Source organism: Pedobacter caeni, assembly GCF_900129215.1.
Lineage (GTDB): Bacteria > Bacteroidota > Bacteroidia > Sphingobacteriales > Sphingobacteriaceae > Pedobacter > Pedobacter caeni.
In genome coordinates this window covers 1,058,730-1,116,400 of sequence record NZ_FQUQ01000003.1, presented here as the reverse complement: position 1 = coordinate 1,116,400, position 57,671 = coordinate 1,058,730, and the positions used below count along the sequence as shown (strand labels likewise).

General features: G+C 41.6%; 45 protein-coding genes (2 of these 45 cut by a window edge). 13 read left to right on the top strand and 32 right to left on the bottom strand.

The genetic code is table 11. From position 1 onward, the window contains the following. The 4 genes from BUC20_RS19355 to BUC20_RS19340 form a co-directional block, all read right to left on the bottom strand. Positions 1 to 2,620: part of a CshA/CshB family fibrillar adhesin-related protein coding region (locus tag BUC20_RS19355; RefSeq protein WP_143166847.1), annotated on the bottom strand (this coding region is incomplete at its 3' end). Its footprint begins 2,597 nt before the window's first position; the window shows 2,620 of its 5,217 annotated nt. A 511-nt stretch (positions 2,621 to 3,131) separates the two neighbouring features. Beyond that, entirely contained in the window at positions 3,132 to 3,380 is a 249-nt protein-coding gene (locus tag BUC20_RS19350) for a DUF1456 family protein (protein WP_073232667.1), read from the bottom strand. Between the two features lie 50 nt (positions 3,381 to 3,430). Beyond that, entirely contained in the window at positions 3,431 to 4,738 is a 1,308-nt protein-coding gene (locus BUC20_RS19345) for a DEAD/DEAH box helicase (RefSeq protein ID WP_073232666.1), read from the bottom strand. 16 nt (positions 4,739 to 4,754) lie between these two features. Further along, positions 4,755 to 4,973: a hypothetical protein gene (locus BUC20_RS19340; RefSeq protein ID WP_073232665.1), complete on the bottom strand. Its 219-nt coding sequence runs from the start codon at positions 4,971 to 4,973 to the stop codon at positions 4,755 to 4,757. Positions 4,974 to 5,236: 263 nt separating this feature from the next. Between BUC20_RS19340 and BUC20_RS19335 the strand changes: the two genes are divergently transcribed. Further along, positions 5,237 to 5,710 carry a ribonuclease H-like YkuK family protein gene (locus BUC20_RS19335; protein WP_073232664.1) on the top strand — a complete coding sequence of 158 codons (474 nt, stop codon included), beginning with the start codon at positions 5,237 to 5,239 and terminating at the stop codon, positions 5,708 to 5,710. On the opposite strand, the gene BUC20_RS19330 is transcribed toward BUC20_RS19335, so the two are convergent. The 3 genes from BUC20_RS19330 to BUC20_RS19320 all read right to left on the bottom strand — a co-directional run bounded on the left by BUC20_RS19330 (position 5,711) and on the right by BUC20_RS19320 (position 8,854). After that, complete coding sequence (locus tag BUC20_RS19330; protein WP_073232663.1) at positions 5,711 to 6,292, bottom strand: DUF4468 domain-containing protein; 582 nt, start codon at positions 6,290 to 6,292, stop codon at positions 5,711 to 5,713. A gap of 82 nt (positions 6,293 to 6,374) precedes the next feature. After that, entirely contained in the window at positions 6,375 to 7,400 is a 1,026-nt protein-coding gene (locus BUC20_RS19325) for an outer membrane beta-barrel protein (protein ID WP_073232662.1), read from the bottom strand. Between the two features lie 71 nt (positions 7,401 to 7,471). Continuing rightward, a complete protein-coding gene (locus BUC20_RS19320) occupies positions 7,472 to 8,854 on the bottom strand; it encodes an ammonium transporter (protein ID WP_073232661.1) in 1,383 nt (460 codons plus the stop codon). Between the two features lie 330 nt (positions 8,855 to 9,184). Here BUC20_RS19320 and BUC20_RS19315 point away from each other — a divergent pair, with 330 nt between their 5' ends. Next, complete coding sequence (locus BUC20_RS19315; protein WP_073232660.1) at positions 9,185 to 9,667, top strand: SRPBCC family protein; 483 nt, start codon at positions 9,185 to 9,187, stop codon at positions 9,665 to 9,667. On the opposite strand, the gene BUC20_RS19310 is transcribed toward BUC20_RS19315, so the two are convergent. The 12 genes from BUC20_RS19310 to BUC20_RS19260 all read right to left on the bottom strand — a co-directional run bounded on the left by BUC20_RS19310 (position 9,646) and on the right by BUC20_RS19260 (position 21,808). Then, entirely contained in the window at positions 9,646 to 10,602 is a 957-nt protein-coding gene (locus BUC20_RS19310) for a tRNA modification radical SAM protein MnmL/YtqA (protein WP_073232752.1), read from the bottom strand. The genes BUC20_RS19315 and BUC20_RS19310 overlap by 22 nt on opposite strands. 40 nt (positions 10,603 to 10,642) lie before the next feature. Beyond that, positions 10,643 to 10,987 carry a hypothetical protein gene (locus tag BUC20_RS19305; RefSeq protein WP_073232659.1) on the bottom strand — a complete coding sequence of 115 codons (345 nt, stop codon included), beginning with the start codon at positions 10,985 to 10,987 and terminating at the stop codon, positions 10,643 to 10,645. Positions 10,988 to 11,042: 55 nt separating this feature from the next. Then, positions 11,043 to 11,615, bottom strand: coding sequence for a hypothetical protein (locus BUC20_RS19300; protein WP_073232658.1), 573 nt, complete (start codon positions 11,613 to 11,615; stop codon positions 11,043 to 11,045). A 63-nt stretch (positions 11,616 to 11,678) separates the two neighbouring features. Then, complete coding sequence (locus BUC20_RS19295) at positions 11,679 to 12,470, bottom strand: hypothetical protein (RefSeq protein ID WP_073232657.1); 792 nt, start codon at positions 12,468 to 12,470, stop codon at positions 11,679 to 11,681. 2 nt (positions 12,471 to 12,472) lie between these two features. Next, entirely contained in the window at positions 12,473 to 13,156 is a 684-nt protein-coding gene (locus BUC20_RS19290) for a hypothetical protein (RefSeq protein WP_143166846.1), read from the bottom strand. 7 nt (positions 13,157 to 13,163) lie between these two features. Next, on the bottom strand, positions 13,164 to 15,872 hold the full coding sequence (locus BUC20_RS19285) for a hypothetical protein (protein ID WP_073232655.1): 2,709 nt from the start codon (positions 15,870 to 15,872) through the stop codon (positions 13,164 to 13,166). A gap of 2 nt (positions 15,873 to 15,874) precedes the next feature. Beyond that, on the bottom strand, positions 15,875 to 16,360 hold the full coding sequence (locus BUC20_RS19280) for a DUF4280 domain-containing protein (protein ID WP_073232654.1): 486 nt from the start codon (positions 16,358 to 16,360) through the stop codon (positions 15,875 to 15,877). A gap of 33 nt (positions 16,361 to 16,393) precedes the next feature. Beyond that, the gene (locus BUC20_RS19275) at positions 16,394 to 17,332 is read right to left on the bottom strand and encodes a hypothetical protein (RefSeq protein WP_073232653.1); all 939 of its coding nucleotides are present in this window, start codon (positions 17,330 to 17,332) and stop codon (positions 16,394 to 16,396) included. Between the two features lie 11 nt (positions 17,333 to 17,343). Then, on the bottom strand, positions 17,344 to 18,753 hold the full coding sequence (locus BUC20_RS19270; RefSeq protein WP_073232652.1) for a phospholipase effector Tle1 domain-containing protein: 1,410 nt from the start codon (positions 18,751 to 18,753) through the stop codon (positions 17,344 to 17,346). A 1-nt stretch (position 18,754) separates the two neighbouring features. Continuing rightward, complete coding sequence (locus tag BUC20_RS19265; protein ID WP_073232651.1) at positions 18,755 to 19,798, bottom strand: DUF2931 family protein; 1,044 nt, start codon at positions 19,796 to 19,798, stop codon at positions 18,755 to 18,757. After that, the gene (locus BUC20_RS33940) at positions 19,798 to 19,968 is read right to left on the bottom strand and encodes a hypothetical protein (protein ID WP_159441132.1); all 171 of its coding nucleotides are present in this window, start codon (positions 19,966 to 19,968) and stop codon (positions 19,798 to 19,800) included. Before BUC20_RS33940 ends, BUC20_RS19265 begins: the two co-directional genes overlap by 1 nt. A 1-nt stretch (position 19,969) precedes the next feature. Next, positions 19,970 to 21,808: a type VI secretion system Vgr family protein gene (locus BUC20_RS19260; RefSeq protein ID WP_073232650.1), complete on the bottom strand. Its 1,839-nt coding sequence runs from the start codon at positions 21,806 to 21,808 to the stop codon at positions 19,970 to 19,972. Positions 21,809 to 22,852: 1,044 nt separating this feature from the next. Between BUC20_RS19260 and BUC20_RS19250 the strand changes: the two genes are divergently transcribed. The 3 genes from BUC20_RS19250 to BUC20_RS19240 all read left to right on the top strand — a co-directional run bounded on the left by BUC20_RS19250 (position 22,853) and on the right by BUC20_RS19240 (position 24,552). Next, complete coding sequence (locus BUC20_RS19250; protein WP_073232648.1) at positions 22,853 to 23,671, top strand: class I SAM-dependent methyltransferase; 819 nt, start codon at positions 22,853 to 22,855, stop codon at positions 23,669 to 23,671. A gap of 73 nt (positions 23,672 to 23,744) precedes the next feature. Further along, positions 23,745 to 24,080, top strand: coding sequence for an ArsR/SmtB family transcription factor (locus BUC20_RS19245; RefSeq protein ID WP_073232647.1), 336 nt, complete (start codon positions 23,745 to 23,747; stop codon positions 24,078 to 24,080). Beyond that, complete coding sequence (locus BUC20_RS19240; RefSeq protein ID WP_073232646.1) at positions 24,067 to 24,552, top strand: SRPBCC family protein; 486 nt, start codon at positions 24,067 to 24,069, stop codon at positions 24,550 to 24,552. The genes BUC20_RS19245 and BUC20_RS19240 overlap by 14 nt, the downstream gene beginning before the upstream one ends. A 163-nt stretch (positions 24,553 to 24,715) precedes the next feature. Here BUC20_RS19240 and BUC20_RS19235 read toward each other — a convergent pair whose 3' ends face one another. The 10 genes from BUC20_RS19235 to BUC20_RS19190 form a co-directional block, all read right to left on the bottom strand. Further along, positions 24,716 to 26,929, bottom strand: a complete 2,214-nt coding sequence (locus tag BUC20_RS19235; RefSeq protein ID WP_084529050.1) for an IPT/TIG domain-containing protein — start codon at positions 26,927 to 26,929, stop codon at positions 24,716 to 24,718. A 3-nt stretch (positions 26,930 to 26,932) separates the two neighbouring features. Next, positions 26,933 to 30,187 (bottom strand): TonB-dependent receptor, encoded by a 3,255-nt coding sequence (locus BUC20_RS19230; protein ID WP_073232644.1) that lies wholly within the window; start codon positions 30,185 to 30,187, stop codon positions 26,933 to 26,935. Positions 30,188 to 30,208: 21 nt separating this feature from the next. Further along, entirely contained in the window at positions 30,209 to 31,201 is a 993-nt protein-coding gene (locus BUC20_RS19225; protein ID WP_073232751.1) for a fasciclin domain-containing protein, read from the bottom strand. 36 nt (positions 31,202 to 31,237) lie between these two features. Beyond that, entirely contained in the window at positions 31,238 to 32,473 is a 1,236-nt protein-coding gene (locus tag BUC20_RS19220; RefSeq protein ID WP_084529048.1) for a fasciclin domain-containing protein, read from the bottom strand. Between the two features lie 20 nt (positions 32,474 to 32,493). Next, positions 32,494 to 33,579 (bottom strand): fasciclin domain-containing protein, encoded by a 1,086-nt coding sequence (locus BUC20_RS19215; RefSeq protein WP_159441131.1) that lies wholly within the window; start codon positions 33,577 to 33,579, stop codon positions 32,494 to 32,496. A gap of 30 nt (positions 33,580 to 33,609) precedes the next feature. Beyond that, entirely contained in the window at positions 33,610 to 34,806 is a 1,197-nt protein-coding gene (locus BUC20_RS19210) for a hypothetical protein (RefSeq protein ID WP_073232641.1), read from the bottom strand. A gap of 7 nt (positions 34,807 to 34,813) precedes the next feature. Next, positions 34,814 to 36,499 carry a DUF4397 domain-containing protein gene (locus BUC20_RS19205; RefSeq protein ID WP_234994556.1) on the bottom strand — a complete coding sequence of 562 codons (1,686 nt, stop codon included), beginning with the start codon at positions 36,497 to 36,499 and terminating at the stop codon, positions 34,814 to 34,816. Next, positions 36,499 to 39,936: a TonB-dependent receptor gene (locus tag BUC20_RS19200; protein ID WP_234994555.1), complete on the bottom strand. Its 3,438-nt coding sequence runs from the start codon at positions 39,934 to 39,936 to the stop codon at positions 36,499 to 36,501. The genes BUC20_RS19205 and BUC20_RS19200 overlap by 1 nt, the downstream gene beginning before the upstream one ends. A 244-nt stretch (positions 39,937 to 40,180) precedes the next feature. Beyond that, positions 40,181 to 41,212 carry a FecR family protein gene (locus BUC20_RS19195; protein WP_073232639.1) on the bottom strand — a complete coding sequence of 344 codons (1,032 nt, stop codon included), beginning with the start codon at positions 41,210 to 41,212 and terminating at the stop codon, positions 40,181 to 40,183. A gap of 211 nt (positions 41,213 to 41,423) precedes the next feature. After that, positions 41,424 to 42,020, bottom strand: coding sequence for an RNA polymerase sigma-70 factor (locus tag BUC20_RS19190; protein ID WP_073232638.1), 597 nt, complete (start codon positions 42,018 to 42,020; stop codon positions 41,424 to 41,426). Positions 42,021 to 42,819: 799 nt separating this feature from the next. Between BUC20_RS19190 and BUC20_RS19180 the strand changes: the two genes are divergently transcribed. Together BUC20_RS19180 and BUC20_RS19175 are read left to right on the top strand one after the other, a co-directional pair. Continuing rightward, on the top strand, positions 42,820 to 43,563 hold the full coding sequence (locus BUC20_RS19180; protein ID WP_073232636.1) for a ParA family protein: 744 nt from the start codon (positions 42,820 to 42,822) through the stop codon (positions 43,561 to 43,563). Positions 43,564 to 43,568: 5 nt separating this feature from the next. After that, positions 43,569 to 43,826, top strand: a complete 258-nt coding sequence (locus BUC20_RS19175; RefSeq protein WP_073232635.1) for a hypothetical protein — start codon at positions 43,569 to 43,571, stop codon at positions 43,824 to 43,826. A gap of 60 nt (positions 43,827 to 43,886) precedes the next feature. Here the strand turns inward: BUC20_RS19175 and BUC20_RS19170 are convergent, their stop codons facing one another. Continuing rightward, positions 43,887 to 44,306 (bottom strand): hypothetical protein, encoded by a 420-nt coding sequence (locus BUC20_RS19170; protein WP_073232634.1) that lies wholly within the window; start codon positions 44,304 to 44,306, stop codon positions 43,887 to 43,889. A 235-nt stretch (positions 44,307 to 44,541) separates the two neighbouring features. On the opposite strand from BUC20_RS19170, the gene BUC20_RS19165 reads away from it, so the two are divergent. Then, entirely contained in the window at positions 44,542 to 45,333 is a 792-nt protein-coding gene (locus tag BUC20_RS19165) for a hypothetical protein (RefSeq protein WP_073232633.1), read from the top strand. Positions 45,334 to 45,446: 113 nt separating this feature from the next. Here BUC20_RS19165 and BUC20_RS19160 read toward each other — a convergent pair whose 3' ends face one another. Beyond that, positions 45,447 to 46,367 (bottom strand): BMA_0021/BMA_0022 family TOMM bacteriocin, encoded by a 921-nt coding sequence (locus tag BUC20_RS19160; protein WP_073232632.1) that lies wholly within the window; start codon positions 46,365 to 46,367, stop codon positions 45,447 to 45,449. Between the two features lie 14 nt (positions 46,368 to 46,381). Beyond that, positions 46,382 to 49,372: a TOMM precursor leader peptide-binding protein gene (locus BUC20_RS19155; RefSeq protein WP_143166845.1), complete on the bottom strand. Its 2,991-nt coding sequence runs from the start codon at positions 49,370 to 49,372 to the stop codon at positions 46,382 to 46,384. 519 nt (positions 49,373 to 49,891) lie between these two features. Between BUC20_RS19155 and BUC20_RS19150 the strand changes: the two genes are divergently transcribed. The 5 genes from BUC20_RS19150 to BUC20_RS19130 form a co-directional block, all read left to right on the top strand. Next, positions 49,892 to 50,386, top strand: a complete 495-nt coding sequence (locus tag BUC20_RS19150; RefSeq protein WP_234994554.1) for a helix-turn-helix domain-containing protein — start codon at positions 49,892 to 49,894, stop codon at positions 50,384 to 50,386. A gap of 98 nt (positions 50,387 to 50,484) precedes the next feature. Further along, the gene (locus BUC20_RS19145) at positions 50,485 to 51,102 is read left to right on the top strand and encodes a helix-turn-helix domain-containing protein (protein ID WP_073232629.1); all 618 of its coding nucleotides are present in this window, start codon (positions 50,485 to 50,487) and stop codon (positions 51,100 to 51,102) included. A gap of 86 nt (positions 51,103 to 51,188) precedes the next feature. Next, complete coding sequence (locus tag BUC20_RS19140) at positions 51,189 to 53,450, top strand: heavy metal translocating P-type ATPase (RefSeq protein WP_073232628.1); 2,262 nt, start codon at positions 51,189 to 51,191, stop codon at positions 53,448 to 53,450. Positions 53,451 to 53,623: 173 nt separating this feature from the next. Continuing rightward, on the top strand, positions 53,624 to 54,694 hold the full coding sequence (locus tag BUC20_RS19135; protein WP_073232627.1) for an efflux RND transporter periplasmic adaptor subunit: 1,071 nt from the start codon (positions 53,624 to 53,626) through the stop codon (positions 54,692 to 54,694). 20 nt (positions 54,695 to 54,714) lie between these two features. After that, positions 54,715 to 57,671 carry the 5' portion of an efflux RND transporter permease subunit gene (locus tag BUC20_RS19130; protein ID WP_073232626.1) on the top strand. The gene runs 160 nt beyond the window's last position, so 2,957 of the gene's 3,117 nt are visible here — the first part of the coding sequence; it begins with the start codon at positions 54,715 to 54,717; its stop codon lies off the right edge, out of view.

Here is a 57,671-nt window from a genome sequence, read left to right as displayed (position 1 = left end):
TATTTGCCGAAACCGGATCTGTAATTCCAGCCGGTGCAGTTACCGTAACCGTATTGGTTAAGGGAGTGGTAACTCCGGCAGCAACTGTACCCGAAATCGTTAGTGTAGTGCTTTGTCCGCTGGCTAAGGTAAGTCCGCTCCAATTTCCATTAGTACTGTTATAAGTTCCATTGGCAGCGGTATATCCTGAGGCGGTAAAGCCTGCAGGTAAATTATCCACTACAGTAACAATATCCGATGCTAACAGGCTACTCGGGCCATTATTTTTAAGTGTAATGGTATAATTGAGGCCATTTCCTGCAGCCACAGGATTTGGGGTCGAAATTTTGGTGACTTCCAAATCGATCACCCGGTTTACATTGGTGACGACTGTCGCAGTATTATTACCGGGTACAAAATCAGTAATTCCCGGAGGATTAGTTACAGTTACCGTATTTGTCAGAGGACTGGTCACATTTCCGGCTACCGTGCCAGCTATTGTTAAAGTTGTACTTTGTCCGCTGGTCAAGGTAAGTCCTGTCCAATTTCCGCTACCACTGGTATAAGTACCTTGTCCGGCCACATAACTGGTAGGTGTGAATCCGGCAGGCAGGTTATCCACCACTTTAATGACATCAGCTGCCAACATCGGACTTGGCCCATTGTTCGTCAGGGTAATGGTATAAGTCAGTGCAGAACCTGCACTAACAGTAGTTGGATTTGAAGTTTTGAGTAGTCCGAGATCATAAGAACGTTCAATCATGACGCTATAATCCTCTACTTCCCCATCGGTCATTGCTCCCCCCGTCGTAGCGGTACTAACCGGATCAGTGGTCAAACGTAAGCGTGCATAGGTAAGCCCTGCAGTCAGATTGGCCAGTCCTGTCCAATTCAAAACCACTGAAGTTGCATTATTTGGCACACTTACCAACAGCCCTTCTGAGGCTTCAAAAGTACCGTTCTTGTTAAAGTCTACCCAGGCAATCATCCTGGCAGCCACACCTGTAGTGTTAATCACTGGCACAGTCATGCTATAACTGGTTGCCGCAGTGGTCAGCACGGGTAAATTCGCAAAGGCATCTTCATCCAATCCATCACCATTTGTTCCGTTCGCATTTGCTCCCGCAGCAACAGGTTGACCATCAGGCTCTCCATCAGTTGTAGCTCCAATCCTAAGCCTGCTATCCAGGGCATGTCTCGGACCATTATCGATGAGTCTGGTGCCATAACTATTCGGTGCATCCCCAAAATCCAGTGGTAAGATTTGTAAGGTATAATCTTCCACCTCTCCGTTACTGATCACTGATTCAGGAGTCCCTGTTGTTAAAACCGAAGCTATGGTATTCGATATCCTGAACCGGGCATAGGTTTGCCCCGCCACCAGACCAGAAAGGCCATTCCAGGTTAATGTGGCAGTTGTTGCCCCATTCGGCACACTTACCTGTACACCTTCAGCAGCTTCAAATGTTCCATTTCGATTAAAATCTATCCAACCCACAAGATTTACAGCTGCACCTGTGGTGTTACCCACGTTAGCAGTCAGGCTATAAGTCGTTGCATTGACCCTAAGTCTCGGAAAACTGGCAATACCATCCTCATCATTTTCACCATTCAGGTTATCTGCGTCTGCATTTGCACCTAAAGATGTAAAAGATGCAGGGTCAAAATCACCTGCTATTGCTCCTAATTTTGGGGTAGGAGGTTTAGTAACTGTCCCTGGAGTAATCTGCTCAGGATTTGCCAGAGACACCGTATTGTTAATACCTGGAGTAGGATTTCCTCCACCAGTGATGGCAGGGGTAAGTGTGTGAATCGGGGAACCATAAGTCAGAGGTGCATCTGATGTTTCCGTATAGGTCATTAATCCCAAAGCCATAGCGGTAAGCCCACCCGCCTGAATCGAACAATTGATCGTTAAAGGACTTGACGAACTTGTTCCAGGTTTATCGGTATATAAAAGTGCAGCATTTTCACTGCAATTTAACCTTACGGTCTTATCTGCAGCACTGAAAATCATTGATCTTGGCGAATTGTTATTGGTGATGATTCTTTCCAGTAGTTTCCAGTTACTCCCATCAGTATTACCTTGAGTGAACTCTACAGAGGAATCATCCTCAGCATTACCGAAAACTAATCCAATATCCGCCGGACTACCGCTTGTGGTCGCATAGGCACGGATACGAAAAGTCACATCGGCACCATCAGGAATAGTTGTAATGGCATTGATCAACGTGTTACTCGTTCCTGTACCACCAATATTATATAACCGGTCCAGACGATCCCCTGACCATGAACCTGATCTATAAGGCCTTAATCTTGCTCCGGCTCCGCCTGAAGAGAAAACCACATTATCAATAGTCGCCGTAACTACAGTTCCATTAACAGTAAATGTAAATGTTTTGGTTTGTCCTGCAGCCAGGTCCAATCCCGTAAAATTGAGCCAGTAAATATTGTTTTTATACAATCCGGTTCCACCGGTAGCTTGTACCTGTGCGGAAACCTTAGTGAAAAACGAGAGCATAAACAGCAAAAGGCAAAGGCTGCCCATCACATTCAACTGCATCTTAGCAAAAGCTCTTATTGCATCAAATAAAGAAATAACTGAATTCAGGAATTGCTTTGGGTAGAAGTTTTTTTTCATAAGTGGCAGTTAAAAGATGGAGAAATGAGAAAGATTAACCAATGGAACAAAAGCCAGAGGATCATCCGGGAAGATTTTCTCAAAAAAAACAGAAAAAGATAGAGGGGCAGCAAAAACTGCTGAGAGAGGAATAGATGTACTCATATTAGGTAGATATGAAGTGTAATAAAAAAAGGTAAACAGCGTTATCAAAAAAGATAACACTTGTTGCCTTTACAATTCACGTTCCGTCTTTATTTGGAACACCCACCCGCCAGCTTAAGGCAACAGTTTCCTCATAATACTGTCAAGATACAAATTTTTGGTAATTTATTTACCTATTAAAATCTACGTAATTAAATAAGAAAAAGTTTTCAATAAAAATTTATCAGAAACACATTAAATTAATTATCAACAAATTACAGCAAATAGCGTCTATTTTCATTATAAACCCGCATTATAAAATCTGGTGCATAAAAAAACGGGTAAGAAAATAAATTATTTTCTTACCCGTTTTTGAGAAACACAATTTCTATACTCCCGGCTCAGCGGCAGGTCTGGGTTCTCTTGGTCCTCTTTTATAAATCACCAGACCATTTAAAAAATTTCTTAAGATCTGATCACCGCAAGGTTTAAAATTGGGATGGTCATCGCTCCTGAAAAAGGAACCAAGCTCACTTTTAGTAATCTTGAAATTAACCAGCTCCATAATTTTAATAATATCATCATTTGTCAACTCCAGGGCGACACGCAGTTTCTTAAAAATATCGTTATTGCTCATTTTTCTGAACTTTTTGTATGTTATTTAGATCTATTCTTAACAAAAGCAATTTACATTGCGATTTCAATTTTAACCTTTTTATTTTTGATTTTCTCATTGGTCAAAGCGCCTAATACACGCCCGACCATATTTCTTTTCACCGCAACATAAGAAGCCTGGTCTTTCACCTCGATCAAACCCACATCTTCTTTTTGCAAACCGCCCTTTTTCAACAACAAGCCAACAATATCAATTTTATTGACTTTATCCTTTTTACCTGCAGCAATATAAAGCGTCTGCCATTGGCTATCTTTAGGCAAAGCAAAACTTCCCTTTAGATTTTCAGTTTCGATATCTCCCTTCAGAAAAGGATACTTCTCATCATCAGCAATCACCAGGTAAGCAGTACCTTTTGCATTCATACGGGCAGTACGTCCGTTACGGTGTAAGAAAGCATCCTCCGTATAAGGCAATTGATAATGAATGATATATTCCACCTCCGGAATATCCAGGCCGCGGGAGGCCAGATCCGTAGTGATCAGAATCCTGATACTTCCATTTCTGAATTTCAGCAGGGCACGTTCGCGCTCATCCTGCTCCATACCTCCGTGAAAGATATCATGTGCCAGGTCTTTATCAATCAAAAGATCGCTGATCCTGTCTACAGTTTCCCGGTGGTTACAGAAAATCAAAGTGGTTTTATTTCCAATCTTGCAGATCAGCTGGAATAAAGTATCCAGTTTATCTTCGGCAGTAGTCAGTACTTTTTTAAGTTTCAGATCCGGAGCAACCTTCACATCCTTTAAAAAATCAATCTCCACTGCTTTTTTAACTCCCGTAAACTCAGGAATCTCCTGCATTGCCGTAGCCGAAGTCAGGATTCTCTGTTTTAAAGAAAGTAATTTCGCAATGATATAAGACATGTCTTCCTGAAAACCAAATTCCAGGGCTTTATCAAATTCATCCAGTACTAAAGTATGGATGGGTGATTCATCAAAATTCTCATGACGCAAATGATAGGCTATTCTTCCGGGTGTACCGATCAGTACTGCTGGCGGTTGCTCAAAGTTGTTTCTTTCTGTTTTTACAGGGTGACCTCCGTAACAGCAGTTCACCTTAAAACCGGTCCCCATCTGCCTGAATACCTGTTCAATCTGCAAAGCCAGCTCACGTGAAGGAACAAGAATCAGGGCCTGAACCCCTTTAACATTCGCATTGAGGTTCTTCAATACAGGAAATAAAAACCCTAATGTTTTTCCGGATCCTGTAGGTGCCAATAAAACGACGTCACTCCCCTTCCCGGTCGCTACAAGCGATGCCTGCTGCATCTCGTTCAAAGAAGTAATTTTTAATTTCTCCAGTATCTTTTCTACCATAATGGCACAAAGATAAGGCTTAAAATTTCAAATACTTCTTTCTCAAGTGCTTCATAGAACTATTTAATTTCACATCCAGGTTCAATAGCATCTTTCCCCGTCTGGAAATCCAGCTGCTCATTTTATGGTTTGCCTTCTTTATAGGCAGGTATACCTGTTCATCTAAGACCTCCCGATAGTCATAAGGAGCCCTGCTTTGTTGAAGTAAATAAAACTCGTTTAACAATTCACTCTTCATAATGCTTATATTTAAGTTAACAAATTGATCCTTATATTATTGAACGGAAAGTGCAAAGGAATTAGTATAACAAATCAACTTCCGGAAAGGTTTAACACAAAAAAGCCTTTTTACAATGCAAATACGCACAAAACTTAGTTCAAGTTGTTGAAAATTAAGCATTTGTTAGCAATTAAACAATAAATAGTTAACGGCTTTTTAATTTAATCCACTTATTTTTAGGAAACCTGAATACGGGTTGTTCACCATAACACCAATAACGTATGACCTGGAAGAAATTTAGCGGCGAGATCATCCACTCGTCAATTTTAGAAGAAGTAGAACAAGCCATCATCAGGGAGACTGAAAAAGGATTCCACCTCAAGGTCTGTATCGGTACAGATTCACAGGTAAAGGGACCTGTAACTGATTTTGCCACCGTAATCGTTTTATTGAGAGAGCACCACGGAGGCTTCATGTACATTCATCAGGAAAAGACCCTTCAGAAGATGAGCATTAAGGAAAGGATGCTGGTAGAAGTACAGAAATCCATTGAGACCGCCTATTCTGTATGCGATCTGCTGGACCTGTATGATGTAGACCTGGAAGTTCATGCCGACATTAACACCAATCCGATGTTTAAATCCAACAAAGCTTTAAACGAGGCAATGGGGTATATCCTCAGCATGGGGTTCATCTTCAAAGCAAAGCCAGAGGCTTTTGCCAGCTCTACCTGTGCGGATAAAATGGTACATTAATTACCATTTTTGATTTTTTGTATCTACAGTAGGAACGGCTTTGGCTGTAGGGGGATTTATTGCGCTCTCAGACATCCCTTTCTTAAAACGTTCCGCGAAAAGCTTTGCCTCTCTGGCCGTTGCTTTGGAATAAGCAGTCCATTCTCCGGCATTTAATTTCCCGGGTTTATTTTCCAAAGGGATGGCGACTGTAGTTTCAGGGACGAAGTTACCATACCGATCTCTATGATAGGAAATGAAACTAAAATCCGTAAGCCAGAAGCGGTATTTCCCCTCTTTAAAGTCAGCATACAAATGATACCAGACCTCCCCGGAAGGGCGACTCAATACAAATGCAGTTTTATTGATCACCATCTTTCCTCTGGCCATCCAAAGGCTGTCCTGAGGGGATGTTTGCAGCTTCAGTTCTTTTGAGCTGTTAAAAAATTTTGCAGCCCGTTCCATCAGCACTTCAGCCTTCACCTCTTTCTGACTAACTACTTCATAATAAATAAATTTGCCTCTTTCATCAAAAGGCAATTCCACATCCTGAGCGAATCCTGCAAAAGGAAAGAGCAACACAACAATCAACAATTTTCTCATAACGTAACTATAATGAAGGCCGCCGCCTGAAGGGGTACATAATACTTTTCAGACGGCGCCTTCTAAGGTGAATTAACAGAGACTAAAAGGCATATACGACAGCCAATGCAAACTGAGAAGCATTTTTTGAAGGATTAAGGTTCTTTTTCTTAAACATCTCCGAAGAAGAACCATTGTCAAATCTTACTTCCGGAATAAAGGTCAGACCACCTGCCTTAACGTTTCCGGAAAGGGTTACTGCGGCAACATGTTTGTCTGATTCTTCCGCTACTCCTTTCCAGTTAAAGTACTCCCCTCTAAGCCCTAAAGAGAAAGCAGAGGTAAATGCATTTTGTAAATAAAGCGCAGCACCGCTATATCCTCCACCATCATTAGTCACGGAATAATCAGCAGCATTCAGTCCTAATTTTACCTTTTCAGTTACCTGATAGGAAGTCGTCAGATCAAGCACCGTTCCGGTACCAACAGCTCCGGCAGATTTTCCGGATAACACATTTAAATAAGCAGTCCAACCTGCCACCGGACTTACGGTCAGCTGAGCACCAATATGAGATACTCCGTTCAAATCTTTATACACATTCCAATCGTTAAACAAACCGACCATCAGACTCACTTTATCAGTAAAGGCATAAGCACCTTTAATCCCTGCATTCTGAAAAGGCCCGTTTGTAAACAGATAAGAAGTAGAATAATTGAAATTTCCTGTCGGCGCGATCACTTCATAACCGATAAAAGTTCCCATATACCCCGCGGTCATGGTAAATTTATCAGTAAAGGCATAGGAAGCATACAGGTTCTGAATATGAAAAGAATTTTCATCCGTCCCATCTCCATTTAAAAGGGAACCGTACTGTCCTCTTGGCCCAAAAGACAGTTCTCCCACAAATGAAGCTTTACCGGTTGTTTTCTTAAGCGCCAGATCAATCATCCCGAGAGAGATGGAATTCTGATCATTTGCAAAACTGGTTCCTATGTTTGGTACTTTCGCAAAGTCATATTTATAATAAGTATCTACAGAACCGGAGATCTGTAAGGGAGCAGCTTCCTGAGCATAAGAAAAGGAGGCAACAGATAACGAAGCAGTGGTAAGTATTGATTTTAATTTCATAGTCTGGTTGGTTTGGTTGGTTTAGGTTGAGGTGGAATCAGATAAATATGGTCATAGGCAGAATTGAAAAATTAAGTAGTTGGCTCTTGCTCCATCTCCATTCCGGTGGAAGCCACGATCAAAGTACCCTGAAAATACTTTTCGTTATGTTGACTGGCATCAAGGCCTTCTTCTTCTTCTTCAGAACTCACGCGAATTGGCTGAATCAAATTGATGAACTTGAAAATAATGAACGAAACCACAAAACTAAATGCGATCACAATCAGCACTCCTTTCAATTGGGTAAAGAAGAATGCAGGATTGCCATACAGCAAACCATCTACACCTGCTGCATTTACGGTTTTGGTCGCAAAGACACCAGTAAGCAACATTCCTACAATACCACCTACCCCATGACAAGGAAAAACATCTAAAGTATCATCCAGACTGGTCTTAGATTTCCAAACTACCGCAAGATTAGAGATCACCGCTGCAGCCACTCCAATGAAGATACTGGAAGGAATACTTACAAAACCTGCACCTGGTGTAATGGCTACAAGACCTACTACTGCACCAATGCAAAATCCGAGTACAGAAGGTTTTTTACCACGTGCCACATCAAAGAACATCCAGGATAAACCCGCAGCACCCGCAGCAATATTAGTAGTCGCAAAAGCAGATACCGCTAAACTATTGGCACCTAACGCAGAACCTGCATTAAATCCGAACCATCCGAACCATAGCAAGCCAGTACCGATCAAAACATATGGAATATTGGCAGGAGGAATTTCCTGATGATCCTGATGACTTCTTCTTCTTTTCAAGACCAATGCACCGGCCAAAGCAGCCATCCCGGCAGAAATATGTACAACAGTACCACCTGCAAAGTCAAGCACCCCCATTTTAAATAGAATGCCCTCCGGATGCCAGGTCCAGTGTGCCAATGGAGAGTACACAAACAAAGCAAATAATACAATAAATAAGATGTAAGAAGTAAAACGGATACGTTCAGCAACGGCTCCAACTACCAAACCTGGCGTAATGATGGCAAACATCAATTGAAACAAGGCAAATAACGTCAAAGGAATAGTTGGCGCAAGGCTCCATGAAGGTCCTGAATTTACCCCATGAAAGAACAAATAGGTCAATGGATTTCCAATCAGCCCATGGATACTTTCACCAAAAGCCAGACTAAAGCTCACGGTTACCCATAATACACTGATTACTCCGGCCGCTACCACACTTTTAATCATGGTAGAAATTACATTTTTGCGGTGAACCATGCCTCCGTAGAAGAAAGCAAGCCCTGGAGTCATCAAAAATACGAGCGCAGTGGCTACAAGAATGAATGCAATGTCAGATGCATTGTATTTTCCCTCATCAAAGTTCGGAAGCAGGGGTGTAAAAAGGGCTAAAATTGCAATTATTGATAAAACTACAAAAGGACCCACCTGTTTTAATAAAATTTTGGCCATAATTATTAGATTTTACTAGTTTATAATAGATTATCGTTGGTTATTTTTATAAAATTAGTAAATAAATCTATTTTACTCAAATAAATTCACAACAAAATCACTAAATCGTTGTATTTACACCAACAAAAACACGAAAACAATGAAAAACACCAAATAAAAAGCCAATATTTTATAACAAAATCATAAATAACAGCCAAAAACACATATTAATAATGAAATATTAAAAATAAACAGGACTTAAAATCAGAAAAGAAACAAAAATCACAGAAAACTCAAACAATCAACTCAAAAAAACCAGAAATCAGCAAATACCGTATCTTTATAAACTATATGAAGCCATATCACTTAAATTTCAGTCAACGGTTACCAATCAGCTTATCAGAAGCATGGAATTTCTTTGCTTCTCCATTGAACCTGGCTAAAATTACCCCTGAGGACATGGCCTTTGAGGTCACTTCAGATCTTAAGCAACTGGAAAAGATGTACCCCGGAATGATCATTACTTATAAGGTATCACCAATTGCCGGAATCAAGCTCAACTGGATGACAGAAATCACCCAGGTAAAGCCACAGGAATATTTTATAGATGAACAGCGCTTTGGTCCATATCAGTTCTGGCACCACCAGCATCATTTCAAAGCCATTGAAGGTGGCGTAGAGATGAACGATATTTTAACCTATGGCCTACCCATGGGAATTTTTGGAAAAATTGCCAATAGTCTGTTTGTAGCAAACAAGCTGCAACATATCTTTAACTACAGAAGGAAGAAAGTAATAGAATTATTTGGTGATTACCCGGCTACAGGAACATAAGCGGATCCCTGAACCACTCCCCTTTTCTCGATTTCCTTATCAATATAGGTTTGAATGGCAGATTTATTCAGTCCCCAGTTAGGCGCAATCAGTAAATCCCAATCAGAAATACCAAACAAGCGTTGAATTACAATATCAGGTCTTAACAAAGGGATCAGTTTGCAAAGTAAATCCGTATACTCTTCAAGAGAGAACAATTTAAAAGGTTCCTTTTTATACTTTACCCCCATGATCGATCCTTCCACGATGTGCAGGTGGTGGAATTTCACAAATTTAATTTTAGGAAACCTGTTTATTTCATGAATATAGCCTAACATCATCTCTTCCGTTTCCCATGGAAAACCAAAGATGGTGTGTACACATAAATCAAGTTTAGAATTGTCCAGTAATTTCACCGCTTCCACAAATTCACCATGACTACAGCCACGATTGATCTGGTTCAAGGTATCATCATAGATGGATTCCATCCCCATCTCCAGATCGACATCGAAACGGTCGGCATAACTTTCCAGCAAGGCCACTTTCTCCGCATCAATACAATCCGGGCGGGTACCTACTGAAAAACCGACCACATCTTCGGTATTGATCGAAAGCGCTTCGTCGTACATCATCTTTAAATAATGTACAGGCGCGTAGGTATTGGTATTGGGTTGGAAATAAACAATAAATTTATCTGCTTTATAAAAGCCTTTCCCTCTTTCCATTCCCTGCTCCAGTTGTTCACGGATGGTCGGAAGCTTTCTGGAAAGCTCTGGTGTAAAAGAATCTACATTACAATAGGTACATCCGCCATAGCCTTTACTGCCATCACGGTTAGGACAGGTGAAACCACCATCAACGATTACCTTGAATACACGCTGCCCCTTATACTTCTCTTTCAAGTGCGTTCCGTAATTATTATATCCTTTTATACCTAAGTCCAGTAGAGTTCCCAATTGCTTTGATTTTTTTACAAAAGTACAGCTTTTATTTTTGTTACACTTTATAGGTGATGAACTTCTCGTAGCTTTTGCCATTTAACAGGAAGATGAAAGTTACCGCATAACCTGCAAATCCATTCTTTTGTAAATAGATAGAAATGGGCTCATTCAGCCTGTCAATAAATTTCTCACAATAATGTTCAAAATTATGATCGATAAATTTATATCGGTATTCGGGACTAAAATAATTTAGATTGACACGTAAGATAGGACCATTCATGACAATAAACCGACTATACTCCGGCATTGCACGCATAATATGACGGTTTGCCCGTACCCAATTCGCCATACTTTTATTAAAATGCGGCTGATCAATTTCTACAAATTCCTGCACATCCATAACAGCGCAATATTACTAGTATTCTTAGTCAGAAGAAAAATAATTTTACATTTCTTTATTTGTCGACCCGCATCGCTTCTATCTCACTCATATACTGAGAGAAAGCCTGCATATAAGTAAGCGAAGAATGTTCTTTTTGCGTGATAAAAATTTTAAAATCCTCCAGATCATTCACGGTAAAGCCCATTCTCACAAACAATTCCTTATCCGTTTCCCAATCTGTCAGGCTCACCTTTTTCCCACCAAGCTTTCTGTACATTGACAATCCGTAAGAAAAGTCCTTATACTCTGCGGTTTTCCTGAAGTTAGAGAAGAAGTTAATGATGGTACGGTAAGTTGCCGGTTTCCCAGCCCTCACTTCCTGCAACATCAATGTTCCAAGCATGGGACCTTTCAGAAAGGCGCTGTCTACAGGATCGAAATTCCCGCAACGTTTTAAGATTTCAATATCCCGTTTTAAAGCCTGATCCTGTGCTCCTGATTTATGCCTTACAAAATAAGGCTCCTGATCAAGGATCTTTTCACAATCGGTCAATCCTTGCGCAACACCGGAAAAGCCTGTAAAAATCAATACTACAAAAACCAACAGATACTTACTCATCAACATTCCAGTGCTCTTTATTTTCATCCTTTTTTACAAAGGTACAAAACACGGTTGCAACTTACCTGCAATAAAAGTTAAAAAACCACCTTACCTCACTAAACTTAGCTTACCACCCTTTTTCTTCCGTCTGAATAGGGCAAGCTCCAGAACGCTATTCTCTTCTTTGTCTGTTGAATAAAAATGGAAACCACAAGGTTTTCCAGGAAGAGCTACTCCGACCACTTTTCCTGAAACATAGAATTCCGGTCGGTAGCTATGGAACGGATCTCTTAAGATTTGCCCTTTAAAGTTAGGAATCAATCGCGCTTCCTGCCTTTGCTGCCCTTCCTTGCCGATATAAAAAGAGGTACACATTTCCTGAAATCTTGGTCCACTCAGTTCTTTATACCTGCTTAGATCTTTTGATTTAAAAACCTGATAAAGCTCATCATAAAAGGACTCAATTTCTTTCATTAAAACGTCTTTATCATCATCGATCAGAGAAACAGACTCTGCCCAACCTTCCAGCATATAAGGAACCTCTGCATCAAAATGGCCTGCAATTACATGTACCTGACTATCATCTTTTACGGAAAAATCAACTGTTGGAATCTCTGCTAACAGCTGACGTGGAACGGGATTATCAAATGCATCTCTCACATATACCTTCAGATCCAATGTAGCTCTTTTACTGATAAATTCATCACCGGAATATGGATGAGCTTTCAAGGAGTACCTTTGTCTTCCTGAGGACATAATATTTGGATTAACAGGCCAATCCACGGCCATGCCACCCGGATCGCTACTGATAAAACAAGGCATGTCATTCACCTGTAATTCTACAGGACAGCCCTGAGTTTTAACTTCAATTTCGTAAATAGGATTTTTATAGTTGTGCATAATTATTCTTTACAGGTATTGTCCAAACAAACCGAATTGCCATAAATAAATTGATTGATCGGGAATTTTTTAAAATCAGTTTTCTTATCAACCACAGTCAGCCCCATTGTATATTCGCCATCAGCAGGCTTTGTCGACATGGTCACACTGATGATCTTATCCGGGCTCTCCCACTGATAAGCTTTAGCATCAGCAAAGTCCCTTCTTTTATCTGGCTTAAGGTTAACCTTATACTTTTTATATTTCTTATCAATCAGTTCAATCTGTTTGCTAAAATCTCCATCCTTCTTTGAAGCAAAAAAAGAAAATGCTTTAAATTGGTTCTTTTTATCTACGAAGAAAAACACCATGCGATGATTTAGCGATTTATCCAAAAAGTAGGTATTTACCTTAGCCCTATCCGCCTTGCTTACTTTATATTCGAAAGCCAGGGTATCCCTAATGACTTCTTCCTTCTTTACTTTGTCGTAAAAAGCGTCTTTATGAGGTAACTTAATATAGTTTACTTTAGAAAATAAAGCATTTACATCCTCTTTAAAAGTAAGCTGATCCAGATCAAAATCACCCGTCCCCTCTCCAAGATGCTGAGGGTTTTTCGGGGTCTGAGACTGGCAACTTTGGAAAACCAGCAAATTTAAAACGGCCAGCAAGACCACAAGATGATGTTTCATTGATAGATTTTTCATTAAAAAATTATTTTTCATTGATGTATTCTTTTTCAGATTTATACAACTCTTTCTCTTTGAAAAGCTCAAACTGCTTAACGTGGCTCGGCTTGTAAGTAACTTTCGAAATGACAAACTCCTGAACAGTCAGTGTCATTAGTGCGGGTTTCCATATGGCCGACGACTGTTTGAATTGTTTACCAAGGGTTCTGTCAAAACCAACTTCTTCCGTAAAAATAATCTTTGAACCCACAGCTCCCTCCACCATCCATTTCTCCTTACTCTCCATCACCGTAGCCCCTGAAATGTTGACATGTGGAACCATTACCACCTCATTACTTTTACAACCCGCCTTAATGGTAATCACCACCTCCACTTCAACCTTCTGAACACCTTTCGGATCAAATCCATCAATTTTATTGTAAGACAGGCTTAAATTAGCTTTTACTGCAGTACCAATCTCGAAAGTAATGTAAACATCGGATTTCGTTAAATATTCCACCACATCAATAATCCATTCCAGAATCTTCCCCACCAAACCAAACTTACCAATTAACGGGATCAGGTCTACTGCAATCGTTAAGCCAATCAACGGATCAGCACGAAGTCCTCCGGTAAAAACCGGAACTACCTCTTTCGTGCTTGCCATCCCGTACTTCCATCCCAAAGCAAAACCCATGTTCGGAGGATCGATGTTAAAATCGATATTTAAAACTTTCTTTGAAACCGCAGCACTCTCTCCTACCCCATTTTCAGGGTTTAAATCCTGTAAATTTTCGTAAACCATATTAAAAGCATAAATCGCCCTATCTACAGTTTTCTTCACATTCTCAAGCGACAGGGAATGTTCATTGCCATTTTCCACACAGACCCCCTTCAAAGCCCAACCTACGGTCTCCGTCTTTGTCGCATCGACTTGTAACTCATCTCTCAGGTATTTAAATCCAAATCCCTGGTGATAGGCATTCATCCTGTCCCTTTGATACCTGACTTTCCCGGAATAAGCTGAGCCCTTAGTAATCATAAATGCAATTTCCCATTCAATGTTAGGGAAGACCCTTACTTTGGCAATCTGATTGGGATAACGACAAGTACTTATAGGAAGGTAGTAAGTCTGTACTTTATCATCGGTAAGCAAGAAATAATTGAAAAGCCACAACAAGTTTCTTGCCGTATTGAGCACTGGATTCCTATCATCCTGAGTGCTTTCTGCAAATGTCTTATTGTACATATAGCCCAGCATCAGCACCGTCTCATCCTTTCCTTTAAACTTATAATCTCTGCCCAATTCCCATTTCTGGGTATCTTTAACACTCTGGGAAGGATCTTTATTCGGATCAATTACTACATCCAGATCATCCTTCTGACCAGGATCAGCAACAGTAATATAGGTCCCATTTGCTTCTCTCAAGGCAGAGTTTACGGTCCCCAGTTGAAACACATTCTTCTGATCGGAGTGTTTTTCCCCATCATTCAGAAGCAGACCCTGGCAAGCATCCGGTTCTGTGGAGAGTCCCCCTAATTTTATGGAAATCTCCTTTTTTTCATCACCCGCAATAATATCAAATGGTTTTGCGGTCTCATCTATACGATCAGGAGGTAAGTTCTCATCAAAAATAACCGTCTCGGTATCCTCACATTTTAGGGTAATCGTTGTGAAACAACAAGGATCGAATTGCTTCCTTGTATATCTGATATCACCAATATATTGAATCTGGTTTTTCTTTTCCCTTTCCACCCTATCCATATATTTATCCATCAATTCCTCTGAAACCATAAAGCGGCTTGAAGTAGATTTTGAATTATCCAAATCTTCAATTTTCAATAAGGTTTTATCATATTGATACAAATCAGTTGTAGGCTCGGTTTTAAAATTCCGATAGGCAACACGCTCCATTTTCTCCGGATCATCTTTGCCATCTTTACCAAGTTTCTTTTTGTAAATTTCCACAGCAACCGTAAAATCCTTTTTCTGTGTCTGTCCTTGTTTCCAATCTATATCGATGATGAAACTAAAACTGAACGTACAATTGAAATTCCCATTGCCAGCAGCCCCCTTGCCGAAGTAGCTATACTTTCCGGTTCTGCTGATGATCAGACTCTTCGCCTCTTTCCATAGGTTTTTCGATTCAAAATCACGGGTTGTTGTCAGACCAGTTGCCTGTTGTTCATCCAGCAGATAAATTTTTGTCAGATAAGTGTTGTGGTCGTCCAGGTTATAGCCATGATACAAAAGCAACAGCTTGATTGTTTCCCCATAATGCCTTACCTTTTCACTATCGTTAAAGTAAGCAAAGTTAATGCTTGGTTTTGCGATAGGAACTACATAAAAGTAGAAGCCAGATCCCGGGGTGTAACTAAAAAGTTCTACCCTTTGCGCATAACCATAATAATAAGTGCTGTCCACAGGCGCAATCTTAAAACTACTTCCTGTTTTATATCTTGTCCCGATACCCCATTTATTTACCGCCTCTGACCCCGTACCTACATTCCCCCACAAAAGGGAAGTCCCGGTCTCCATCTTTTCTACCTCACTAAAAAGACCATGATAGATCATTGCCCAACGGGCTCCTGAAACACTGGTCTTTTTGTTCACTGTCCCCTCTTCCATGCAGGTTTCATCCACATAGAATTCTATTTTATCATTGGCATCCACATAATATATCCTGCCTTTTTCAACCAGATAAGGCTGTCCATCATTCGTCTTAAAATAACAATGTTTTATTCCTCTTGGCATAACTATTCAGCGTTTAAAAATTGGTATGGATCTTTCTTATTCAGCTCCTTCATATTCACCATAGGGTTCACCTGAGATTGCGTTGCTTCATCTGCATTGTCTACATTTTGCTGAGAAGGCTGTCCTTTCTGACCGGTTTTCACAAAAGAGATACACGGCGAACCACTAATGGTACAAATCCCTTTGCTATCTTCCAAAAGTACTTTTCCCTCATTGATCAGAACCATGTCAGGGTATTGTTTAGTCCATTGGGTAAGTGCCGGAATACAAGGCAGGTAACCTCCGGGTGTGGGCTGCAGCTTACACCTGTCAAAGGTGTTCTTTTCAAAGGTCATTCCGATATCCTTATCTGAAGCGATCAGCTTCTCACTTCCCTCTTTATCGTTAACATAATGCTTTTTCTGGGTAAGCACCTTTAATTTATCAGTTTGAAAACCAAACTGACATTGGCAGGTGGCTCCCTGTACTACAATTTCCTTCTGCGACATACGGTTCAAATATTTAGCACTACCAGGTTTAGATTATCCCAGCATGCGTTCCCAAAATCCTTTTTTTGCTGATGACACCTTTGGTTCATCTGCTCTCTCTACACCGTTCTCTTCTTTATTTATTTTATTTTCAGTTGCAATTTCATAAGCTGAAAACTGAACCCGGTTAGACCTGCTGATATGCTCCCCATCTTGCTGCTCAATCCCCCAATTGATCACCGCATATTTCAACAAACCACCGTTCTGATCTAAATCAAACTTTGCCTCCAGTTTCATTTTTGCCTTTCCATTACCCCTTCCCTCATACGGAGTTCCGGCAGGTATTTCCGCTTCTCCTGTAAAGCCAACTTTGTAAGTTCCAAGTGAAGAGTAACCATCTGATAAAGATTGTTTTCCCTTAAATCTGATCAGCTGATAAGGCAAAACCGGAAATTCAAATACCATTTCTTTACTCAGGTTCTGTTCATAACGAAAATACTGAGGATGAAAAAATGTCTGCCAGAACATATCATTGGCCAGTGCATGCAATAGTTCATGCTTATTTCCTATTTTTTCCGACATCTTTTCAATAAACAACTCTACAAGATCTCCCTCATATTTATCATTCATTTTCAGGACTGTTTCCTCCCACCTCTTCAGGATATCCTCATGGTTTGCGATCCCCCGGAACACCTCATTTTTGCTATTCACATCCACTTTAACAGGAAATAAAGCCTTCATTGCCAAATGTGCCAGTTGTTCACTCACCAAATCAGGCTCATGCTGGTTGATAAACAATTCATCTTTATCGAAGCTCAGTTGCCAGGTATTGTCCAGGTTCTTATACTGCTGTACAAACAAATGAATCTGATAATCCAGCCGTTTGACTACCTCCGAACTTAAATCATCAAAGTACTTAATACTGATCCCATAACTCCGGCCAATTTTAGGCTGAGGGCGGAAAGCAATGACATTGTCAAACAATATATCCATACGACGAACGATTAATAATAAATCCGTTTTCCATCTGAATTTGGATCCATACCTATTCCTTCCCTGCGGGCAGACCAATGCAGGTATTTATTCCTTAGAATTCTCAGATCTTCCTGTGCTGTTCTTTCTTTTTGATATTCTGAATACCGTTGTTCAGGTATTTTTGCTCCTTTATATTTTTTATCCAGATCTACCAGCGATTTGAAAGTATAAGGAACCCCGTTACCCATCACATATTCTGTCATGTATTTTTTTACCCTAACCAGCAAAGCGTCATCATCAATAGAGTATTTCTGTGCTGTGGCTGCAACATCCACTTCTGCTTTATTCTTCTTAGCCAGCTCCGCCATAAATTGAAGCGGGATATAAGAGAACTCCTTTTTAAGATTCCTCGTTCCTTTTAATGCCCAGTAAGCAAAACCTCCCGTCACCTCCAGCTCATGCTCTTTATACCAGCATTGCTCGATTAACCGTTCCTTAAACGGGTCCAGCGAGCTCTTCAAAAACCAGGAAGTTTCCAATTCTTTTTTCACCTCCTGACCGGAATCATAACTCCCTCCAATATCACTATGCACCCCGGGAAAAGACCTTTCCTTTCCAAAGTCCACCCTGGTGAGAGAAAAGTTCTCCCGATGCTCATTCTCTGCCGTAAAATGCACCAATGCCTGTGCTTTTCTGATGTCATTGAGGTGAAGCTCGTCCACATCATCAAAGTTCGGTGTAGGGCTGATGTATTTTGAATAAGAAGATACCGTATCGAAAATACCTAGAAAGCGGATCATGATCTGATTAGGCTTAATATTAATTCCGGATTGAGACAACTTCAGTCCCAAATGCCCACATGCAGGCAAAATGTCCAGCTGAGTGATGTCATCGAAAGCATCCGTTTTGGTCACATCTTCTGTTTTCGGATGAGGGATCAGATTTGGTTTATATTCTGATTTAGTAATTTCATAAACAAAATTCCTTGCCGCCGCAGCTCCCCGGCTAAAACCGAACACATCGAAAGTAATGTAACGCAGTTTGGCCTTTTTGTTCTTCCTGATTGCTGGTCCTATCACCTCGGATGCAAGTCTTTCACAACCTATTTTCACTTTCCCTCTTACTCCTGTAGGCCCTGATCCGAAAGCGTATCCAATTGTACTGTCTTCTTTTCGGTCCTCTGTCCCGATTCCTTCAATGTAAAGCCTTGTGGCTTTATCATAACCATCCCAAAGCCGCGCCACATTAGACCAGTCGTTGTAATAACTACTTTCATCATCATCAGCTCCATACTTCTGAAAGTTTGTGGTATTCCCTATTCTTTCATTGGTATTCGCCATGCTGTTCTTTGTTCCGTCGAAAAATATTCCGATGGTAATATCTATATATTCCGTCTTATCCTCTACGGGAGTATAAGCACCCAATTGAACACTTGTCATATCAATCCAAATTTTCAGTAATGTCTACTTTTCCTTTTCTAAGCGGGATCTCTTCCTTATTGTTTTTCAGAGAAACAACTGCATTGGTATTGCTGCTGTTGATTTTGATCACCAGATCAATATTACCTGTATTTCCAAGTTTTTTAAAAGCCGCAAGCACTTCATCTTCATCAAAAGGCTCTATTCCCAAACCATTTTTCTTACCCGTTTTATCTTTCCAGATCAGGGTGATGTATTTTGGGGTGGCTCTGGATTGATAAGGGTTACTAACCAGCTCTTCTCCAAAACGGGTTTCTTCTTCTCCATTTAAATAGCTGTAAAAAAAAAGACTTGCTTTTCCACCGTCCGGCAAATGAATTTCCGGACGCCATTGATAACGTTCCCTATAAACAGCATAAATATCCGGATCAGGATATCCCTTTTGTGCTATTCTTGCCTTTATTTCCGGTTTCATAATCCTTTCATTATTCAGCACACCTTCCACAAAGCCAGGCTTAAACATATACTTTGCATTGTCATAGGCCATATCTGCAGTAATAGTAGTATCATGAGCCAGAAAAGCCCCTACTTCTGTCTGAAATCCGGAACCAGTTAACCATACCATCACCCGTCCTTTGGGTGCCAAACCAACTTTAACCATGGTATAAGTCTCCTTTTTTTGATTCATATCATTCACATACCCTTCCCTGAACAGTCTGGCAATTTTCTCCTTGTCCAGTTTCCAGCTACCGGTATAAAACTTTTTCTCTGTAAGGGAGAGCCAGGTAAACTTCAGCGAATCCGGGGCAGCCATTTGCTGCGTGGAAACGCTCATTACCCCTCCGTTCACCCCCCATCCTGTATTCTGCGTTCCCCAGATCATATCAAAACCATAGGTAAAATCTTCTGCAATCAGCGCTCCTTTATATACCTCCATTGGGTATTCTTCCGGTGCAGACACCGTACCCAGCCAATTAAATTTCTCTTCCATTTTTTGTCCTTTACAACCTGCTACCGCCATCATCAGGAAAGCAAGTAAGAAGTATTTGTGTTTTTTAAAGACCATTATTTATTTCCGCTTGATACGATTTTCTTTATACTCCCTAAAGTCAGGTTTCCGGAGGTTGCTTCTACATTCATCTGATGTACAATCTTTTCCATTTTTTTCACAACGAACAGCTCATACTTCTGCAATACTTCGATATTTATATTCTTCGCTTGTTTGGTAATTGCCATACTAGAATAAGTTTGATTTTTCTGCACTGTTGAGTTCCACAATCTTGCCACTCTGCATCGTCATGTTCTCTTTAGAACTAAACATGCTCACTTCAGCAGCAACCTCATTTGAAATCTGCGCCTGGCGCTTAAAATCTTTGGTCGCCAGCTCTGTTCTGTTATTTGAAGTTTCGGAAACATCCCCAAGGGCAGTTAAGGAATAGTTATTCCCTGCATTAGTAGCAATATCACGTCCCACATTAACAGATTGGTTTTTCCCCACCTGAACAGTCATATCCTCCTGAACATTGATCTGCATATTCTTACAATTCAGGCTCATGTTTTCCAATGCCGTAATGGTGATGTTATTACCCTTCGTATCAATATGAATGATATTGCTATGAATGTCGGTGATTTTAATCCCCTGAGTATTGGGATCGTCATCAAATTCCACCAAATGGCCACTTCTGGTGGTCAGGCTTTTTAAATGGTTTTTTATTTGGGGACTACTGTCTACATTACTGCTGTTATACACACTTCCGATCACTACCGGACGTGCGATATTCCCTTCCTCGAAGGCGATCATCACCTGATCCCCTTTTTCAGGAATGGCAAAAAAGCCACGGTTTGAACCTCTGTCGCCCGTACCTGCATTTGGGCTCACCACCCTTAGCCATTCGGTTGGATCATTGGTTTCGCAATGCCATTTAAATTTAACTTTTATACGTCCCTGGTTCTGTGGATCATGATTATCCAGCACATCTGCAAGTTGCATATCCGCAAGAGGTTTTGCATAATCCTTTACCAGGATACGTTCTGTACTGGAAACCAGGCCTACAAAGGTATTGCGGTATTTACCGGTTCCATCTATGGTATGCTGAACTTCTGTGATCAGGAATTTACCAAGGCTTTCTGTTACAAAGTCCAACCCCTGTTTCATGCTCGTGGTAATCTCTGCTATAGAACCAATAGACAACTGCGCATTGTCGCCACCACCAGTCACTTTTAACAGTTCGCTGATATTGGCTTTCTCTTCATTTTCTACATGATTTTTAATGTCATTGTTGGTATCTACGCGTATAGAAGAATGTTGATTATACGTTTTACTGTACATTGCATTAGAAGCGTTCACCGCATGGGTAAGGTCTGGTGTCCCATTGGTACTGCCTGTGCTTTCGCTTTGCAGGATTTCATTTACCTGGGGATTATAAGCAAAACGCTTATTTTTTATCGGTGCAACTTCCATCGCATATTGCAGATTCAGTACATCACGGCCGTAGAAAAGGTCTACTTCTTCCTGTTTATCCGGTCTGCCAAAATTCAGCTGCTGACCATCATAATAAAACCACTCATGGTATTCGCCCGATAACCGGTTTAGAAAATTGAAATCACTTTCACGATACTGAATCACATAATCAAGCGGGGTCCTTCTGCTGGCATTGACCACCAGTTTCAGATCATTCTGTGGCGTATCCTGAGTCGCCAGTTTTACAATTTCATTCAGGTCTTTGTCCAGATATGAACCCAGATCAGCACCCCGGTCTATTAATATCGTAGGACTGTACCCACTCACAATCAGCACTCCATGATAACCATGGCTTTGTGCCAGCTCTACTTTAGTTACCAGTCCGGCAAACTGCTGCATCTTATTTTCATAAAATCCAAAAGAAGCGGTAAGGGTTTTACCAACAAAATCCCTGCTGTCATTTAAATTAACCAATCCGGGTAGGCCCATTTGATCGTGGTTAAACTTCAGCTCGAAATAATGATGGGCATTAAATTTTTGTTGCAGGCTAAAAGAGGCGAAATGAAGAATTTGTTTGTCTTCAATGTTGATCTCGGTGATGAGTTTCTTTTCCATAGTCGGTTTATCTCTATTCTTATTTAAACATTCTGTCTTGGGGGCTTATACATGCAATTACGCACCTCCCAACAGAACAGATATATGTTTGTTTAATATTTGGTACATCTTATTACCTAAAAACAGGTCTGCAAGCAATTCACATCTCCAGCCAGCATCAGCTGATCCGGATAGCTCCTGTTTTCAAATAAATTTATTAAATAATGTTATTGTAGAACCCTCATTTACCCCAAAATGGTCCTTTTAATGCGTTTGGAAATAGTAAAACAAAAAAAAATAAAGAATTTAGATGTTTTAGCTCGCATTATAGGGATAATAGCCTGGTCTCTTTTAACGCAGAGTTACTCCAAAGATAATGCCAAAGGACAGGTTTTGTTCTTAAACGAATAATGTTAATTCTTTGATTCAGACTTCTGAAACCCAAATATTTCCAGATCAAGGCGCTGAGCAAGGGAAGCAAGGGGCAATTCCCGGGAACCAGGCAGGTGATATAAAAGTTTCCAGTCCCCTGCACGAGACCTAAAAACCTCATAAATACAATCATTCTCCTCAATTTTAAATAAATCTACCCCTTCCATCAACTGATGAACGTGATAAACTTTCCTATTTTCCTTTATATAAAACTTTTTCATCAAACTCCTACCTGATAGAAAACAATTATTAACCTAATTAACAGCAATCCAAAATCATCGTAGCTCAACTATATTGAAAGTTTATTAATAATTACTACGCAAATGTAAATATAAGCGGTCAATTGTAAACCTACAATTAAAATTGAAGATTTTAAATCCCTTTATTACTTGGAGATCTGTCTGTTAATAAAAAACTGCGCCGGGCTATGAGTTGTTCCATCTTCTGTCCTTTAAAAAGCATAACGGCCTTTTTAAGAAACACTGCTGCTATCTTTGAAAAGATGATATATTTGTGCTATTAAAATCGCTTTATAAATAATCCATTCTGATAGTGGTACCCTTTACCGCTATTCCAGCTATCATCTCTAAATGATGGCCCTTAAATCACTATGTATTTTTTTATAAAGCAAATATGATCGAAATATCAATACAGGATTTCTATACCCAAAGTTCAGAAGAAACCAGACTTCAAAGCGGATTAGGACCATTCGAATTTTTAAGAAACAAAGAACTGATCAACAGACACCTTCCTCCAATTCCGGCAGTTATCGCCGATATTGGAGGAGGAACAGGCCATTATGCCAGTTGGCTTGCAGGGCTGGGACATCAGGTCATCCTCATAGATCCGGTAGAAAAACATATACAACAAGCGCTTAAAAGAGCACAAAAATCGAAAAGAAGCTTCCATTGTATACAGGCGGAAGCCCGGAAACTACCTATTGAATCCAATTCAGTGGATATCGTGATCCTTCATGGCCCCTTGTATCATTTACAGGAACAACAGGAGCGCATCGCTGCGATTAAAGAGGCCGGACGGATTTTAAAGATCGGGGGAACAGTGATTGCCTTTGCCATTACCCATGCCGCTTTTACCCTGGCAGCCCTGCAAAATGGAATGATTCATCAGCCAGAAGTATTTTACATGTGTCAGCAACAACTCAGCAGCGGTAATCATCACCCTCCTGCTGAATTTCCCGGAATGCTGGCACAGGCCTATTTTCACAAACCGGCGGAACTTACTATGGAATTTGAGATGGCAGGATTTAAATCATGCGGCATCACAGCGGTAGAAGGGATTGCATGGCTGGACTCAAAATTCTTTGAGGGCTGGGCCATACCCGATAAAAGGGAACGCCTGTTAAAACTCACTGCTTTGATCGAATCAGATCCGGATTTACTTTCCCTGAGCCCCCATATCATGATCGTTGCGGAGATAGATCAGGATATATAGCTCTTAAATTATTTCCACAAAAATTTGCGCAACTAAATGATTGCATTTATATTTGCAACCATATAGTTGCACAATGAAAACAAGAAGAGACGTATTTCAAGCCATCGCAGATCCAACCCGAAGAGAAATCATTGAAAGGATTGCTCAGGGAGCGATGAATCTGAATGCCATAGCAGAGACCTTTAACAGCAGTCGGCAGGCCATTTCCAAACACATACAGATCCTTACAGAATGTGGCCTGGTAGTGATCACACAAAGAGGAAGGGAACGCTACTGCGAAGTCCAGCTTGGCAAACTCAATGAAGTATCCGACTGGGTAGAACAGTCCAGAAAACAATGGATTAACAAGTTTGAAAAACTGGATAATTACTTAAACGAAATCAAAACCAAAGACCATGGAACAAAATAAGAAAGAAAAAGAATTGCTCATCAGCCATCTTTTCAATGCTTCACCGGAAATGGTATTCAAAGCATGGACAGATCCGGAGCAATTGAAACATTGGTATGCCCCAGATGGCTGTACCATTGAATTTAAATCCATTACTGTAAAAGAAGGAGGCAGTTTTCATTCCTGTATTCATGACCCGGTTCATGGAGAATGCTGGATTATGGGCACTTACCAGGAAGTTGTTGCTCCGGAAAGGCTGGTCTTTTCTATGATCCTAACAAATGAAGCAGGACATACGCTGCGTTCTGTAGAAGCAGGAAAAGCAGAAGACTGGCCGGAAGAGATCCTGACTACTGTTACCTTTAAACCAATTGGAAATCAAACCTCAGTTTCTGTACACCAAACCGTTGCTGAAGCCACCGCCAAACAAAGTGGAGCTTACCAGAGCTGGATCAAGATGTTCAATAAATTAGACGCAATTTTCAACGTTTAAAACTAAGACAAAGTCTCCTCTTTTTCTTCTTTTCACACCGGACGCTTTATCTCCGGCATCACCTTGTAAAATTCTATAAAGGGCAAGTGCATTTTACATCAGACACAAAAAAACCGGGCTGGCTTTCGCCAGACCCGGTACAAGGAAAACTTAACGTATCAATTTATTTAAGAAAAATCTTTCTTACTGCATTGTTGCTGTTGTCAATAAAATAGATATTTCCTTCTTTATCTACGATCACATCACCGATATTACCCGCTGAAGCTTCCGAAAAGCTGCCATCTATTGCCTGTCCGCTTTTGAATTTGACAATCGTACTGACTTCTTTAGTTTGCAAATTCGCCTTCCTGATTGCAACATTCCCCGCATCTGCAATGATGAGGTCACCGTTACCATCAGCAATCATACCATTGATGCTGGCAAAAGCTGCGGCCTGACCAATACCATCTGCATAGCCATAATTTGCGCCAATAACACGATAGAGGTTATTATTGGTCGTTAAATTAAACGCATCAATGAAATAACCCTCATTGTTTAACTTGTAAATCATATTGTCGATGATCACCGGCCGGGAATTGTCAGACATTCCATTGGTGTTAATCGAGGTCCTCAAACCTTCAGGATTGATTCTCCAGGCTCCGTTAAAGGACCCAAGGACATACAGTATCCCACGACTGTCAAATGCCAGTTTATTGATATTTCCAAGGCCTATTGCAAAATTACTGACCTCTCCCTGAGGGCTAACCTTTCTGACACTCAGGTTACCGTCACTAATGTAGAGGTTGTCATTTGCATCGATATCCATCCCCGGATTTGCACCGAAATTAAATAAGGCTTCAGTTCCTTTTCCATTCTTGTTTCCCCGCTCGCCGGTAGGGCTTCCGGCAAATAAAGTAACCACTCCCTGAGGACTGATTTTCTTGATCCTGCTCTTTTCTACTTCCAATACAAAAACGTTTCCATGACGGTCTATCGCCAGACTGCCTGACCGGTAAGCCGAAATATCCAGGTCTTTATTTCCCAGTCCTCCTGCAATAGTCACCACTCCTGCCCTACTGAAGAGAGTCGGTGCGATGGCCTCAGCACCATTATTTATCACCTTTAGAGGACCTGTACTTAAACCCACAGGAGCCTTAACTACAATTTCAGTTTCCGTAGCACTGATTATTGTTGCAGATACCCCATTAAAAGTCACCATGTTCTGAGCTGCAATGGCATTAAACCCTGTACCTGTAATGGTCACTTTAGTTCCTGCAAGGCCATTTTCAGGACTCAGTTTATTGATTCCCAGCGACTGGTCCTTAAACTCAGGTCCCTGCACCACCTGATCATTCACACTTAACACCACTCTTCCATTTCCGGTATTTCCGGGAAGCGTTAAAGTCAATTTTCCTGCTGTAGCAGTAGTTACCGGAATGAGTTTTCCGTTAATGCTCACTTTATTCTCTTCCGGAACAGTACTGAAAGTAGTTCCGACAATGGTCATGACCGAACCTCCGGGACCGCTCAGGGGAGAAACGGTCTCGATCACTGGTGGGGGAACAACGGTGAATATGGGTCCGGCTACTTTTTGCTTATTGATCGTTACCGATAATGGTCCTGTTCCTACTTCTGCAGGAGCAATCACCAATAGCGATGTTGCACTGGCTTCTTTCACCAATGCGGGGATACCATTAAAATCTACATAATTCCCTTCCGCGAGCTCTTCAAAACCCTCTCCGGTAACCCTCACCTGAGTCCCTTTACCTCCGGTTAACGGACTGATACCTGCGATCGCCTGATACTTAAATATCTGTCCTGTAGCTTCCTTTCCGTCTACCTTTACTTTTACAGGTCCGGTTCCTACTTTAGCAGGAACTTCCACCACCAAAAGCGTATCTGAAGCGCTTACCACAATACTTGCTTTTCCATTAATCAATACTTCTGCCGGACCTTTTAAGCTGCTGAACCCTGCTCCTGAAATCCGGATATGTGCTCCGGCAGCACCGTTGGCAGGACTAATCCGCTGCACACTTAACTCCTGATAAGTATAACGGCCAATATTCAAAGTCTCACCGTTTACTTTCATGACAATCTCACCTGTACTTCCTTTTTGTGGCGCCCTTAACACGATCTCCGTTGCAGTTGCACTCAGCACATCTGCAGGGGTACCTGAGAATGTAGCCGAAACATCCGAGGGGTTACTACTGAATCCAGTGCCTTCTACTGTAACCAATGTCCCCTGGTTTCCACTGTTCGGATAATAATCCGTCACTTTTAAAGGCTCCCTGATGATCTCGGTCTTGTCCTTTTTACAGGCAGACAGCATCAGCAGCAGCAGGCCGAAACCGAACACTCCTTTTTTCATTATATTCTTTACATGTAACTTCATCTTCATTGCTTAAAAAGTATATCTTAAACCAAATTGCACCTGACTTCTTGAACCATAATAATCCACACTATAGGGCTTACCAGGTGCGTTAAACTGGTACAAAGGATATCCACCCGGATTTTGCTGGGGTGGAAATAACTCCTGAGTTAATCCAACACTGGAAGTAGAGTTGAAAGTATTGGGTGAGAAATATTGTATGCCCCAGTTTTTGCTGATCAGGTTGGTCAGGTTCATCACATCTGCAGTCAGGGTGATGAATCTTTTTTTATCTCCTGTGACATACAAATCATGAGAAAGATGCAGGTCGGCCTGCAGGTTCCATGGTGTCCTCCCTTTATTTCTTTCTGTCAACTGTCCTCTTCTGCTGCTCAGGTAATCGTCTCCATCGATATATGCATTAAAAGCATCGGCTTGCTGTTGGGCAGTATGGAGCATCCCACCGGTATTCCTATCCCCAAAATAACGGAGACTCTCTTCTCTGGTCGGAATATAAGCCAGACTCACCTGTTGTGGTAAGCCCTGGATACTGTTGTTTACAATACCGTAAGTGAATGGGCTGCCGGATTGCGCACTGAAGAATAAGGAAATATTCGTTCTTCCTGCTTTATTCCATATTTTATTGTAACTGATGGTACTCACAATGCGATGTCTGATGTCGAAATTGCTATTGGCCAATACCGGATTGTTAGGTACCAAAGACTGATTCAATTGCCAGTTCGATTCCATAGAGTTACGCACACCGTTCGACAAATCTTTAGACTGTCCGTAAGTATAGGCAACCGAAGCCTGCAACACCTCAGCAATATTTTTGCTGATGCTACCAGTCAGACTGTATCGGTATCCTTTGCTCGTATTGCTCAACAGATAAGTATTGGAAAAGCGTTGATCTACTGTTCCGCTGTAAACCGGTTGCTGCTGTGCTTTATCATATCCATAATAAGTAGGATTATCCTGCACATTCAATTGCTGAAAAAGCACATCTTTGATATTTTTGGTATAGATCGCTTCCAGTCCGAATTTCCACTGACCAGGAGTTGTATAATCTATCCCTAAGCTTGTTCTTAGTACCTGAGGCATCACAAATCCATTGTCTATAAGGTCAACCTGGGTTTTTCCACTATTGGGATTATTGATCACTGCACCATTCTCCTGAATAAAATCTGCGATTCCATTTGGTCCTCCTTTTAAAGGATTGCTACCTGGTACAAAAGGTTTCTGATCTGCTTTCTGATCGAAACCACCAAAGCTATCCCCTGTATTGTAAAAAGCATAAGCTAACCATGCCATTGGGATCCTACCCGTAAACAAACCTGCGCCACCTCTCAAAATCAAACTCTGATCGCCCATCCAGTCGTACCTGAATCCTACTCTTGGAGAGAGCTGTACCTTATTCAGGAAGTCATTGGTAATCCTTTTTAATGGGGTATAGGTATACGTACGTCCAAAAAAAGGATCGTCAAGAGCCGTACGTGTTTTATCACTTAACTGTGGCTTTTCCGGCAGGTGTGCCATATCAGCCCTAAGCCCCGGAATCACCTTTAGCTTATCCGAAACACGGATTTCATCCTGAAAATACAGACTATACAGATTTACATTAAATTTTGCCGCCGGATGATTCAGAAGCTCGTTTCTGTTGTTGTTATGGTAACCATATGCTCCGCGTACCCGATATGGATTGTTGCTCAGGTAATCGTCGATGCTCAGGTAGTCTACCCTTCCGTTCCATGCGTTCACAAAACCATAACTAATGTTATAAAACTCGTTGTGGGTACCCAGGGTGAGGGTATGTTTGCCCAGGTTCCAGTTCAGGTTGGCGGTCAGTTCGAGTGTTCTTTGCTTCATGTCAAAGATACTGGCCTCACGGTCTGTTCCTAAATAGATGGTTGTACCTGGAGTACGTCCGGCGATCTGTACCTGTGGCAGGCTCGGATCACCCATGGGATCTCTGGAATCGTTGACCATCGTATAACCAGCCAGCAAATTCCCTGAGAAGTTATTACTGAATCTGCTTTTTAATTCAGCCACAGTAGAACTTTGGTTATTTTTCTGCAAAAAGGCCATGCTGCTGAACCTGAAATCCTGCTGATCACGGTCCATATGAGTGGCTTCAGAAACGATGGTATTGTTCCTGATCGCCAGTTGATGCTTATCGTTGATGTTCCAGTCCAGGCGGTTAAAGAACTTACGTGATTTTGAATACGTGTTAAATTCGCCTGCAGTACCTGCATTAAGGAAATTAGCTGCACTAATCGCCTTTGCATCATCTCCCGTCATGATATGAGCCGTTTCTGCTCTTCCTGCCAACAATTGTAAAGGATCTCTACGACGAGTAAACTCCTCATTGGTAAAGAAGAAAAGTTTATTTTTGATGATGGGGAATCCAACACGAAAACCTGCCTGATAATCATAAAAATCACTGTTCATTTTACCTAGTGTCCCCACCTTGTCGTTGCCGGTCAGGGCAGCGTTACGGCCAAAACCATATACAGATCCGTTAATGGTGTTTGTCCCACTTCTGGTCACTGCATTAACCGAACCACCGGTAAAGTTGCCTATTTTCACATCGTAAGGGGCCAGATATACCTGCATGTCTTCGATCGCATCAAGGGATACCGGATTAGTTCGGGTAGAGCTTCCTGCCATACCTGAAGTTCCTGATTGCCCGCCTAAAGATGGACTGAAACCAATTGCATCGTTATTGATTGCACCATCGATCGTGACGTTATTGTAACGGAAGTTTGTTCCACCAAAACTATTGTCCTTACTCGCTTGCGGCACCTGACGGGTAATATCGGTTAGACTTCTGGAAACTGTAGGCATATTCCTCACCTGATCGGCGCTGATATTTTTCCCTGTTCCATAAGTACTGGCCTGCGCTCCTCTCTTGGTCGCTTTAATCACCACTTCTCCCAATTGCTGGGTTTGATCGCTCAGTGCAAAATTTAACAATATCGCAGCACCAAGACGAATCGTAATCCCCTCTTTTTTATCCGTTCTCATGCTGATCATAGCCGCCTCTACGGAATAAGGCCCTCCAATGCGAAGGTTGGGTAAATAATATCTCCCCTTTCCATCGGCCGAGGTGGCATATTTGGTCCCTGAAGGTTGATGAATGGCAATCACCGAAGCACCAGGCAAAGGTTGTCCGCCGGCATCATAAACTGTCCCGTTCAGGGTACCACTGGTCTCCTGCGCGATTGCCGCAAAAGGCAGCATCAACATCAGGAGTACACTTATTTTTTTGAGTATCTTATTTAAAATCATCTCTGAAATCTTATTTTTTAATTACTGGGTGATTTTCAACATGCCTGTAATGGTATGAAGCACGCCATTTCCTGTAAGTACGTCCTGTTTCTTTAAGGTGATGAAGGCGGTATTCCCTGTTCCTTTCAGGCGGATTCCGGTAAAACCACCCGGAACATTCGGGTTTGGAATCAGCTCTATCTGAATGGAATTCCCGTCGATCATCGTTTGATCACTTTTTGCCGTTACGCCTGTACTGAGGATATAATCATGTACAAACCGACGGTCTGTAATGATATGGTAGCGCATCAAGGCCGCAAGCTTTGCCGGATCAGATGCGTTGATGGCCTCCAGACTCGATAATCCATAAGCCGTCATCGCCGCATTTTCAGGAGCGAATACAGTAAAGGGACCTTTGCTGTTCAGAACTTCCATCAATCCTGCTCTTTGAATGGCCTGATAAAATAAACTCAGGTCTCTGTCGGATGCAATCGCTTCTGTTACCAGTTCATGTGTATAAGGTTCCAGCATTTGATCTACTACCTGAATGAGTCCATTGGAAGCCCTGATATTTTGCGACAAGACTTTAGAGCCATTAATGGTCAGCACGGTATCCGGTCCCTTTACCCAACGGGTAACAAATAGTTTCCCACCGTTTGCGGAACGGATTTCCTGATTAAACAGGAAGGGTAGTTTATTCAGTTCATAAGTTCCGTTTAGCACGTGGTAGTTCATAATTGCAGAAACCCGCGAAGGCTCTGCGCTAAGAATTGCTACCGGATTTGCAAAACCAGCTTTGAGAAAAGCATCATCCGAAGGAGCGATTACCGTAAAAGGCCCTGTTTCCTGCATCTTTGCTTTTAATCCGCTACGGTTAAGCCCTGTACTGAATACAGATAAGTTAAAATTATCTGCAACTACAGCGCTGATTTTATTGCTGTCTTTTCCTGAAGAAGATTTCTCTTCTTTTTTGCAGCTGAACAAGCTCATACTTAAAGCGAGTACAGGCAACAGGATATATTTTAAATTATTCATTGCGTTCATGTTAAATCATTCGTGTATATCCGGGAATTACAATTTGAAATCCTTGGGCAGTAACAATCGGTCTACGACATGCACTGGTCCCATAATCGTATTGATATCCGATTCGATGACACTTGCAGCGGGATAATCTGATCCTTTCACTTTTACTTTAATGACCCCGCCTTCGTTATTGAAATCCAATGGCATTTTGTAGGCAGGAAATGGGGTTGGGAAACCTCCAAGTACCAGCGTATAATCCCCCAATACGGTATTATTTAAATCATTGGAGTAGAAATTAGTAACATTGGCAGTACCCCGGCCTGCGTTTGGTTCATCATGAGAAAAGAAGGTCCCCCATCTGTGGTACCCCACTAAAGTATCGGTTACCAATCCACCTTTTACGGCATAGGTATCCCAATCGACATAAGGCAAGGGATTCCGGTTATTCAATTCCATCATTTCATCTACAGTATTGTAGCCTGCCTTACGAAAAGCATCATCCGTGATGGCAAAGATGGAATGAAAAGTAATGTTAAAATCTCCCATCTCACTCACCTTCAAACCCGCTGTAAAATCATGCTGAAAATTTCCGTAAGTCAGTTCTGCAAACAAAGCGTCTGTACGGGCAGTCAGGTCGAGGTACATTCCGAAACGGCCATCCTCCTGCAGCACCTGCAAAATCGTCTTTGTTGGCTTATGTAAAACACGGCTGACAGGCAAAATCACTCCATTTTTCGCCAGAACAGCAGCGCCGGCCCCTGCTTTTTTACCGTTCACAAAAAGCTCATTACCACTCACTTTCAGGTATTGAAGGTAAAAATAAGGAGCAGCTAAAGCTGAGCCTGAAAAGGGTGCTTTTACCCTTAGAAACGGATTCTGCAGCAGGGATTTCCCAGGATAATTATCTGCCCTCCCTTTCTCATCTTCAGGATTGAATGTTCCGGTTAGCGTATGGTAAAGCAAGATACTATCCAATAAAGCCGGTTCAATGCTGTTGATTTTCTCCATGGTTAGCCCATCAGCAATAAAAGCATCATTTGTAGGCACAAGCATCGTATAGCTTGCCCGTTCTCCTTTTTCTTTTATGATCTTATCCATATTACTCCGCTCCCAGGCGGCTTTGAATATGGTATAAGGAGAAGTATTCAGCACATCTTTCAGGCTGGCCGTCATTTCCGGATGTGGAACCGGTTGCCCCTCCACTTCGGGCATAAACTCTTTTTTTCTACAGGATGCCAGTGTAAAAAACACCAGGCAAAAAGTAAGTATATGAATTGATTTCATCTGTTTTGTCTTTAATTTTATCAATTTTTTAAGGCTTGTCCGGGTAACAACAACACCCCTTTTACTTCGTGCAGCACCCCGTTATCAAACAGGTGATCTGATGAGGCCGGAACTTTGGCTCCTGCATTTCCATAGATGACATTGGGATAGGAAGGTGCAGTTCTCAGGCTTATAGTTCCAGTGATCGCTTTTGTAAAAAAGTTTTTCGTTGTAGACACATATGAAAACCAGGTATCATTATCAATCTTTTTGGCCAGAAACTCCTGACCATTATTGACTCTGAACACCTCAAAATCTGAAAGAAAGAAATGGCTCTTAGGCAGAATATAACTGCCAAACAAACGTGTCCCATGATATAACTGTGCATCCATTTCGGCAATTGAAGCTTCGGTAATCCCTTTTGCTTTCAAACCATCATTATCCGGGGCAAATACCGTGAATGGTCCGGCTGTGGCCAACTGATCCCAGAATCCGAATTTCTTTAAACCTGCTACAAAAATGCTGTACTTCGGACGGGCAGATAACCAGGCCTGAATGGTCATCGCAGGCGTATATTTCATCACCTTATTGAGCATATGCAAAGTTCCGTTTGCCAGTGTCACATCCTTACGTGTTACCGGAGAGCCATTGAAATAAAGGTCATTAGCAGCGAAAGCAGCATTTCCAGGAGCATACCCCGCCTTAGAAGTGTACACCTCTGTTCCTGCCAGAGTTGCATAACGTACATCCACGCCATTGTGCGGCACATCACTAAATAGCAGCCGTCTGCTCAGAATGTGTCTTTCCACAAGACTCTTAAGACTATCCTGATTCATTTTATTAAAATCTGAAGGACGGTTGATGCCCAGTTCCCGGAAGGCAGCATCATTAGGTACTAATAAGGTAAAAGGTCCGTTTTCTCTCAATTTCTCTGTCAGTCCGACCTTTTCCACTGCGGCGTAAAAAAGGGTCATGTCATAATTGTTCTTTATAAAATCTGTCGCCAGCCTGAAATTTTCATTTTCCTTTTCAATTTCCAGATCATTGTGCTTGCAGGACTGGAGCACCAGCAGCAAGAATACGGGGATCAGGAGTAATGACTGTGTTATTGATTTTCTAGTGTTCATTAGCATATTTTTAGAATCTGATCTGCATTGTTAATAGATAGGTGGGGCATATTTTCTCTGAATCGTAGTCAGGTAAACATTACCGTTTACAATTTCAATCGTATTCACCGTTGCAAAAGAGCGGGGATTGTATTTCCCTGAATGAATGTTTATAATCATGTTCGGCAACTGTGCTCCGTTGTCATTTCCTTCCAGTTGCGATTTACCATCAACCATGCAGTTGATCGGGGCCCAGTTCCCTTCGGTATTCATGAGATAAGGTTCATATGGATTATTTGCAGGATTCATACCCAGCGCCATCAGGTCAAAACGTTGCCAGATATTGGTGTATATCCCATTTGATTTAGGATCGGCGAAGAGTGGAAAGCTGTAATACTTACTCACTTCCAGCACTTCAGAATTCCTTGTCAGCTGTCCCATAAACTTATAGGTACTGGAATAAACCGGACTCAGCATCGTTTTCTCACTTGTGAACAGCGATTGAAAAATGTTCATATTGTCCTTGATCCCATACCTCAATGAACCTGATTTTCTATTCGCTTCTTTCAGGTCGTTACTAGATTCCTGAAACCCTTTGGCACTCATGTTATAGAAATTCACGTAAACCAGTGAATCTGATAAAGAGAGCTTATGAAAATTTTCCTTTCTCAGGTAGACCCCGTTCTTCTTGGTCTGGAAATTCTTCTGCAGGATGTGTAGCGTATACACCTCTTTTGAATCCAGCATAATGGTGGTATCAATCAATACTTTTTGCTTCAAACGGGATTCCAGATTAAAGAAGGGCACATTATTTACCGGACGGAACATAAATACAATCCGGTGTTTTCCTGAAGGGATCTGCGCCCAGCTGCTCAGGTCAAAGCCGTTTAGTACAGGGCCTACCAGAACATTTTCCTTTCCCGGATATTCAGGATTTTTGTAAGAAGTGCTGCTGCCCACATGAGAAGGATATGGGGGTGCATAAGGCTCCCGCTGATCCAGAAAATCTCCTTTAATCCCTGCTTTGACCGGTATTCCGTCTTTATCCATTTCCGGATCAATCAACATGGTCAGAAAGGGAACTTCTTCATCTTTATTCTCCAGCCCGACAACATAGTTCAGGTTATTGAAGACCCTTAAATAAGCAGGATCGTCTATTTTTGCATAATCGACTTTACTGCAGCCGCTGGCAAAAAGCAGGAGGACCGCAGCGCAGAACAGTATATTTTGTAATCTTAATTGTGCCATAACGCTTCTATTTATTGTGTTTCACAATGATCATTTTTGCTTTTCCGGCACTCCCTGCGGGGGCCTTTGTGCTTCCCACCAATGCGATGGTATAAAAACCAGGTTCATGATTGGGCAATTCTCCCCTCACATACAATTCTGGTCTGGCGATGAGATTTTTGCCGGTCAGCACCGGAATGTCACTTGCCCAGGTTCCCGGAACCACTGAAGGTGAAGAACGGAAGGCCATAATCTGGTAAGGTCTGGCATCCTGGTAAGGCCTGATATATGGGGCCACCGTAGGTGCAATCCCTGGCCTCAGGTTATTCACGGCAACGGTATTAAATCCGTACAAACTGGAAAATGCCTGTGCATTATCTGTTGTCAGGGTGAGGTAAGGAACGTCCGGACAAAGGTTCAGGAAGCGAATACCGAAAGGATATTCCCGTGTAAATCGTGCTGAAGAAGCATCATCTCCCGCTTCCCCGACAAATATCCCACTCAAATCATTGGCAATGGCACTGATCATAGTTTTCCCCTCTGCATCCGGATGAACCCAGAAAGAGAAATTGGTATTGGCATCCAGCTGGAAGGATTTTGTAGCCAGAACTGCACCCGAAGCATCTACTGCCTCAATCTGATATCCACCAACAATCAGGCTTTGATACGCAGTATTTGTCGCATAATTCATCGGACCATCCAGCACTTTTCCATTGATTAACACTTTCATTCCTGTGGTACCCGGAACCGCATTTACAGCCTGAACCCTCCCATAACTCAGGTTCAAAGGTTCGGAGATGTCATTGATGATGCGGAATGCATTTTGATATCCTTTCACTGTTTCTCCAGGATTGCCATCTCTGTAAGGAATTTCAAATTCCCTTGCTGCCACCACAATGGTATAAACTCCACCAGGTGCATAGGTTTTTACCGGAGCATAAGTCAGTGTAGTACCGAATATCGTTGATGTTGCCGCATCCAAGACATCCGGTCCCGCACCAGAAATCTGAATACCATTTTGCGTCAGTACTTTTAGCTGGGCAGTACCATAAGGAAGCTCTATGTATTCCGAATACTGACCCGGAGGGATATTATTGGTTTTATCACTTACTGACGTCCCATCTGCCCAGGTCAGGCTCATTGGTCCCATCAGGTCTTCCATTCCCTGCGCAGGAAGAACCTTAGCAGACAGATTCAGGATCCTGACCTTAAAATTGGCAGGATTCGCAGGGGAAGCTACCGATCTTGGTATTTTAATAAAGGGAGGCTGCCCGGTTACCCCATATGTCTCTTTCTTCGGCAAAAGGTAATAATCCATGGCTTGCTGAGGCTCTTCGCTGACTTCCAGTTTAAGCGTATCTACCAATGGATTGTAGATTTTGGTTTCCACAAATACTTTTGCAGCACCTTTATCCAAAAGATTTTGAGGGATATACCAGGTTGTCCCTAATCTTCCGTTATCGGGAAAATAAAGTGTCCCCGGATATTGTCCTGCCCTGGGATCATTTGGTGCTCTGACCACATAATTGGTCAGGGTATCTCCATTGAGTCTTACCTGATTATAACCGGCAAGGTTGATCAGTCTTACTGTGGAATTTTTGCGGCTATCCGTTACTTTGCGGTTATCATATTGAAAATCTGTTTTATCCTTCTTGCAGGCTACAATAGCAAGCAACAGGACAAACAGCATATATTTTTTTAGTTCTTTCATCATTAAAACAAGTTATAAGTGAAACCCATCATAAATTCACTGCCACGTTTATAACCGCGGTTCAGGTATTCATTTCCATACCAGGTACCGCCAGTTCCAGGATTGGCATACACCGTTTTAACAGATGGATTCAGCAGGTTTTTCATGTAACCTTTAAAAATTACGTTCTTAAAGATCCGCTGACTGAACACAAAATCAAGGACCGGAACCGGGCGGGTATACAGATCCGGTTCACCAGTCAGATTGATCTGTACCAGGCGCTCCCCTACCATGTTAAATGTCCCGGTCAGGCTTGTTCCAGCACGTTTATTGTTATAGTTCAGCCATCCGTTAAGGGAATAAGGTGCCTGTTCAAACAGTGGACTGTTGCTCGGTGTATGTCTGTCCAGGGAACGGTTTGCTTCCAAACGTTCCGGAGATTTTTTAATCTGACTTTGAGCGAGCAGGAGGTTGGTACCGATAAAGAAATTCTGAAGCGGGTCCCAGATTCTGCCCAGGTCTTTTACAATTTCCAGCTCTAATCCCCAGACTTTACCAATATTAGGATCGTTCTCGAACCTGATGGTTGGATATTCCGGATAAGTTGCCGCCAGGCCACTCGTTTGCAGACTGAATACTTTATACAACTGGTTCTGAATCCGCTTTCCGAATAGAGACACTGCAATCACCTCCCCGTTGTTCGGGAAATACTCCCAACGGAAATCCAGGTTTTGAGTGTATTGATTGATCAGGTTTGGATTTCCTACGACCAATCCCATCTGGAAGGCATCAAATTCAAACACGTTGGTGATCTCTCTGAGTTCCGGTCTGGCCAATGTGGTATTGTATCCTGCCCTGAAATTCATTTTATCCTTAAAGTTGTAGGTCGCGTTTAAGGAATAATAAGGTTTATACCCTGTTTTATAAACAGAATTAGGGCTGATTAAAGATAAAGGAATTCTTGTTCCTCCTGCTCCGGGAGCCGTTAATGCAGGATCTAAAAATACACCTACCGTATCCACTGCAGACTGGATATTGGTAGATTCAAAACGTACCCCTCCGGTTAACCTCAGGTCTTTGGTTACTTTCAGATCGACCATTGCGTATGCGGCCTTGGTTTCAAAGAAACCGGTATAATTATTCGGGGATTTCTGACTGTTGTATAAAAATCCACCTATCGGGGCAGCTCCTTCTCCGGTTCCCGGGGCCATCGGACGAATCCCAATCACCTCCGGACTAACCAGACGGTCCAGATTCCCATCTACCCTGTACAATGGCAATGCGCCAAGAGAAGAGAAGTTAGAGCCTGGAAGAAACAGGACGTTCTCTCTGAAATCACGGTCGCGGTTCAGGTAATTGAGCCCGGTTTTAAATTCCTGTTTTTCTCCAAAGAGTTTAAAAGGAATACTGATGTCTGCTTTATAGTTGTAATTTTTCTCATCCAGATTTCTGTAACGTCGTCCGTTAGGCTCTGCCTGAATGATACCATAAGCACCAAAGCCATTTACATAACCAGATGACAACGCATATAAATGCGCTGAGTTCACCAGGTCGTTGTTCCCCATATTAGGACCAGTCGTTGGCCTGCCGTAGTAAGCTTCCCCTTTTGGCATATAATCTGCAAGGGTTACAAAACGGTAATCCGGATCATTCTGACCTGCTCTTGAAGAAGCGATATTATAACTCAACCTGGGAGCATACTCTCCTTTGAGAAATTTATGTTCTCCCTGAAGGTTAAATGTATTGAGCTTGCGGTAGGATTGTTTAAGAGAATAGATCGTACTGCGTACATCACCAGGTAATCCCGTGTATTCATAGCGCCCGAACATATTGGTTGCCTGGGTTTCTCCACCCCAGCTCCCCAGGTATTGCATGCTGACTTCATGCTGTGGGCTGAAACGGTAAGTTAAACCCAATAAAGTTCCATAATTCAGGGTTTCTGTACCGGTATTCTCTTTATAGGTCTGATATTTACCCATAAATAAGCTGTTAGGGGTAATGTAATTAGGAATATTCCTTGGGCTGCTCACTTGCGGGTTCCCTGTTACCACTCCCTGATAGATACTGTATTGCTGGATATCCCCACCAGAAATATCGGTGGTACGGCGATAATAATTCCCACCGGCAATTACACCCAGTTTATGTTTTTTAAACAAGGTATAGCTGTTTCCGAAAGTAGCAGAATACAATTGGTTCAGGGGGCTTTGTTTGTAACGTGTGGTCATCACCGGATCAAATCCCTGCATAATACCATTGATTCTTTTCACTTCCTGCTTCATCTCCGGACTGTATCCGCTGTTGGCAATCATACTCTGGATTTGTGGGAGTCCGCCTTTGTATTGTGTGGCAAGGTTTAGGAAATCAGCAGATAAGTTTTTCTTATTGATTTTATCCCCCAGGAAGCCCATATCACTATTGAAGAAACTATTGTGCTGTCCGCCAATACCAATATTGGAATTGAAACCGGATTGGATGATCACATCAAAGACCATACTGTCTGGTACAGATTTCGTTTTCAGTTCTACAATTCCGGCGGCGGCATCCGCAGGTTTATCCGGGGTTACCGTTTTATAAATCGTGATGTTGTCTAAAAGCGAGGCCGGAACCAGGTCTAAGGGAATAGAGCTGCGGTCCGGATCAGAAGAAGCCAGGCGGACACCGTTCAGTTGCCCGATCACACTTCTATCACCTAAACCACGGATGGCTACATATTTATCATCGGTGATGGTAACGCCTGAAACCCTTTGCAGCGCCTGAGTAGTGGTAATACTTCCTGTCCGTTCTATTTGAACTGCAGAAATCGCATCCTGTACAATGGCCGACTTTTTACGTTCATCCAGAACTGCAACCTCAGTATTTGTTTTCCGTCTGGCCTGAACCGTCACCTCACTAAGCTGAGTAGAAGAAGCACTTAAATTGATGTTCAGCTCTTTGGTTGCCGCATCAACTTTAATTTCCCTGCTCTGGTATCCCATATAAGAGATGACCAGAACTCCTCCGCCTTCGGGAACCGAGATTTTGAATTTACCGTTCACATCAGTAGATGCAGCGGTATTCGTTCCTTTCAGCTTTACACTTACACCGATGAGCGTTTCCCTTGTTTTCTGATCGCTCACCGTTCCGGTAATCACGATAGGAACAGGCTTGCTGTCCACCACCACATAACCTTCCACCAGTTTATATTGCAAACCGGTATTGGACAGGAGTTTGTTGATGGCTTCCCTCACACTAATCTGTGCGGCAACAAGCGTCACATTCTTCTTTTCCTTTTGCACAGATTGTTCTCTCAGAGAAAAACGGATGTTTCCCACCTTCCCGATTGCAGACAACCCCTGTGCGATGGTCACATTTTCTAACCGCAGGCTTATTTTATGATCAAGATCCTGACTCTTTACATTACTGGCCATCAGGACACTTATAAAAGTAAGCTGGGCCGCAATGAGGATAAAAGAGCATTTCATAATAAATCGAATTGAAGGATATAGTTTTAATCCTTTTTGCATATTTTTGAACATTACTGGTTTATTCGCTGCGAGGCGATGATCTGTTAAAATTCCGTAACTGTTTACAGGTACGGGTTGCTTTAAACCGTTAGGACGTCGAAATCATACGGTTTATGGACATTAATTCGTTCCCTGCCCTTCCAGGCGGGGAATGTTTGTTTGTAGACAACCTTACATAGCTTTCCTTTCCTGATTTGTGTTGTTAATTAATCGAAACATTCCGAGAGGTTATGTGATATTTAAAATGACCTGTTGCAGCCAATATTTTCATGATCTTGTTGAGCGGGACATCAGCCTGCAATACAACTGAAATCTTTTCCTTTGCTTTTCCATTGTGCTCAAAACTGATTTCTACGTTATACCAGCGTTCCAGTTCTGTGGTAATCTCTTTGAGGGATTGATTATGAAATACCAGTCGGGCGGCTTTCCATCCACTGATCTCCTCAATTTCGGTGGCAACAGTCTTAACCATCCCCTGGTCGTAGGTTATTTTTTGTCCGGGAGTCAGGATCGCCAGTGATTTACTCTTCTGCCCAGTATAGTCATCAACCCTTACTTTTCCTGTCGCCACTGCTACGGTTAATGGGCGGTTGCTGAAGGCATCAATTTTAAAGGAAGTTCCGAGTACTCTGGTTTGTACTTTCCCGGTGTGGACGATAAAAGGTTTCTTTGGATCCTGTGTAACTTCAAAGAAGGCTTCACCTTCAAGTGCGATCTCCCTGGAGTTTGTTTCAAATTGCTCAGGAAAAGTAATCCGGCTACCCGCTCCAAGATAAACAGCCGAACTATCTGGCAATACAATCCTTGAACGTTGTCCGCGGGGATTTAAAATCTCACGCATAGCGATCTGCTCCTCTACCGGAGTTTTTTTATATTGAAGGATTCCATAAGTACCCAGACTCAGAAATATGACCGCCAATATAGCGGCGTAACGCAAATAGTTGCGCTGTTTTATAGAGCGGACCATTCCCTCTTCTTCTTCCTTCTGTTGAAAACGCTGCACTTCTTCCCCTTCCAGTTTTTTATAAAACTGTTGCAGCTTTTCCTGAAGATGTGGCTGATCTGTATTTTCTACTGCTTCCAGCCCTGTCCAGCTTTCCGACAGCAGCTCGTCAAAAATTTGTTGTGTACCCGGAACCAACATCAACCTCTTTACTTCCTTCATCTCTTCAGGAGTACAATTGTGATTGAGGTATTTTCTAATCAGGGTTTTATCTTTATGCTCTGGCTCCATTCTTATTGTCCTTCATGATGTAAAACACAATTATTGAAGGACACCACCTATGGGATATGAAAAAAATATCATCACAATCTTTTATTCAGAATTTCCATAGCATTTTTACAGGTATGCTCCGGGAGGAGCTCCTATTGACCCAAGTGCAACTACAAGAAAAGTCTCGTTTTTAATTACCTGTCCGGAAGATGGAAATACAGAAAAAGAACAACTAACCCAACAACAGGCTGATCAGTACAATCAGGGTAAAGTCTGCATGCTCTTTCAATTGCTTGCGAAAAAAGCTCAGGGAAGCAACCATATAGTTTTCTACGGTGTTGACAGATAAATCAAGATTCCTGGCAATCTCCGAATAGGTCATATTCTCTTCTCTGCTCATTTCATAAACCTTTCTGCGCTGAGGACTTAACTGGTTTAACTTCTGGCGGTAAACCTGTTCCAGCTCTCTGCTGTCCAGTTCATGATCAGCAGCTCTAGAAATATGATTCAAGTCTTCTGAGACCAGTTCAAGGGATACCGTATTTAGTATCTTTTTACGGTAATGGTTATAGATGGCATTCTTTACAGAACGATAGAGGTAGGCTTTGAGGTTATCTTCGACCAGCACATCTCCTTTGGTTTTCCATAGACCGAGCATGACATCCATAGTGAGTTCTTCAGCAATCCCTGCCTCTTTTACATTTTTTAAAGCGTAGCCATAAAGTGGATCATAGTAACGCTTAAAAAGAACATTATAGGCAGAAGTATTTCCCTGACTATATTTTTCCAATAAAATTTTATCCCCTAATGATGTAATTGATTTTGACATGCTTGTATCAAAGAAACTCTTTGACGCAAAAATAGGAGCTGAAATCCGTGGGTATATTAAGGGAACATTAACTTATAAAGAAGCAATGGTAACAACAATAGGAGGTTCTAAAATACAGAGATTAATTAGCCAGATAGCTCCTGTTGATCAAAAGGGCCTCATCAGGTTGGTCTGTCAAATAAAAGAGCAGGTCAATAAGTTAAATAAAGTGTTTTCCTGTAGCAGGAAAACCAACTAACAATCTGTTTTACAGAATATTAAATCACTTAAAACAGATATCCAATCAGGGTGCATTACCCATATTTTAGCAGAAATAGTAAGTATAATGCTCATCATACTCGACAGGAAGTAGATAAAGACATCTTCTATTCTAAAACATTTTCAAGTCTATAAAACCATATCTCATTAAAAATGAGGGACAAACAACAAGAATATCAATTAAAACGAACAAATCTTTACAAGTACTGATCGAAAAAGCTACCCATGAAGACATAAAGATACTAAGATATATTGACACACTGATATACAGACTCCTGTACATATAGACATATAAAACAAGCTTAATATAAAGATGTCCTGATATGTAGATATAAATATATCTTAATCATATAGATACACTTATATACTGACACATATACATCTGAGACAATTCCAAAATACCGCTTTAAACATCAGAATTGCAATTTTAAATCACTAAATACTAATCAGATATAGAATATATACAGATATAATGAATCAAAGGAATACTCATATCAATATATCTTAGTATCATTGTGTTCTTGTATAAAGATATATTGATATGAAGATTATTGCGATAATAAACCATAAAGGTGGTACAGGGAAAACAACTTCCACCCTAAATATTGGCGCTGGATTAGCGCGTATAAAGAAGAAAACCTTACTGGTTGATATTGACCCTCAGTCGAACCTAACGGAGGGCTTAGGATTCAGGGATGTGAAAGTTTCAATCTATGACAGCATAAAAGATGATGTCGCCCTACCTATCGAATCAGTTTCAGAGTACCTGGATATCATCCCCTCTTCTCTTGATTTATTGGGAGCAGAAATTGAATTGGTTTCCAGACTTGGCAGAGAAACCATCCTTAAAAGATTGTTAAAAAGTGTAGAAGGAAAGTACGATTATGTATTGATTGACTGTGCACCGGCTCTGGGAATGCTGACCGTTAATGCATTGGTTGCAGCCGATACGGTCATGATTCCTTTAGAAGCTGAATACTTCGCTTACAGAGGGATAGACCGTTTGATCTCGATCATTTCCGACGTCAGGACACATTACAATGAAAACCTAACTATTGGTGGAGTATTCATTACTAAAATCAACCCAAGACGTGTCATCACAGAACAAATCACAGAAAGCATCAAGAAATATTTCAATGACAAACTATTTGAAACTTCTATCAGGGTTAACGTAGCATTGGTAGAGGCTCAGCTTAAGGGTGTAGATGTATTTGAATATGCACCTGTATCAAATGCAGCGGTTGATTATGCGAATCTGACTGATGAAATTGTAGAAAAAATATAAAGATTATGGCAAAGAAAAACTTAGGCGATATAGAGGACAACAACAAAAACTTAGGAGGTGTATCTGCCCTATTCAATTCTCCAATAAAGGAAGTTGCAGCCAAAGAAGAAAAAGCGGCACCAGCAGCTGAAGATGAAACGGTAACTTATCCCTTGAGACTTAAAAAGAGCTCATTAAAAGCATTAAAAATTCTGGCTGCCCAACAGGGGGTCACGGTGAAAGAGTTGATTCTTTCTGTAGTAGACAAAGCCTACGGTTTATAAACCAATCATAGACATATAGATATGCAGATGTCTATATGTCTATGATTAATGAATGTTCTTTTACTTGTCTGGCTTTCTTAAAACAAGAGGGATTTCGGGATGAGCTGAGGTGTCAACAGCAGGTTTCTGCGGTTCTGCCTGAACATCGCCAGCTCCTGAGGAGGCTGAATTATCCAAGATATAAAACCCCTTCTGATCGCCTTCCAGAATCTCTAAAAGGGCATCCCCTGTAGTGTAAACTGTGATCACCCTTCTAACTGTTCCACCCAACTCATTTTTCGCCCCATAATCCAGATCAAATTTAGCTTTGGCCGGGCCCCATTCTTCAGCTCTTTCATTATAAATCACCAGGGAGTGTGGATCCTTCAACACCTTATTAAAGTATTTTTTATACGCAATTCTTCCATTCTTAATTGAAGAAGCTTCACAACCAAATAATATTGAGGTTGCGAAGAGGAGCATTAACAGTTGTTTTTTCATTTAGCTTATTTGAATAAGTAAGATCATATCCCTATGATACAGATTAAGTCGTTGCTTAACATCTACAACCTAATTTATGATATTATTTATTAAATAAAAGCAAACACAACATAAATACAAGATCAAATATTTCGCACCAATTGTCAAATACATCATCATTCGAAACAAATGAGATACAGAAAGCCATTCGAAGTATTCTTTTAACTATGTTTGAAATAAAAACAACTTTCCATTAATGATCGTTATTAACCTATCCGACTTCCAGTTCATCACATCTAAATACGGATCAGAAAAGGGTGAAACTTATTTTGATGAAGACGAGAGCCTCGTACATAAGATTTATTCCGATCGAATTGTGTTCTCTACTAATTTTATGGATTACAGATCTTATGAAATATATCTCAAAGAAGAGACCGTCTGTATAAAAAGGATGAAAGAGGGTGACCGTAAGCCGATACCTACCGAATATGCTATTGATGGAGATGACATAGAGGAAATCGAATCATTATGGCGCAGAATGGAGCGTGAACAAATTATCCAGCCCAGGTTGAGCGACCTTGACGTCCACACAGAGCTATCAGATCTGTTTTCTTACATGTTAACCGAGACTGACGCCGAAATCATCAGCAAAAAACTCCCTTCTAAAAAGAAACCTGATCTAAATTGGATATGGAAGCAAATTGAACTGGCCTTAAGTCAGACCAACAGGTTAACCTCTTTTGAATGGAAAGAATGGGCAGAAATTGGCATTGTGGAGGTAAATGGCTTAGCTTCTATACAACAATTAAATGTGGAGATACCCTACCCAAGTCAGCAGGAAGTAGAAGACATCACTAATGCACCCGACTGGGAAGGAGCTATCTTACAATATTTCAATACCTACCTAACTCCTTTTGAGCTTAAGTTACTTGCTATTGGCACTTATTTCGACGAATATCAAACATTTGCATGTCTGCAAATGCAGAATCTCAAACTGCTAAATGCCATTGAAAAATTTGACAAACTGGGTATTAAATATAAATATTAAGTTCGTCACCCCCTCAACGCAGATGTATTTACACAACAACGAAAAATCCCGGGTGTATAGAAATCACTATATCTACACACCCGGGATCATAAAACCTCCTCAATAAGCCCTGTCTATGGGCAGGTCAAAGGATAGGCAGGACCTGTATTATTGTACCTCGATAAGGCACGCGCATTGGAATGATTCTCAGGATTAGGTTTCGCTGGAAATTGCAGGAAAATATCATTTACTTCAACTTTCTCCCAGGTTCCGCTTTCCGTGTTCCAGGTAGAATTTCCTTCTTCCGCTTTTTCAAACCGGATGTTAAATGCCCATGGATTTTTAAACGAGATAAATTCATCTCTAAGTATTGAACCTTCAGTTCCAACAGGAGTAATCGTTCTGTTCTTTTCTGTAATATATTCCAGATATCCGGGATTCATCCAGCAGAACGAAATAATACTCATTACAATAGCACCAAATCCAAAAAAGGACTCATTGCTACCACTGCCCAAGTCGTTCTGAATATTGTTCTCTATTGCCGCGTTGAAATCGGCTTTATTCAAACTGAAGGTTTTATAGTTTGTGGCCATAATCTCTTCAACACCCCCATGAGCACAAGGAATCGCGCCTGCAGTATCTGTAACTTCGTATCCATTACCAAATAAAGAGGTAAAAAGCGAATAGTAAACAGACAAGGCTTCTGCTCGCTCAGCAACATCCTCAGGGGCAGTTGGAATTTTTATAACAAAAAGATCAGATCCACCTAACCAGCCATTATTCGAATTCGGGTCATAAGGAGCATACACAGATACCGGCATTGGCAGGAGGTCTTTATCCTTTTCTACATTTTCAATGATAAACACATTTGCTCTCCAATTCAGCTTCTGCTCTTTTGGAAGAAATGATTTAAAAACCACATTGTCAAGGACGTTAATCCACTTAAGATTTGGTATGCTGATGATTTCTTTCAAAAAATCCTCATCTTTCCAGCCACGGGCAATACATTGCAGATAGGCTGTACGAAAAGCCATTAATTCGGAAGTTAAGTTCATTGTTTTTTTTTATGTTAAAGAAATAGTTCTTGTTGATTTAATTCTGATTCTACTAATTTCACTGTTTGCCAGGAGAGCTTTACCGGAAGCTCAAACAGCCGGCTGTTACCAAGTTCCGGCCAGATAAAAACCAAACCCGGAATAATCACTTTGACGGTATACAAAGGTGTAGCTGGCCTTGTCGTGTTGACCACAAAAAGATCAAATCCCAATCCAGCCGTTTGCCTCATACAATATTCTATATCCTCCTTAATGTCAGGGCAGATCGCAATGTCATCATCTTTAAACACTTTAGGCTTGATCGCTACTGCAGGATATAAAAATGGCTGATCTTCTATTTTATTGAACTTAAAAGCTGTTTTATGCCCGTTGTTAATCACAATAATCTGGTACAACTCCGTTAACGCTCTCGTACAGGCAATAGCCATCTCCGGATGAGCACCAAAGCCCAGCCGGAATTCAGCGCTTATTTTATTCTTTCCAACAGCCACCACCACAGGAATTTCAAAATCATGGGTCAGATCCAATATCCAATAGTTCCAATTTTCATCAAGCGCATTTCTGATTTTACCCAGCACATCCGGGTTCAGACCATCTATGCAAACCGATGGCCTGGAAATACGGTTGTACCACCATATCGCTACTGCATCCCGTTCTATCAGCTCTAAGAACCCTTGCAGAACAGCTTCTTCAAGCGTATTCCCAGCCGCACATCCATTGGAATCAAAACGCATATAAACCTCATCCCGATAGGGTGTATTGCTATAACAAAAGGTAAATGGGAAATATGCTTTTTTCTGATTCAATAAAGAATAGGCAGGTGTCCAGTGTAATACCATGTCTCTGGCCATTTCTTTAACCGCTTGCCTGCCATTTAAATCCTTGGCAAACCGCTCCAACTGATGTTGGCTATAACGCTTTAACTGTTCTGGAAAAAACGCTTTTGCATCCAGTTGTTCTCCCTTACCCGATACACATTCCTCTGTACCATCATACATTGCGTTGTATCTTTCTATCGCTTCCGATAAGGCACTTACTTTTGATTGTTCCTTTGAAATTCCTTTTCCTAAAGAATACTGAATAAAGTCGTCACTTGTTAATAAGCCCTCCTTCTGAGGAACTTTTGAAAAAACTGTTGAATAAATATTAAGCGCAGCATCATCTCCAGTCAGACAATTAACCGGATGTACAATTCCGGTTACAGCACTTATAACAGATTCCAGATTTTTCAGGGTCTGTTCAGGAGCAATGGTACGATAGCCACCATCATTTGTGTTTATCTTAGGCCTTGAGTTAAAAACAAAAGCCGACTGCTTGTTCCCGACCGGCACATACTGATCACACGCCATACCCTTGCATTGAGGGCTGACCGGATGCGCTTCTATTTTTGCAGTCATGACATCCATAGCCATCATTACAGAGGGCCTTCCAGCTAACATTTCATTTAATAAGTTAGCAAGAACAGTCCTGTATTTAAGAAACTGATCAATAGAAAAGACAACAGGAATTACCATCGGTATAGCCGGGTCTTTACTGCCCCATTTACGAACAGGTTGATTTCTCCAGAGCTGTATGGAAAGACAGTTATAACCTATCGTTTTCGAAGTTGAGGCAAAGAATACAGGTCCCAGCAGCATTTGTTCACCACTCAGCTTAATGAGCACCCATTGCTTCATTTGATTTAAAAAAAACTCCTCTACCCTATTCAAACGAGGATCCAGAGGGTCATCTGTAAACACAAAAAGTGTTGGAATACCTGCTGAGATTTCTTTAATAAAATCCACTAACAACGTTGTTTCCTGAACCTCAGTAAACAATAACAGCTGATGCACTCCAACTGAAATTTCTTTGGGATTTGAGGAGAAATCAGACAATAGAAGAACTTCATCCGGTTCTTCTTCCAGCAACACTCCGGCTTCCAGAAACAAATTCACACCATACACAGCTGAAACCTCTTCCTGTATATTGCTATAAAGTTTATTCCTGCCTGACAAAAAAGAAACCACCAGATCATACTCCTGTTGTGAACATATAAAATGATCTGTTTCGGCCAGAAAAAGATAATTGCCACCGGCTGCTGCCTGCCGGGTGTATCTTTTATTCCAAAATAGGGGTTTATCAAAATAATAAAAATCCGTCCTTTCATCTTCCTCCCCAAAAGCCAGTAAGGTGATTTCATAAGGTGTCTCCCCGTTATTCTGACTTTTAAAATCAGCTTCAGCATTTGCATAAGCGATAGAATTGCCTGCTAAAGTATTATAACTACCTATTATTTTGCTTCCGGCAACAACAGCAGTAATTGCACTGGCATTCTTAAACCCCGCCTGAAAATCTACCTTCTTAACACTTCTGCTGTTAATAATGGTTCCATCGTAGGAATAATCCGGATGGCAATAATCAAATAAGATCTTCACTTTTGTAGTTTTCGATCTCAGCTTCTGCCCTATATTATAAAGTAATTTTTCAAGCTTATCCTGGGTTAAATAGGGAGATACCCCTTCCATAATCAGGAATACCGGCCGATCCTCATCACACTCCAGTTCGTCAAGCCAATTTGCATTTTCGATATCATCGCAAACTTTATTGCTGATATTCGGATCTTCAGCATAAAGCACATTTCGAATCTCAATAACATGCTTTAAGTCAATATTAATCCATTTGGTTTCTTTTGTATCATGCTGTAGCCGGTTCGCACGGGAACAGAGTCCACAACCTAAACTCAGCACAGTTGCCTCCGGGCTTTGCCTTAAAAAAGTTCTGGTTACCTGATCAAATATCTTGGCCCTTTCTGTAATGGAAAAGATAAAATCTCTATCCGTTTTATCAATTGGAATAGCGACGTTAATCTCTTTTTTTATGGCTACAGAATAAGGGTCAGAGAACTCAAACTCAGGATAAAACAAGGTCGCTAAAGCTCTTGCCTCCAACGTATACAGCATAGAGTAAGACATCGACTCCAATAATTCAATCTTATCGGAAACGACATTGTGAGTGCCCTTAATCAAATCGTATTAATTTTATGAATATTGCTTTCCTATTTAGTAATTCTTCTTTATAAAAATACGCTTTATTTTCTTCACAAAGTACAAGGAAACATCAATTTTCTCCATTATACAATCCACAAGTTCTTTTTTTTGATTTCTGGATAGTTGAGAATTCCTGTTAGTAAGCCATTTTATGGCCCTTTTGCCAGTTGTTAAATATATCCAGGTCCTCAACTGTTATTTGGGTCTTCTATTGATCTTCAGAGTGCCTGCAATACATCTATACAGCCTAGTGGACGAGAACGAAATTATATAAGTTTTTCCTGTAATTATATAGTTTTCGAACAGCTTAAGAGCGCTACGTTTGCGTTAAGGTTTTGACAAGAAGATCTATGACTCAGGGTATAAAGATCTCATTGCATCAAATCATAAGTATTTAATGACCAATTCAGCATTTCAGCAGGCTTTTAAATGAAAGTTTCCATCAAGAATATGGTATGTCACAGGTGCATCATTGTTATAAAACAAGGATTTGAAAAGATGGATATACAACCTGTCCGGATACAGCTGGGAGAAGTTGAATTAGAAGAGGATCTCAGTATTGAGCAGATGAGTTATTTAAGAAACTGGTTGTCAGAAAATGGGTTTGAGCTATTGGATGACCGTAAAATGGTGCTGGTAGAAAAGGTCAAGAACCTCGTCATTGAAACTGTTCATGGGGCTGACAAAATAGATTTAACCATTAAATTATCCTACCTGATCCAGCAAAAACTCAGTATAGATTACAATTACATCAGCTCGCTTTTTTCAACTATTGAAGGCATTACAATTGAACAATATATTATTCTTCAGCGTGTAGAAAGAGCCAAGGAATTTTTAGCGTACAATGAACTTACACTGAGTGAGATTGCTCATAGACTAGGTTACAGTAGCGTCCAGTACCTTTCCACTCAGTTCAAAAAAGCCACAGGCTTTACCCCTACGCATTTTAAAAGTATAAAAGAAAATGCCCGCAAGCCATTAGACCAGTTGTAAATTCTATACATGTTTCCCCGAATAGTGTAACCCCAAATTTAGCATTCCAGTTTATTTTTGAGTATAAATTCTTTGTGATAAAAAACAAATATATTCCAATGAAAAAGAACAATACACTACTAATTAAAGGAATGGTTTGTAACCGCTGCATTACTGTAATCAGCGATGAACTATTCAAACTCGGTTTAGATATTTCAAGTATAAATTTGGGAGAAGTAATCTTAAAAGAGAATAGCAAAACTCCTGTTGATGAACAAACCTTAAAAGTGGTTTTACAAAAAAATGGATTCGATCTGTTGCACGATAAGAATGAGCAATTGATTGGTCAGATTAAACTTACGGTCGAACGCGGTATCGCCGAACAATCTGACACCGGAGAGCCTGTTAAATTCTCAAAGCTGATCAGCGAGGAATTAAATAAGGACTATGATTCACTAAGCGCCATATTTTCCCTTACACAAGGTGATACCCTGGAACAGTATATCATCCAAAAGAAAATTGAGGAAGTAAAAGGTCTTTTAGTCTATACGGATAAATCGTTAACAGATATCGCCAACACACTGGGTTATAGTAGCGTGGCTTACCTTTCGAGGCAGTTAAAGAAACATACGGGCTTCGATTTTGCTTATTATAAAAAAATAAGGCAGGACAAGCTGGTCATCATGCAGAAAAGCCTGAAGCAGAAAAATCTAAAGCCGAAAGACCAGGCAGAGTAACCTTATAATTATATACATCTTTCAGGTAATTGTATAAGAACCAGGGCATCAGCCCCCTTTAGCTTTGTTGCACTAAATAAAACAACATGGAAGCAGTCACTTCAGATCAAAAACACAAAAAAAAACTTTCACAAAATAGTTATATAAAAAAAACTTTCCCGGTTTTGGGAATGACCTGCGCTGCCTGTGCAGTAAGTGTGGAAAGTATGCTTAAGTCGGCTAAAGGTGTCCATAATGCAGGCGTGAATTATGCCAATCAGACTGCCTGGGCTGAATATGATGAAACGATTAAAGCAGAGGAATTGCAAAATGCAATTCGAGGCATCGGGTATGACCTTATTGTAGATGCCGAAGATCCGCAACAGGTGCAGCAGGATGCCCAGATCAAACATTACCAGCAACTGAAAAAAAGAACCATTTGGGCGGTCATTCTTTCCATCCCTATAGTCGTGATCGGGATGTTCTTTATGGATCTTCCTTACGGCAACTGGATCATGATGGCGCTGTCCATCCCTGTAGTTTTCTATTTGGGCCGCAGCTATTTTATCAATGCTGCCAGGCAAGCCAGATACCGCAAAGCCAATATGGACACCCTGGTTGCTTTAAGTACCGGAATTGCGTTCCTGTTCAGCGCTTTTAATACCATCTATCCGGAGTTCTGGCACCAGCAGGGCCTCCATGCACATGTTTATTTCGAAGCAGCAGCGGTGATTATTGCGTTCATCTCCCTGGGTAAATTACTGGAAGAAAAAGCCAAATCCAACACCTCATCAGCCATTAAAAAATTAATGGGCATGCAGCCAAAAACGGTGAATGTCATTATTGACGGCATGACGCAGGAAATCCCTGTTTCACAGGTACAGGTTGGAAACATCATTGTGGTAAAGCCAGGAGAAAAAATACCTGTAGATGGAGTAGTAACTGAAGGAAACTCATATGTGGACGAAAGCATGATCAGTGGTGAACCCGTTGCTGTTGCCAAATCGAAGGGAGAAAAAGTGTTTGCGGGTACGATCAATCAGAAAGGTAGTTTTGAGTTCAAAGCCGAAAAAGTTGGTGGTGATACCATTCTGGCTCAGATCATTAAAATGGTTCAGGAAGCTCAGGGAAGTAAGGCCCCGGTTCAAAAACTGGTAGATAAAATTGCAGGGATATTCGTCCCGGTGGTCATCAGTATTGCCATCCTTACTTTTACGGTATGGATGCTCGTAGGTGCTGAAGCAGCGTTCACTCACGCTTTACTCACTTCAGTTACCGTGTTGGTAATTGCATGTCCATGCGCATTGGGATTGGCCACCCCCACAGCGATCATGGTTGGTGTTGGAAAAGGTGCAGAAAACAACATCCTGATCAAAGACGCAGAGAGCCTGGAACTTGGCCATAAAGTAAATGCAGTTATCCTGGATAAGACCGGTACAATTACAGAAGGCAGACCTGTGGTAACGGATATGATCTGGAACAATACACCTGCAGATCTTGCCCTGAACAAACAGATTTTATATGCTATGGAAGCCCAGTCTGAGCATCCACTTGCGGAAGCGGTGATCAACCGTTTAAAAGAAGAATCGGTAACAACAGTTCGCTTAGCGCATTTTGAAAGCATCACCGGCAAAGGAATAAAAGCCGTTCAGCAGGGCCAGCAGTATTTTATTGGCAACAAAGCATTAATGACTGAATATGGGATCTCAGTAAGCCAGGACTTGCTCATTCAGGCTGAAATATGGCAGGAAGAAGCTAAAACCGTGATTTATTTTGCGGATGAAAAAAACGGGCTGGCGGCCATTGCCATTGCCGACAAAATCAAGTCTACTTCGCAAGAGGCCATTGAAACCCTACAAAACAGGGGGATTGAGGTCTATATGCTCACCGGAGATAACAAGCAAACGGCGGCCGCTGTAGCTAAACAAGTAGGTTTAAAACATTATAAAGCAGAAGTAATGCCTTCAGACAAGGCAGACTTTGTAAAAGAATTACAATCGCAAGGGAAAATTGTTGCCATGGTTGGGGACGGCATTAACGATAGCCATGCCCTTGCACAGGCCGATGTGAGCATTGCTATGGGCAAGGGCTCTGACATCGCAATGGATGTGGCAAAGATGACATTGATCACTTCTGATCTGAACATGGTACCCAAAGCATTAAAACTTTCAGGCAGAACAGTAAACACCATCAAACAGAATTTATTCTGGGCCTTTATTTATAACCTCATCGGCATTCCCATTGCAGCCGGACTATTGTATCCCATCAATGGTTTTTTACTGGATCCGATGATTGCCGGTGCAGCAATGGCCTTAAGCTCTGTTTCGGTGGTCAGCAATAGTTTAAGACTAAAGACCGCAAAATTGTAAAACCAATCCCCCCATTTTTCCAATGCCCGGCCTTAAACCGGGCATTTTTTTTTAATAATTCCTGCAGAAATTCTATAACTCTTACCTGCAATAGTATAAAGTATGGGCTGGTAATGCCCGCTAAATTTACACCCGTTAAAACAACTATTTATTCCACCATTATTCATCAGATCATGTTAAAAGATACAAATAAACTAAAAGCTATTTTCCTTCCTGTACTCTGCAGTATATTGCTGATTGCCTGTAATGAGAATAAGGAAAAAGCACAAAAGCCGGCTGCCGCGGCAGGTGCAGATGTCAGCAAATTGCAAGTGGATGTGATCGTTGTAAGCGAAGAGAGCCTGAATCAGGAGGAAGTGATTGTAGGTACCATGGCCCCTTATCGGGAAGTAGCCATCGTCAGTGAAATCGCCCAAAAGATTGTTCAGGTGGCTTTTCAGGACGGCGGAAATGTCAGCAAGGGACAATTGCTGTATAAATTAAACGATGCTGACCTGAAGGCCCGGTTAAAGGGATTGAATTCTGAATTGAAATTAGCCCGCCTGAATGAGCAAAGGATCAGTAATCTGCTGAAAACAGAAACGGTCAATCAGCAGCAGTACGATGAGACAGTGGTAAAATTACAAGCACTCGAAGCGCAGCGGGAGCAGCTCCAGGTGGAGTTGAACAAAACCGAAATCCGGGCTCCTTTTTCAGGAAAGATCGGCATTTCAAATCTGGATCCGGGCGCTTTTGTCTCCCCAGGGACAGCGCTGGTTAGCCTGCAGGACCAGGCTACCGTTAAGATCAATTTTTCTGTCCCGGAAAAGTACCTCCCACTGGTTAAAACAGGCAGTAAGATCAATTTTACCACCGCTCTTTCTGATCAGCAACAGACGGCCAGCATTCAAGCTACCGAACCGGGGCTTAATGCTCAAAACAGAGCACTAAAAGTGCAGGCCAGCGCAGGTAATCCTGAGGGAAAGTTCAGGGCAGGTTTGTCTGTCAAGATCCATTTCCAGACCTCAGCAAAAAATGCAAAAGCAATTAACTTACCAACTGAAGCGCTCATCCCCAGCGGAGAGGGATATAGTGTCTTTGTGGTTGAAAATGGTCTTGCCAAATCAAAGCCCGTGAGCATTGGCAACAGAACTGAAACCTCAGCCATTATCACCTCTGGTTTAAACAATGGCGACAGTGTCATTGTATCCAATCTTCTTCGTCTTGGTGATGGCATGCCTGTTCAGGCTGTTGCTACCAAATAATCTATTTCAAATTTAAAATCATGAGTTTATCATCATTAAGTATAAAAAAACCGGTTCTGGCAGGTGTCTTTTCTGCCTTTATCGTTATTATGGGGATTGTTGGCTGGAACTATCTAGGGGTCAGGGAATATCCCCTTACAGAACCTCCGGTGATCTCGGTGGTCACCTATTATCCCGGTGCGAGCCCGGATGTGATTGCTTCCAAAATCACCAAGCCTATGGAAGAATCTATTGCAGAATCCAATGGCGTCAGAACCATTTCTTCTGAATCCAGGGAACAGGTGAGTGTCATTTCCATAGAATTTAACCGGGATGTCGATTTGGAAGATGCACTGAACGATGTCCGCGATAAAGTGGCCAAATCCAGAAAGCAGCTTCCTGCCGATGTAGATCCGCCTGTTGTTGCAAAAGCTTCCTCTCCTGATAACCTGGTTGCCTTTTTAGAAGTAGAAAGCGATACCAAGGACATCCGGGAAGTAAGTCATCTTGCCTCCACGATGATAAAAGACAGAATGCAGTCTATCCCCGGGGTAAACAGTGTTGCAGTTGTTGGTGAACATAAGTATGCCATGCGGTTACGGTTTGATCCCACTAAGCTGGCTGCGTACATGCTCACTCCTGAAGACATCCGGCAGGCTTTATCAAGAGAGAATCTGGATTTACCTTCCGGCAGAATAGAAGGCGCAAACAATGAGCTAAGTGTACGTACCCTCGGCCGCTTAACTACCGTAGAAGATTTCAATGAAATGATCATTAAACGCGAGGGAAACACAGTAGTGCGGCTAAAAGATATCGGGTCTGCAAAACTGGGAGAGGAAAATGAGCGAACTGCAATTATCAATGAAACCGGTAATTTAAACCGGATTGGGGTGGGTATTGCCGTTCAGATCCAACGTGGGGCTAACGCAATCAAGGTCGTAGATGAGTTTTATGTCAGATTAGAGCAATTGCGCAAGGAAGTTCCAAAGGAATACCGGTTGATTGTTGGTTTCGATTTCACAAGTCCCGTGCGTAAATCCATTAAAGAAGTAGAAGAAACCCTTTTCATCGCCTTCGGTTTGGTCGTGCTGATCATCTTTCTTTTCCTCAGAGACTGGCGCTCTACCATTATACCGGTACTGGCCATTCCTGTATCCATTCTTTCGGCATTTTTCATTATGTATGTGGCCGGATTTTCCATCAATGTACTCACCCTGCTGGGCCTGGTACTTGCGATTGGTTTAGTGGTGGATGATGCGATCGTGGTGCTGGAAAATATCTATAAAAAAATCGAAGAAGGCATGTCGCCAATCCAGGCTGCTTTCAAAGGGTCCAAAGAAATCTATTTCGCAGTAATATCCACCACCATTACTCTGGCAGCTGTATTTATGCCAATTATTTTTATGGGTGGGATCAGTGGCCAGTTGTTTAAAGAATTTGCCATTGTCGTATCGGGATCTGTACTGGTATCCGCTTTTGTCGCCTTAACGCTTTCGCCTATGCTGAGCGCCTTGTTATTAAAAAAGAGCGAAAAGCCAAACTGGTTATACCGGAACACAGAGCCTTTTTTCATCCGCTTAAATGAAGGATATGCGAATTTATTAACCGCCTTTATGAAACGCCGCTGGTTAGCTCCTGTATTCCTGATCGGCACGGCCAGTCTCATTTATTTTGTCGGGAAAAAACTACCATCTGAGCTTGCGCCGATAGAAGACCGGTCCAACATGAGTCTGATCGCTATTGCGCCTGAAGGGGTGTCGTTTGAATACATGCAAAAACGAATGACCGAAGTGGGAAAATACGTAAACGATTCTACAGGCAGCAGGCTGTATCAGACTTATTCTATGGTAGGTATCTCTTTTATTCCCGCCCCGGCACCAGTTAACATCGCTGTTCAGAGTATTTATCTAAACGATCCTGAAAAAGGCAAACCAAGTACACAGGATTTATACAACCAATACGGAATGGCATCGTCCAAATTTAAGGGCTTCCTTTTATTCCCTTACCTCCCACCCACCATCGGTACACGATATGGTGGTGGCATGCCAGTACAATATGTACTTCAGGCTCCTACTCTGGATAGCCTTAAACAAGTGCTTCCAAAATTTTTGGCAGCAGCAAGGCAGAGTAAAAAACTCATGTTCGTAGACGCCGATTTGAAAATCAATAAACCTGAACTAAAAATAAACATAGACCGGCAGAAAGCAGCCTTAATGGGTGTTTCTACACAGGAAGTATCAAGGGCTTTACAGCTTTCGTTCTCCGGCCAGCGTTATGGTTATTTTTTACGGTCAGACAGGCAATATGAAGTGATCGGTCAGGTAGAGCGGAAAAACAGGAACGACATCAGCGATCTCCGTTCAATTTATGTTCGTTCTGCGGATAATGAGATGATCTCTCTGGATAACCTCGTTACGATTGAAGAAGGGATCAGTCCTGCTGCGATTTATCGTTATGACCAATATACTTCAGCCTCGATTTCTGCCGGCCTGGCACCAGGTGTCAGCCTTGCTGATGGGATTGAAGAAATGGCACGGATCAAAAAAGAGGTATTGAACGAAAATTTCAAAACGAGTTTGGCAGGTCAATCCAGAGATTACGAAGAAAGCCAGGGCAATATCACCTCTACACTAATTCTGGCCTTGTTACTCGTTTATATGATCATGGCCGCACAATTTGAGAGCCTGCGTGATCCCCTCATCATTATGCTTACAGTACCAATGGCCGTCACAGGCGCCATCCTCAGTCTATACTGGTTTGACCAGAGTTTAAATGTGTTTAGTCAGATTGGAATCATCACCCTGGTGGGATTGATTACTAAAAACGGCATCCTGATCGTAGAATTTGCCAATCATTTGAAAGAACAGGGACTGTCAAAATACGATGCGGCCATACAATCAGCAGTACAACGTTTCCGGCCAATTCTCATGACTTCACTGGCGATGATATTTGGTGCTTTACCAATTGCGATGACGGTTAACAGCCGCCAGTCGCTGGG

Bases quoted from the DNA above. Each gene is read 5' to 3' on its own strand.
- BUC20_RS19350 (WP_073232667.1), bottom strand. From the start codon at position 3,380: ATGAGCAATAACGATATTTTTAAGAAACTGCGTGTCGCCCTGGAGTTG.
- BUC20_RS19340 (WP_073232665.1), bottom strand. From the start codon at position 4,973: ATGAAGAGTGAATTGTTAAACGAGTTTTATTTACTTCAACAAAGCAGG.
- BUC20_RS19335 (WP_073232664.1), top strand. From the start codon at position 5,237: ATGACCTGGAAGAAATTTAGCGGCGAGATCATCCACTCGTCAATTTTA.
- BUC20_RS19330 (WP_073232663.1), bottom strand. From the start codon at position 6,292: ATGAGAAAATTGTTGATTGTTGTGTTGCTCTTTCCTTTTGCAGGATTC.
- BUC20_RS19325 (WP_073232662.1), bottom strand. From the start codon at position 7,400: ATGAAATTAAAATCAATACTTACCACTGCTTCGTTATCTGTTGCCTCC.
- BUC20_RS19320 (WP_073232661.1), bottom strand. From the start codon at position 8,854: ATGGCCAAAATTTTATTAAAACAGGTGGGTCCTTTTGTAGTTTTATCA.
- BUC20_RS19315 (WP_073232660.1), top strand. From the start codon at position 9,185: ATGAAGCCATATCACTTAAATTTCAGTCAACGGTTACCAATCAGCTTA.
- BUC20_RS19305 (WP_073232659.1), bottom strand. From the start codon at position 10,987: ATGGATGTGCAGGAATTTGTAGAAATTGATCAGCCGCATTTTAATAAA.
- BUC20_RS19300 (WP_073232658.1), bottom strand. From the start codon at position 11,615: ATGAAAATAAAGAGCACTGGAATGTTGATGAGTAAGTATCTGTTGGTT.
- BUC20_RS19295 (WP_073232657.1), bottom strand. From the start codon at position 12,470: ATGCACAACTATAAAAATCCTATTTACGAAATTGAAGTTAAAACTCAG.
- BUC20_RS19290 (WP_143166846.1), bottom strand. From the start codon at position 13,156: ATGAAAAATCTATCAATGAAACATCATCTTGTGGTCTTGCTGGCCGTT.
- BUC20_RS19285 (WP_073232655.1), bottom strand. From the start codon at position 15,872: ATGCCAAGAGGAATAAAACATTGTTATTTTAAGACGAATGATGGACAG.
- BUC20_RS19280 (WP_073232654.1), bottom strand. From the start codon at position 16,360: ATGTCGCAGAAGGAAATTGTAGTACAGGGAGCCACCTGCCAATGTCAG.
- BUC20_RS19275 (WP_073232653.1), bottom strand. From the start codon at position 17,332: ATGGATATATTGTTTGACAATGTCATTGCTTTCCGCCCTCAGCCTAAA.
- BUC20_RS19270 (WP_073232652.1), bottom strand. From the start codon at position 18,753: ATGACAAGTGTTCAATTGGGTGCTTATACTCCCGTAGAGGATAAGACG.
- BUC20_RS19265 (WP_073232651.1), bottom strand. From the start codon at position 19,798: ATGGTCTTTAAAAAACACAAATACTTCTTACTTGCTTTCCTGATGATG.
- BUC20_RS33940 (WP_159441132.1), bottom strand. From the start codon at position 19,968: ATGGCAATTACCAAACAAGCGAAGAATATAAATATCGAAGTATTGCAG.
- BUC20_RS19260 (WP_073232650.1), bottom strand. From the start codon at position 21,808: ATGGAAAAGAAACTCATCACCGAGATCAACATTGAAGACAAACAAATT.
- BUC20_RS19250 (WP_073232648.1), top strand. From the start codon at position 22,853: ATGATCGAAATATCAATACAGGATTTCTATACCCAAAGTTCAGAAGAA.
- BUC20_RS19245 (WP_073232647.1), top strand. From the start codon at position 23,745: ATGAAAACAAGAAGAGACGTATTTCAAGCCATCGCAGATCCAACCCGA.
- BUC20_RS19240 (WP_073232646.1), top strand. From the start codon at position 24,067: ATGGAACAAAATAAGAAAGAAAAAGAATTGCTCATCAGCCATCTTTTC.
- BUC20_RS19235 (WP_084529050.1), bottom strand. From the start codon at position 26,929: ATGAAGATGAAGTTACATGTAAAGAATATAATGAAAAAAGGAGTGTTC.
- BUC20_RS19230 (WP_073232644.1), bottom strand. From the start codon at position 30,187: ATGATTTTAAATAAGATACTCAAAAAAATAAGTGTACTCCTGATGTTG.
- BUC20_RS19225 (WP_073232751.1), bottom strand. From the start codon at position 31,201: ATGAATAATTTAAAATATATCCTGTTGCCTGTACTCGCTTTAAGTATG.
- BUC20_RS19220 (WP_084529048.1), bottom strand. From the start codon at position 32,473: ATGAAATCAATTCATATACTTACTTTTTGCCTGGTGTTTTTTACACTG.
- BUC20_RS19215 (WP_159441131.1), bottom strand. From the start codon at position 33,579: ATGAACACTAGAAAATCAATAACACAGTCATTACTCCTGATCCCCGTA.
- BUC20_RS19210 (WP_073232641.1), bottom strand. From the start codon at position 34,806: ATGGCACAATTAAGATTACAAAATATACTGTTCTGCGCTGCGGTCCTC.
- BUC20_RS19205 (WP_234994556.1), bottom strand. From the start codon at position 36,499: ATGATGAAAGAACTAAAAAAATATATGCTGTTTGTCCTGTTGCTTGCT.
- BUC20_RS19200 (WP_234994555.1), bottom strand. From the start codon at position 39,936: ATGAAATGCTCTTTTATCCTCATTGCGGCCCAGCTTACTTTTATAAGT.
- BUC20_RS19195 (WP_073232639.1), bottom strand. From the start codon at position 41,212: ATGGAGCCAGAGCATAAAGATAAAACCCTGATTAGAAAATACCTCAAT.
- BUC20_RS19190 (WP_073232638.1), bottom strand. From the start codon at position 42,020: ATGTCAAAATCAATTACATCATTAGGGGATAAAATTTTATTGGAAAAA.
- BUC20_RS19180 (WP_073232636.1), top strand. From the start codon at position 42,820: ATGAAGATTATTGCGATAATAAACCATAAAGGTGGTACAGGGAAAACA.
- BUC20_RS19175 (WP_073232635.1), top strand. From the start codon at position 43,569: ATGGCAAAGAAAAACTTAGGCGATATAGAGGACAACAACAAAAACTTA.
- BUC20_RS19170 (WP_073232634.1), bottom strand. From the start codon at position 44,306: ATGAAAAAACAACTGTTAATGCTCCTCTTCGCAACCTCAATATTATTT.
- BUC20_RS19165 (WP_073232633.1), top strand. From the start codon at position 44,542: ATGATCGTTATTAACCTATCCGACTTCCAGTTCATCACATCTAAATAC.
- BUC20_RS19160 (WP_073232632.1), bottom strand. From the start codon at position 46,367: ATGAACTTAACTTCCGAATTAATGGCTTTTCGTACAGCCTATCTGCAA.
- BUC20_RS19150 (WP_234994554.1), top strand. From the start codon at position 49,892: ATGGATATACAACCTGTCCGGATACAGCTGGGAGAAGTTGAATTAGAA.
- BUC20_RS19145 (WP_073232629.1), top strand. From the start codon at position 50,485: ATGAAAAAGAACAATACACTACTAATTAAAGGAATGGTTTGTAACCGC.
- BUC20_RS19140 (WP_073232628.1), top strand. From the start codon at position 51,189: ATGGAAGCAGTCACTTCAGATCAAAAACACAAAAAAAAACTTTCACAA.
- BUC20_RS19135 (WP_073232627.1), top strand. From the start codon at position 53,624: ATGTTAAAAGATACAAATAAACTAAAAGCTATTTTCCTTCCTGTACTC.